This window comes from Micrococcus sp. 093350064-1 (assembly GCF_053627955.1).
Genome location: NZ_JBSEYU010000012.1, coordinates 1 through 40,394 on the forward strand (window position 1 = coordinate 1; position 40,394 = coordinate 40,394).

The 40,394-nt window shown below is 73.9% G+C and carries 36 protein-coding genes, 4 tRNA genes and 1 rRNA gene; 19 read left to right on the forward strand and 22 right to left on the reverse strand.

The genetic code is table 11. The features are described from left to right. The first annotated feature begins 181 nt into the window (after window positions 1–181). From ACUW6W_RS10690 to ACUW6W_RS10700, 3 genes are read left to right on the forward strand one after another with little or no spacing between them, the layout of a single operon-like run. Entirely contained in the window at window positions 182–430 is a 249-nt protein-coding gene (locus ACUW6W_RS10690) for a hypothetical protein (RefSeq protein ID WP_060973828.1), read from the forward strand. A 40-nt stretch (window positions 431–470) separates the two neighbouring features. Further along, the gene (locus tag ACUW6W_RS10695) at window positions 471–1,580 is read left to right on the forward strand and encodes a sensor histidine kinase (protein WP_060973827.1); all 1,110 of its coding nucleotides are present in this window, start codon (window positions 471–473) and stop codon (window positions 1,578–1,580) included. Next, window positions 1,550–2,185, forward strand: a complete 636-nt coding sequence (locus tag ACUW6W_RS10700; RefSeq protein WP_230282304.1) for a response regulator transcription factor — start codon at window positions 1,550–1,552, stop codon at window positions 2,183–2,185. Before ACUW6W_RS10695 ends, ACUW6W_RS10700 begins: the two co-directional genes overlap by 31 nt. A 118-nt stretch (window positions 2,186–2,303) precedes the next feature. Here ACUW6W_RS10700 and sucD read toward each other — a convergent pair whose 3' ends face one another. From sucD to pcrA, 3 genes are all read right to left on the reverse strand, one after another. After that, window positions 2,304–3,224: a succinate--CoA ligase subunit alpha gene (gene sucD, locus ACUW6W_RS10705; protein ID WP_454180175.1), complete on the reverse strand. Its 921-nt coding sequence runs from the start codon at window positions 3,222–3,224 to the stop codon at window positions 2,304–2,306. Between the two features lie 27 nt (window positions 3,225–3,251). Beyond that, window positions 3,252–4,421, reverse strand: a complete 1,170-nt coding sequence (gene sucC, locus ACUW6W_RS10710; RefSeq protein WP_454180176.1) for an ADP-forming succinate--CoA ligase subunit beta — start codon at window positions 4,419–4,421, stop codon at window positions 3,252–3,254. Window positions 4,422–4,605: 184 nt separating this feature from the next. Then, window positions 4,606–7,167, reverse strand: a complete 2,562-nt coding sequence (pcrA, locus tag ACUW6W_RS10715; RefSeq protein ID WP_454180177.1) for a DNA helicase PcrA — start codon at window positions 7,165–7,167, stop codon at window positions 4,606–4,608. 230 nt (window positions 7,168–7,397) lie between these two features. Between pcrA and ACUW6W_RS10720 the strand changes: the two genes are divergently transcribed. Next, the gene (locus ACUW6W_RS10720) at window positions 7,398–8,048 is read left to right on the forward strand and encodes a hypothetical protein (protein ID WP_256837037.1); all 651 of its coding nucleotides are present in this window, start codon (window positions 7,398–7,400) and stop codon (window positions 8,046–8,048) included. Window positions 8,049–8,091: 43 nt separating this feature from the next. Further along, window positions 8,092–8,165: transfer RNA gene (locus ACUW6W_RS10725), tRNA-Arg, on the forward strand. 26 nt (window positions 8,166–8,191) lie between these two features. Here ACUW6W_RS10725 and ACUW6W_RS10730 read toward each other — a convergent pair. The 3 genes from ACUW6W_RS10730 to ACUW6W_RS10740 all read right to left on the reverse strand — a co-directional run bounded on the left by ACUW6W_RS10730 (window position 8,192) and on the right by ACUW6W_RS10740 (window position 11,513). Then, window positions 8,192–10,060 carry an ABC transporter ATP-binding protein gene (locus ACUW6W_RS10730; protein ID WP_454180178.1) on the reverse strand — a complete coding sequence of 623 codons (1,869 nt, stop codon included), beginning with the start codon at window positions 10,058–10,060 and terminating at the stop codon, window positions 8,192–8,194. A gap of 76 nt (window positions 10,061–10,136) precedes the next feature. Next, window positions 10,137–10,631 carry an HNH endonuclease gene (locus ACUW6W_RS10735; RefSeq protein WP_036382503.1) on the reverse strand — a complete coding sequence of 165 codons (495 nt, stop codon included), beginning with the start codon at window positions 10,629–10,631 and terminating at the stop codon, window positions 10,137–10,139. Window positions 10,632–10,790: 159 nt separating this feature from the next. Next, a complete protein-coding gene (locus ACUW6W_RS10740; RefSeq protein WP_020628347.1) occupies window positions 10,791–11,513 on the reverse strand; it encodes a metal-dependent transcriptional regulator in 723 nt (240 codons plus the stop codon). Window positions 11,514–11,641: 128 nt separating this feature from the next. On the opposite strand from ACUW6W_RS10740, the gene serC reads away from it, so the two are divergent. After that, complete coding sequence (serC, locus tag ACUW6W_RS10745) at window positions 11,642–12,769, forward strand: phosphoserine transaminase (RefSeq protein ID WP_063190191.1); 1,128 nt, start codon at window positions 11,642–11,644, stop codon at window positions 12,767–12,769. A 19-nt stretch (window positions 12,770–12,788) separates the two neighbouring features. On the opposite strand, the gene ACUW6W_RS10750 is transcribed toward serC, so the two are convergent. Together ACUW6W_RS10750 and ACUW6W_RS10755 are read right to left on the reverse strand one after the other, a co-directional pair. After that, window positions 12,789–13,310 carry a DUF3027 domain-containing protein gene (locus ACUW6W_RS10750; RefSeq protein WP_454180179.1) on the reverse strand — a complete coding sequence of 174 codons (522 nt, stop codon included), beginning with the start codon at window positions 13,308–13,310 and terminating at the stop codon, window positions 12,789–12,791. A 3-nt stretch (window positions 13,311–13,313) separates the two neighbouring features. Continuing rightward, the gene (locus ACUW6W_RS10755; protein ID WP_020628350.1) at window positions 13,314–13,697 is read right to left on the reverse strand and encodes a cold-shock protein; all 384 of its coding nucleotides are present in this window, start codon (window positions 13,695–13,697) and stop codon (window positions 13,314–13,316) included. Between the two features lie 211 nt (window positions 13,698–13,908). On the opposite strand from ACUW6W_RS10755, the gene ACUW6W_RS10760 reads away from it, so the two are divergent. The 5 genes from ACUW6W_RS10760 (at window position 13,909) to ACUW6W_RS10780 (ending at window position 18,115) form a co-directional block, all read left to right on the forward strand. After that, window positions 13,909–14,172, forward strand: coding sequence for a hypothetical protein (locus tag ACUW6W_RS10760; protein ID WP_041103073.1), 264 nt, complete (start codon window positions 13,909–13,911; stop codon window positions 14,170–14,172). 78 nt (window positions 14,173–14,250) lie between these two features. Further along, complete coding sequence (locus tag ACUW6W_RS10765; RefSeq protein WP_041103075.1) at window positions 14,251–14,961, forward strand: response regulator transcription factor; 711 nt, start codon at window positions 14,251–14,253, stop codon at window positions 14,959–14,961. Between the two features lies 1 nt (window position 14,962). After that, window positions 14,963–16,768, forward strand: coding sequence for a sensor histidine kinase (locus ACUW6W_RS10770; RefSeq protein ID WP_041103078.1), 1,806 nt, complete (start codon window positions 14,963–14,965; stop codon window positions 16,766–16,768). Between the two features lie 55 nt (window positions 16,769–16,823). Continuing rightward, window positions 16,824–17,114, forward strand: a complete 291-nt coding sequence (locus ACUW6W_RS10775) for a WXG100 family type VII secretion target (RefSeq protein WP_010079419.1) — start codon at window positions 16,824–16,826, stop codon at window positions 17,112–17,114. A gap of 68 nt (window positions 17,115–17,182) precedes the next feature. Further along, window positions 17,183–18,115, forward strand: a complete 933-nt coding sequence (locus tag ACUW6W_RS10780) for a DUF4031 domain-containing protein (protein ID WP_041103081.1) — start codon at window positions 17,183–17,185, stop codon at window positions 18,113–18,115. A 110-nt stretch (window positions 18,116–18,225) separates the two neighbouring features. Here ACUW6W_RS10780 and groL read toward each other — a convergent pair whose 3' ends face one another. From groL to ACUW6W_RS10795, 3 genes are all read right to left on the reverse strand, one after another. Further along, window positions 18,226–19,857 carry a chaperonin GroEL gene (gene groL, locus ACUW6W_RS10785; protein WP_041103083.1) on the reverse strand — a complete coding sequence of 544 codons (1,632 nt, stop codon included), beginning with the start codon at window positions 19,855–19,857 and terminating at the stop codon, window positions 18,226–18,228. A gap of 320 nt (window positions 19,858–20,177) precedes the next feature. Beyond that, the gene (locus ACUW6W_RS10790; protein ID WP_041103085.1) at window positions 20,178–21,170 is read right to left on the reverse strand and encodes a LytR C-terminal domain-containing protein; all 993 of its coding nucleotides are present in this window, start codon (window positions 21,168–21,170) and stop codon (window positions 20,178–20,180) included. Between the two features lie 3 nt (window positions 21,171–21,173). Beyond that, a complete protein-coding gene (locus ACUW6W_RS10795; protein WP_230278137.1) occupies window positions 21,174–21,518 on the reverse strand; it encodes a DUF3263 domain-containing protein in 345 nt (114 codons plus the stop codon). A gap of 36 nt (window positions 21,519–21,554) precedes the next feature. Here ACUW6W_RS10795 and ACUW6W_RS10800 point away from each other — a divergent pair, with 36 nt between their 5' ends. After that, on the forward strand, window positions 21,555–22,232 hold the full coding sequence (locus tag ACUW6W_RS10800) for a uracil-DNA glycosylase (RefSeq protein ID WP_041103087.1): 678 nt from the start codon (window positions 21,555–21,557) through the stop codon (window positions 22,230–22,232). 13 nt (window positions 22,233–22,245) lie between these two features. Here ACUW6W_RS10800 and ACUW6W_RS10805 read toward each other — a convergent pair whose 3' ends face one another. The 5 genes from ACUW6W_RS10805 to ACUW6W_RS10825 form a co-directional block, all read right to left on the reverse strand. Further along, a complete protein-coding gene (locus ACUW6W_RS10805; RefSeq protein ID WP_241247894.1) occupies window positions 22,246–24,162 on the reverse strand; it encodes a threonine/serine exporter family protein in 1,917 nt (638 codons plus the stop codon). Between the two features lie 166 nt (window positions 24,163–24,328). Then, window positions 24,329–24,402, reverse strand: a tRNA-Val gene (locus tag ACUW6W_RS10810). A gap of 200 nt (window positions 24,403–24,602) precedes the next feature. Then, the gene (locus tag ACUW6W_RS10815) at window positions 24,603–26,054 is read right to left on the reverse strand and encodes a S8 family peptidase (RefSeq protein ID WP_225348292.1); all 1,452 of its coding nucleotides are present in this window, start codon (window positions 26,052–26,054) and stop codon (window positions 24,603–24,605) included. A 276-nt stretch (window positions 26,055–26,330) separates the two neighbouring features. Next, window positions 26,331–26,407, reverse strand: a tRNA-Thr gene (locus ACUW6W_RS10820). A gap of 119 nt (window positions 26,408–26,526) precedes the next feature. Then, the gene (locus ACUW6W_RS10825) at window positions 26,527–27,399 is read right to left on the reverse strand and encodes a DsbA family protein (RefSeq protein WP_036315925.1); all 873 of its coding nucleotides are present in this window, start codon (window positions 27,397–27,399) and stop codon (window positions 26,527–26,529) included. Between the two features lie 107 nt (window positions 27,400–27,506). Between ACUW6W_RS10825 and ACUW6W_RS10830 the strand changes: the two genes are divergently transcribed. Then, window positions 27,507–28,808, forward strand: coding sequence for a DUF4032 domain-containing protein (locus tag ACUW6W_RS10830; RefSeq protein WP_041103091.1), 1,302 nt, complete (start codon window positions 27,507–27,509; stop codon window positions 28,806–28,808). Between the two features lie 13 nt (window positions 28,809–28,821). Here the strand turns inward: ACUW6W_RS10830 and treZ are convergent, their stop codons facing one another. The 4 genes from treZ to ACUW6W_RS10850 all read right to left on the reverse strand — a co-directional run bounded on the left by treZ (window position 28,822) and on the right by ACUW6W_RS10850 (window position 34,912). Further along, entirely contained in the window at window positions 28,822–30,813 is a 1,992-nt protein-coding gene (gene treZ / locus ACUW6W_RS10835; RefSeq protein WP_095354048.1) for a malto-oligosyltrehalose trehalohydrolase, read from the reverse strand. Then, a complete protein-coding gene (treY, locus tag ACUW6W_RS10840; RefSeq protein WP_095354050.1) occupies window positions 30,810–33,290 on the reverse strand; it encodes a malto-oligosyltrehalose synthase in 2,481 nt (826 codons plus the stop codon). The genes treZ and treY overlap by 4 nt, the downstream gene beginning before the upstream one ends. A 61-nt stretch (window positions 33,291–33,351) precedes the next feature. Then, window positions 33,352–33,810, reverse strand: a complete 459-nt coding sequence (locus tag ACUW6W_RS10845; protein WP_020625726.1) for a hypothetical protein — start codon at window positions 33,808–33,810, stop codon at window positions 33,352–33,354. Between the two features lie 58 nt (window positions 33,811–33,868). Beyond that, window positions 33,869–34,912, reverse strand: coding sequence for an aldo/keto reductase (locus tag ACUW6W_RS10850; protein ID WP_095354053.1), 1,044 nt, complete (start codon window positions 34,910–34,912; stop codon window positions 33,869–33,871). A gap of 65 nt (window positions 34,913–34,977) precedes the next feature. On the opposite strand from ACUW6W_RS10850, the gene ACUW6W_RS10855 reads away from it, so the two are divergent. The 5 genes from ACUW6W_RS10855 (at window position 34,978) to ACUW6W_RS10875 (ending at window position 39,232) form a co-directional block, all read left to right on the forward strand. Next, entirely contained in the window at window positions 34,978–35,880 is a 903-nt protein-coding gene (locus tag ACUW6W_RS10855) for a fumarylacetoacetate hydrolase family protein (protein ID WP_036382467.1), read from the forward strand. Continuing rightward, the gene (locus ACUW6W_RS10860) at window positions 35,867–36,607 is read left to right on the forward strand and encodes an NADPH-dependent F420 reductase (protein ID WP_020625723.1); all 741 of its coding nucleotides are present in this window, start codon (window positions 35,867–35,869) and stop codon (window positions 36,605–36,607) included. The genes ACUW6W_RS10855 and ACUW6W_RS10860 overlap by 14 nt, the downstream gene beginning before the upstream one ends. Before the next feature lie 64 nt (window positions 36,608–36,671). Beyond that, the gene (locus ACUW6W_RS10865) at window positions 36,672–38,222 is read left to right on the forward strand and encodes a DUF5129 domain-containing protein (protein WP_060973517.1); all 1,551 of its coding nucleotides are present in this window, start codon (window positions 36,672–36,674) and stop codon (window positions 38,220–38,222) included. A gap of 92 nt (window positions 38,223–38,314) precedes the next feature. Further along, window positions 38,315–38,812: a carboxymuconolactone decarboxylase family protein gene (locus tag ACUW6W_RS10870; protein ID WP_060973518.1), complete on the forward strand. Its 498-nt coding sequence runs from the start codon at window positions 38,315–38,317 to the stop codon at window positions 38,810–38,812. A 57-nt stretch (window positions 38,813–38,869) separates the two neighbouring features. After that, window positions 38,870–39,232: a GNAT family N-acetyltransferase gene (locus tag ACUW6W_RS10875; protein WP_060973519.1), complete on the forward strand. Its 363-nt coding sequence runs from the start codon at window positions 38,870–38,872 to the stop codon at window positions 39,230–39,232. A 65-nt stretch (window positions 39,233–39,297) separates the two neighbouring features. Here ACUW6W_RS10875 and ACUW6W_RS10880 read toward each other — a convergent pair. Next, window positions 39,298–39,374 (reverse strand) — tRNA-Pro (locus ACUW6W_RS10880). Between the two features lie 131 nt (window positions 39,375–39,505). Here ACUW6W_RS10880 and ACUW6W_RS10885 point away from each other — a divergent pair. Next, window positions 39,506–39,934: a hypothetical protein gene (locus ACUW6W_RS10885; protein WP_036315952.1), complete on the forward strand. Its 429-nt coding sequence runs from the start codon at window positions 39,506–39,508 to the stop codon at window positions 39,932–39,934. Window positions 39,935–40,061: 127 nt separating this feature from the next. Here ACUW6W_RS10885 and rrf read toward each other — a convergent pair. Continuing rightward, window positions 40,062–40,178 (reverse strand): 5S ribosomal RNA (gene rrf, locus ACUW6W_RS10890). Window positions 40,179–40,394: the final 216 nt, after the last annotated feature.

The following is a 40,394-nucleotide window of genomic DNA, read 5'->3' on the forward strand; positions in this document are numbered from 1 at the left end:
GAAGCAGGCCCTCGCCCAGCTCGCCGCGGCCTACCCCGACCGGATCAACCCCTACCTGTGACCACCCCGCTTACACAGACAAGTTGACACGCCCGTGGATGTCGTTCCGATCCCGCGGCACCCGCGGCGGATCGGGACCACCGAAGAGAACCAACCATCGACCTGGACACGGGAGGCTCCCATGAAGACCATCCGGACCATCGCATTCATCCTGTTTCTCTGTGCCACCGCGTTCGGCGTCATGTTGACGCTGCACTACCTGCCCATCCCCGAGATCCTGCCCTCTGAGATCACCTCCTGGGTCCCCGCACGGGACACCGCCGACGCCACCTGGCTGATCGTCGGCATGGTGGTCGCCGTCGTCGCGACCGCTGTGGGGTTCTCGGCCAGCCACAAGGCCGTCGAGCGAGAGACGCAGGTGACCTCCTGAGGGGCACCCGATCCACGCGCTGACTGAACATGGAGTGCCCATGACCTCCGAGCACACGTCGGAGACGCGAAGGCTGCGCAGCAGGACGAGCTTCGTCCTGCTCGCAGTCTTCGGTGTTGCCGCCATCGTCGCCCTCCTGACGTCCGCTGTGGAGCCGTGGCCCCCTCTCGTCCTGGCACCCGGCCTCATCGCCGGCCTCTGGCTGCTGTCCCAGTGGCACCGGGAGGTGGCTGCTCCGACGCGTTGGGCAGTGCTCGCCCTGGGCACTCTCACCTGGGCGCTCAGCGCCCTCTGGGATCTGACTCCCCTGGGCGCCCTGGCCTTCGCCCTCGCCGGTGCGCTCGAGGTCATGTGGAGCCGACACGCCAGGGCCGTCGTGACCCTGCTGGTGCTCACTGTCGGGTCGGCGGCCGGCGCTCTCGTGTTCGTCACCGATCCCCAGGCCTTGTGGGTCTATGTCGGCATGGGCGCCCTGCTGACGGGCGTCGCGTGCGTGACCATCCCCGTTTCCCGAATCTCCTTCGACCTCATGCGCCTGCAGGACCAGCGTGCGGAGCAGGAGCGGGCAGCCTCTCTCGATGCCGAGCGGCTGCGCTTCTCCCAGGACCTCCATGACATCCAAGGCCATGCGCTGCACGTGGTGAAGCTCAAGATCGCCGTCGCCCAGCGGATGCTTTCCACGGACACCGACGCGGCCCAGCGGGAACTCGATGAGGCTCAGCAGACCCTGCGCCAGACCATGGCCGAGACCAAGGCGCTGGCACAGGACGGGCACACCTTGACCCTGCGCGGTGAGCTCGCGAACTCCGTCGCGCTGCTCGAGGCCACAGGCATCACCGTCACCACCGACGACGACGGCGGCCCGCGAGGCGAAGAGTTCGAGCATGTGGCCGGCGTCGTGATCAGGGAGGGGACCACCAACATCCTGCGTCACTCCGACGCCCGCAGGGTCGAGATCAGCCTTGCCCCCGGGCACGTGGTGATCTCCAATGACGGTGCGGCCGGTGTCTCCGCCGAGGACCACACGGGAGGGCTGGACAACCTCCGGTCCCGCCTCGCGGGGGTCGGAGGCCGCCTGGACGTCTCCTGTGTCGACGGACGGTTCACCCTCGGGGCACGATGGGAAGCGGACGAGGAGGAGTCGGTGTGAATGACATCAGGATCGTCCTGGCGGACGACGAGAAGCTCCTGCGCACAGCACTGGCCACTCTGCTGGAGATAGAGGGCGGCATCCGCGTCGAGGAGGTGGCCGCCGACGGCCATGAGGCGGTCGAGGCAGTGCGCCGCATCGATCCCGACATGCTGGTGACGGACATGGAGATGCCCGGTCTGGACGGCGTCGCAGCCGTCGCGACGCTCCGCGAGACCCACCCCGACCTCCCCGTGGTGATGCTCACCCGCCACGCCCGTCCCGGGGTGCTCCGACGGGCGCTGAAGGCCGGCGTCGCCGGGTTCGTCACCAAGTCTGCGGAGCCGGAGGAGATCGCCGATGTGATCCGCAGGGTGAACAGCGGGCAACGATGGATCGATCCGGACACCACGGCCCGGGCGATCTCGGACGACTGTCCCCTCACCGACCGGGAGCTCGACGCCCTGCGTGCCACGGGCGAGGGGTACTCCGTGGCCAGGATCGCGCAGCAGCTGCACCTCGCGGAGGGCACGGTCCGCAACTACCTCTCCAGCGCCATGCAGAAGACCCAGACGTCCACGCGCCATGACGCGGCGCGGTTCGCCCGCCGCCACGAGTGGCTCTGACTCCGCGTCTCCCGTCATCTCACAGGACCTCACCACGACGACGGCCCCTCACCCTGGCGGGTGAGGGGCCGTTCGCTGTGGTCGCCGTGCCGTCAGGCCCGGCGGCCGAGGGTCGGGATCAGGCCTGGGCCTGCAGGATCTCCCGCATGAGCTGGGCGGTCTCGGACGGGGTCTTGCCGACCTTCACGCCCGCGGCCTCGAGGGCCTCCTTCTTGGCCTGCGCGGTGCCGGCGGAGCCGGAGACGATGGCGCCGGCGTGGCCCATGGTCTTGCCCTCCGGGGCGGTGAAGCCGGCCACGTAGCCGACGACCGGCTTGGTGACGTGGGCCTTGATGAACTCGGCCGCACGCTCCTCGGCGTCGCCGCCGATCTCACCGATCATCACGATGGCCTGGGTGTCCGGGTCGGCCTCGAACGCCTCGAGGGCGTCGATGTGGGTGGTGCCGATGACCGGGTCGCCGCCGATGCCGATGGCGGTGGAGAAGCCGAAGTCACGCAGCTCGTACATCATCTGATAGGTCAGCGTGCCGGACTTGGACACGAGGCCGATGGGGCCTGAGCCGGTGATGGTGGCCGGGGTGATTCCCGCCAGGGCCTCGCCCGGGGTGATGATGCCGGGGCAGTTCGGGCCGATGATGCGGGTCTTCGGCTTGCCGTCCTCGCCGGTCTTCGACTGCGACAGGGCGAAGAACTCGGCGGAGTCCTGCACCGGGATGCCCTCGGTGATGACCACGAGCAGCGGGATCTCGGCCTCGATGGCCTCGATGGCGGCGTCCTTGGCGAAGGCCGGCGGCACGAAGGCGACGGACACGTCCGCGCCGGTCTTCTCCATGGCCTCCTTGACGGAGCCGAAGACGGGCAGCTCGACGGCGTTGCCGTCCTTGTCCTCGTGGGACACCGTGGTGCCGGCCTTGCGGGCGTTCACGCCGCCCACGATGTTCGTGCCGGCCTTGAGCATGAGGCGGGTGTGCTTGGTGCCCTCACCGCCGGTGATGCCCTGGACGATGACCTTGGAGTCCTTGTTCAGGTAGATCGACATAGCTGTTTCCTCAGTCTTTCCGAACGGTCAGTTCGCGGAGTGGGCGAGCTCGGCGGCCTTGTCGGCGCCCTCGTCCATGGTGGCGGCCAGGGTGACGAGCGGGTGGTTCGCCTCCTGCAGGATGCGGCGGCCCTCCTCCACGGCATTGCCGTCCAGGCGCACGACCAGCGGCTTGGTGGCGGTGTCACCCAGGATCTCGAGGGCCTTGACGATGCCGTTCGCGACCTGGTCGCACGCGGTGATGCCGCCGAAGACGTTCACGAACACGGACTTGACCTGATCGTCGCCCAGGATGACGTCGAGGCCGTTGGCCATGACCTCGGCGTTGGCGCCGCCGCCGATGTCCAGGAAGTTGGCCGGCTTCACGCCGCCGTGCTTCTCGCCGGCGTACGCGACGACGTCGAGGGTGGACATCACGAGGCCGGCGCCGTTGCCGATCACGCCGACCTGGCCGTCCAGCTTCACGTAGTTGAGGCCGTTGGCCTTGGCCTTGGCCTCCAGCGGGTCCTCGGTGCGCTCGTCGACGAGGGCGGCGTGGCCCTCGTGGCGGAACGCCGCGTTGTCGTCGAGGGAGACCTTGCCGTCCAGGGCGAGGATCGTGCCGTCGCCGGTCTTCACCAGCGGGTTCACCTCGACGAGGGTGGCGTCCTCCTTCTCGAAGACCTCCCAGAGCTTCTGGATGACCTCGGCGACGTCGGCGCGCAGCTCCTCGGGGAAGCCCGCCTCGGTGACGATCTTCTGGGCGGTCCCGGCGTCGATGCCGGTCAGCGGGGAGACGGGCACCTTGGCGAGGGCCTCGGGGCGCTCCTCGGCGAGCTGCTCGATCTCCATGCCGCCCTCGACCGAGCACATGGCCAGGTAGGTGCGGTTGGCGCGGTCCAGCAGCACGGAGAAGTAGTACTCCTCGGCGATGTCGGCGCCCTGGGCGATCATGACCTGGTGCACGGTGTGGCCCTTGATGTCCATCCCCAGGATGGCCTTGGCGTGCTCGTAGGCCTCGTCGGCCGTCTTGGCGACCTTCACGCCGCCGGCCTTGCCGCGGCCGCCGACCTTCACCTGCGCCTTGACGACGGTGACGCCGCCGATCTTCTCCGCGGCCGCCTTGGCCTCGTCCGGGGTCTGCGCAACGATGCCGGCCAGCACGGGGACGCCGTGCGCCTCGAACAGATCGCGCGCCTGGTACTCATACAGGTCCACGGTGGTGTGTCCTTCTTGGTCGAAGACAGGGTCTGCCGGCCTCGCCCGCGGGCGCGGCCGACGTCGACGCCCCCTCCGTGGCCGGGCCGGGCGCGGGGGCACGGCGGGGCGGCGGACGGCGGCGTTCCACGGCTCACTGTAGTCCACGCCCCGGGGCGACCGGGGGGTCGGCGGGCCGGTCCCGTCAGCCCTCGACCTTCGTCAGCGGGGCGTAGCGCAGCAGCAGCCGCTTCTGCGCCCCGGTGGCGTCGAAGGTGACGGTCGCGACGGTCTTGTCCCCCGCGCCCGCGACGGCGTCCACGCGCCCCTCGCCGAACGTGGCGTGGGAGACGCGGTCGCCCGGGCTGAGCGCCACGATCTCCTTCTGCGGCTGCACCCGGCTCGGCGCCTTCCCGCGCACCACGCCGGAGGGCACCGTGAGGTCCGCCGGCTCGTCCCCGCGGGTGAGGCGCTGGGGTCGCGCGCCGTCGTCGTCCCGGGACCGCCAGGCCGGCCGGCCGCCCCCGAACCGCCCCGCGTAGCGCGAGGTGCCGGCGCCGGTCAGGCTCAACGAGCCGGCCGAGCGCGTGGTGCCCTCCCGCTCCCAGTCGATGAGCGTCTCCGGGATCTCCCCGAGGAACTGGCTGGGCGGGTTGAACTGGTGCTGGCCCCACAGCGAACGCGCCTCGGCGCGCGTGAGGAACAGGCGACGGCGGGCGCGCGTCAGGCCCACGTAGGCCAGACGACGCTCCTCCGCGAGCTCCTTCTCGTCCGTCATCGAGCGGGCGTGCGGGAACACCCCGTGCTCCATGCCCGTCAGGAACACCACGGGGAACTCGAGGCCCTTGGCGGTGTGCAGCGTCATGAGCGTGACCTGGCCCTGCTGCTCCGCGCGCGCCTCGCCCTCCACGTCCGGGGCCGTGGGCAGCTGGTCCGCGTCCGCCACGAGCGCGACCTGCTCGAGGAAGTCGGACAGGGTGCCGTCCGGGTGCGTCGTCTCGAAGGAGCGGACGACGGCGACGAGCTCGCCGAGGTTGTCCGCGCGGGACTCGTCCTGCAGGTCCTCGGACTCGCGGAGGGCGGCCAGCATGCCGGACTGCTCGAGGACGGCCTCCAGGACGGTGGCCGGGCCGGCGGACTCGGCGACCTGGCCGAGGTCGTCCATCATCTGCACGAAGCCGCGGACGGCCTTGAGCGAGCGGGCGGCCATGCCGGGGGCGTTCTCGGCGTCGCGCAGGGCCGCGGAGAACGTGGAGCGGTTGCGCTCGGCCCACGCGGCGATGGCGCCCTCGGCCCGGTCCCCGATGCCCCGCTTGGGCTCGTTGAGGATGCGGCGCACGTTGACGTCGTCGTCGGGGTTGACGATCACCCGCAGGTAGGCGAGCGCGTCCTTGATCTCCTTGCGGTCGTAGAAGCGCGTGCCGCCGATGACCCGGTACGGGATGCCGCGCGTCACCAGCCGCTCCTCGAGCACGCGGGACTGCGCGTTGGTCCGGTAGAACACGGCGACGTCGGCCGGGCGGATCCCGTCCTCGTCCTGCAGCCGGTCGATGGTGGTGGCGATCCACTCCGCTTCGGCGGACTCGTTCTCCGCGGCGTACCCGACGATCGCCGGGCCCTCCCCCTCGGCCGTCCACAGGCGCTTGGGGCGGCGGTCCGGGTTGCGCTCGATCACCGCGTTGGCGGCGTCCAGGATGGTCTGCGTGGAGCGGTAGTTCTGCTCGAGCTTGATGGTGACGGCGTCCGTGAAGTCCTGCTCGAACTCGACGATGTTGCGGATGTCCGCGCCGCGGAACGCGTAGATGGACTGGTCCGAGTCGCCGACGACGGTCAGCTCGCCGCCGGGGGTCTCCACGCCCTCGGGGTCGCCCGCCGGGCCGGCGAGGAGCCGGATCAGGCGGTACTGGGCGTGGTTGGTGTCCTGGTACTCGTCCACGAGGACGTGGCGGAACCGGCGGCGGTAGTTGTCCAGCACGCGCGGGAACGCCTCGAACATGTGGACCGTCATGCCGATCAGGTCGTCGAAGTCCAGGGCGTTGGCCTGGCGCAGGCGGGCCGTGTAGTCCCGGTAGACGGCGGCGACGGCGCGGCCCCACGGGTCCCCCTCGGCCACGGTGGCGGCGTAGTCGTCCGCCTCCACGAGCTCGTTCTTCAGGGAGCTGATGCGGTTCAGCAGGGCCTTGGGCGCGAAGCGCTTCGGGTCCAGCTCGTGCTGCTTGGCGACGGTGGTGACCAGGCGCAGGCTGTCCGCCGAGTCGTAGATGGTGAACGTGGACTTCAGCCCGATGTTGGCGGCCTCGTTGCGCAGCAGCCGCACGGCGGAGGAGTGGAACGTGGAGATCCACATCCGCTGGGCGGTGGGACCGATCAGCCCGGCCACGCGCTCGCGCATCTCCGCGGCGGCCTTGTTCGTGAAGGTGATGGCGAGGATCTCGTGCGGCCGCGCCCGGCCGGTGGCGAGCAGCCACGCGATGCGGTGGGTCAGCACCCGGGTCTTGCCCGAGCCGGCGCCCGCCACGATCAGCAGCGGCGCCCCCGTGTGGGTCACCGCGGCGGCCTGCTGCGGGTTGAGCCCCGCCACGAGCGACTCGGGAGTGTGCGCCGGAGCGGCCGGGCGGGCGTCCTCGCCCCAGGCCTCGGGGTCCGCGGCCGCGCGCGTGACGGCCGGGGGCACGAGCCCGGGCAGGGCGGTCTCCGGGTCCGCGGGGCGGCGGGTCCGGTCGAGGTTCAGGGGCGTGCGTCCGAGCGCGGAGAAGAGGTCAGCCATGGCGGACCCAGTCTAGGCGGGGCTCCGGACGCGACAGCGGGGCCGCCGTCGTCGCCCCCGCCCCACCCCGCCCGGCCCACCCCACCCCACCCGCACTCTCGAACGTGATGCGGGGCCTATCTCGCGTTCGAAAGTCCCCATGACCCCGATTTCACGTTCGAAAGTGAGCTGGGCGGCGCGGGGCCGGGCCGGCTCGGACGGTCTGGGAGGATGGACCGCGGAGGTGCCCCGTGTCCCAGAAGTCCCGCAAGTCCCGTCCGCGCCCGTCGCGGCCCGCCGCGCGCCCGGTCGCCGAGTCCCCGCGCTCCCGCCCCACGCTGCGTGACGTCAACGTCCGTGAGGACCTCGCCACGGCCGCTGAGCGCGAGGGCAGCCCCGCGATCCCGGTCAGCGCGCTGATCGTGACCACCCTGCTCGTGGGCGCGTACCTCCATCTGCTGGTGCTGCAGCAGATGACCCAGCTCAGCGGCGGCCTGGCGATGCCGGACTCCCTGCTGTTCTACGGGCAGGACCACATCCGTGCGCTCTCCGCGGTCATGGACGAGGACGCCCGCGGCCAGCTGAACTGGGTGCACAAGACGGCCGGCGTGATCTTCCCGATCGCCGTGGCGCTGACGGTCACCGCGGTCGGCGCGTGGCGCCTGCGTCCCGTCGGCGCCAAGTGGGTCGTCTTCGGGCTGGGCGTGCTGTTCGCGGTCGTGGACATCTGCGAGAACATCGCGATCGAGCAGGCCATCGCCGCCGGCGGGCCGGGCGCCGGCCTGGCGGCCGCCCTGACGCTGACCCGCTGGGTCCTGCTCGCGCTGCTCGCGCTGGCGGTGGCCGTGATGCTGTGGGCCGGGCGGCGCCGTCGTCGTGGTCCCGCCGCGCGGGAGGCCTGAGGGGCTCGGCTAGACTCGCTCACCGGACCGACGCGCGGTCCGCGCCCCAGTAGCTCAGTTGGATAGAGCGACCCTCTCCTAAAGGGTAGGCCGTCGGTTCGATTCCGGCCTGGGGCACCCGGGTGGCCGGTCCGGCCGCCGCCTCATTCCGCGTCCGCGAACTGCGTGGTGTAGAGCTCCGCATACCGCCCGCCCGCCGCGAGCAGCGCGGCGTGCGTGCCGCGCTCCACGATCCGCCCGGCCTCGACCACGAGGATCTCGTCCGCACTGCGCACGGTGGAGAGCCGGTGCGCGATCACGATCGCGGTCCGCCCGGCCAGCGCCTCCCCCAGCGCCTCCTGGATGGCGTGCTCGTTGGTGGAGTCCAGCGCCGCCGTCGCCTCGTCCAGCACCACGACGCGCGGGGCCGCCAGCAGCAGCCGCGCGATCGTCATGCGCTGCCGCTCACCGCCGGAGAGGCGGTAGCCGCGCTCGCCGACCACGGTGTCCAGCCCGTCCGGCAGCGCCTCGACCACGGGGCGCAGGCGGGCCCGCTCGACGGCGTCCCACAGCTGCTCGTCCGTCGCGTCGGGGCGGGCCAGCGTCAGGTTGGCGCGCACGGTCTCGTGGAAGAGGTGGCCGTCCTGGGTCACCATGCCCACAGCCCGCTGCAGGTCCGCGAACGCGAGGTCCCGCACGTCCACGCCGCCGATCTCGACGGCGCCGGAGGTGACGTCGTGCAGGCGCGTGACGAGCGAGGCGATGGTGGACTTGCCCGCACCCGAGGAGCCCACGAGGGCCACGGTGGCCCCGGCGGGCACGGCCACGTCGATCCCGTGCAGCACCTCCTCGCCGCCGCGCGTATCCAGCACGGCGACCTCCTCGAGGGAGGCCAGGGACACCTGCTCCGCGGTGGGGTAGGCGAAGCGCACGTCCCGCAGCCGCACAGACAGGGGCCCCTCCGGCAGTGTTGCGGGCCGCGCGGGCTCCGTGATGAGGGGCTCCAGGTCCAGGACCTCGAACACGCGCTCGAAGCTCACGAGCGCGCTCATGATCTCCACGCGGGCGTTCGCCAGCGCGGTCAGCGGCGCGTAGAGGCGGGTCAGCAGCAGGGCGAGGGTGACGACGTCGCCGGCGTCGAGGGTGCCCGCGATCGCCTGGAGCCCGCCCACGCCGTACACGGCCGCGAGCGCGAGCGCGGAGACCAGGGTGAGCAGCGTGGTGAAGACGGCCTGGCGCACGGAGATGTCCACGCCGGTGGCGCGCACGCGGTCCGCACGGCGGGCGAACTCGGCGGACTCGGCGGCGGGGCGGCCGAAGAGCTTGATGAGCGTGGCGCCGGGAGCGGAGAACCGCTCGGTCATCTGGCCGCCCATGGCCGCGTTGTGCCCGGCCCGCTCGCGGGACAGGCCCGCCAGCTTCGAGCCGACCGCCCGGGCCGGCACCAGGAACAGCGGCAGCATCACGAGGGACAGGACGGTGACCTGCCAGCTGGTGGCCACCATGACGCCCAGGGTCAGCGCCACGGACACCACGTTCGCGACGACGCCGGAGAGGGTCCGCGAGATCGCCGACTGCGCCCCGATCACGTCGTTGTTCAGGCGTGAGACGAGCGCGCCGGTGCGGGTGCGCTGGAAGAACGCCACCGGCATGCACTGCACGTGGTCGAACACGGCGGTGCGCAGGTCGTAGATGACGCGTTCCCCCAGCCCGGAGGAGAGCCATTTGGTGAACACGGACAGCGCCGCGTCGAGCACGGCCACGAGGGCGATCAGCAGGGCCAGGCGCACCACGAGCCCGCGGTCCGCGCCACCGGTGATCGCGTTGACGACGTCGCCGGCCAGCACGGGCGAGGCCACGCCGAGCACCGCGCCCACGATGGACGCCGCGACGAACACGATCAGTCGGGTGCGGTACCGGCCCGCGAACGCGATGGTCCGGCGCACCGTGCCGCGGGCGAGGCTCTGCTGGGCGTCGGACTGTCCGCGGGTCATCCGCATCATGGACATCCGTGCCGCCGACTCCATGCTCATGGGCCCCTCCGCTCTCTCGACCGTTCGAGAGTCTAGGAACCGCCGGGCACGGGCGGGCGCGATTCCGCTTCCGGCGTCAGGCCGCCAGGCGCAGGTAGTCCCGCCACGCTTCGGCGGGCCGCTCCAGCTCGCGGATCCGCCACTGGGCCCCGCGCGGGCGCACCGGCTCCACCCGCAGCCGCCAGCCCAGGGCCTCGAGCGAGCGGTCCGCCTTCGCCCCGTTGCAGCGCAGGCAGCAGGCCACGAGGTTCTCCCACGTGTTCTCGCCGCCCCGCGAGCGCGGCCGCACGTGGTCCACGGTGGTGGCGTGGGCGCCGCAGTAGGCGCATCGGTGTCCGTCCCGGCGCAGCACGCCCTTGCGGGAGACCGGGGCCGCGTCCGTGTGGGGCACCCGGATGTACTGGTGCAGCAGGATCACGAGGGGCCGGCCCCACGCGCGGGTGGGGCTGCGCATCGGGTCACCGGCGTCCTCGAGCACGCTCGCCTTGCCGGTGGCCACGAGCAGCAGCGCCCGGCGGTCGGAGACGACCGAGAGGGGTTCGTAGCCGGCGTTGAGGACGAGTGTGCGCATCGGGGGCCTCGGAAGCGTGGGGACACAGGGGCGTCGTGTCTCCACGCTAAACGCGGGTGCATCGGCGCGCCGCGTGTCGCCTGCGGCGGCGGAAGAGGTTCACCGGCCCGTCACCGGGCCATCACGCCCCCGTCACGCACGACGACGGCGCGCCGCGCCTCAGCCGTCGAGACGCTCGACCCACACGTGCGCGGCCGTGGCCTCGGCCAGCTCGAGGGCCCCGCCGTCCGCGGCCGCGCCGTCCTCCGCCTCGCCCTCGACCCGGATGTACCCGGCGTCGCGGGCGGCCTCGGCACGCACCACGCGGCCGGGGGTCACGCCGGCGCCGGCCAGCTGGGCCAGCAGCTCGGGGTCGGTCTGCACGCCCTCGGCCAGCCCGCGGACGCGGAACCGGCCGGCGGTGGCGGCCTCCTCGGAGAGCCGGGCGCCCGCCAGGCCCATGTCGCGGCTCCAGTCCTCGGCGGAGGCCTGCTCGGGCCGGGGCGGGATCGGGGTGCCGTAGGGGGTCTCGGTGGGGTTCTCCAGCAGCGTGAGCAGGCGGCGCTCCACCTGGTCGCTCATCACGTGCTCCCAGCGGCAGGCCTCCTCGTGGACGAGCTCCCACTCGAGGCCGATCACGTCCGCAAGCAGGCGCTCGGCCAGGCGGTGCTTGCGCAGCACGGACACGGCCCGCTCGCGGCCCGCCACGGTCAGCTCCAACCGACGGTCCGCGCCCACGTGCACCAGCCCGTCCCGCTCCATGCGGGCCACGGTCTGGGAGACGGTGGGGCCGGAGTGCTCCAGACGCTCGACGATGCGGGCGCGCAGCGGGGGGATGCCCTCCTCCTCGAGCTCGAGGATCGTGCGCAGGTACATCTCGGTGGTGTCGATCAGATCCGTCATGGCACGTCCTCTTCCCTCGGGCTCTTCGTCCCGGACATCCTAGCGAGGCGTGAGTCACGTGGACGGCCGGTGGTCCCGGGCGCGGGAGAATGGGCGCGACCCGCGACCCCGAAGCGTCAGGAGCACACATGACCTCCCCCGCCGAGATCACCATCCCCCAGGACCTGCTGCCGGCCGACGGCCGCTTCGGCGCCGGCCCCTCCAAGGTCCGCCCCGAGCAGCTGAGCGCGCTCCAGGACGCAGCCGGGCTGCTCGGCACGTCGCACCGTCAGAAGCCGGTCAAGGACCTGGTGGCGAGCGTCCGGTCGGGCGTCGCCGAGCTGTTCTCGGCGCCGGAGGGCTACGAGGTGATCCTCGGCGTCGGCGGCTCCACCGCGTTCTGGGACGCGGCCGCCTTCAGCCTGGTCCGCGAGCGCGCCCAGCATCTGAGCTTCGGCGAGTTCGGCTCGAAGTTCGCCAAGGCCACCGACCAGGCGCCGTTCCTGGCCTCGTCGGACATCCGCACATCCGAGCCGGGCACCCGCCCCGAGCCGGAGGCCGTGGCCGGGGTCGACGTGTACGCGTGGCCGCACAACGAGACCTCCACCGGCGTGATGGCGCCCGTCGTCCGCCCCGCGGGCATCGACGAGGACGCCCTGGTCGTCGTCGACGCCACCTCGGCCGCGGGCGGCCTGCCGGTGGACGTGTCCGAGGCGGACGTGTACTACTTCGCGCCGCAGAAGAACTTCGCGTCCGACGGCGGCCTGTGGCTCGCGCTGTTCTCCCCGCGGGCCCTGGCGCGGGTCGCGGAGATCAAGGAGTCCGGCCGCTGGATCCCGGCGTTCCTGGACCTGGCCACGGCCGTGGAGAACTCCCTCAAGGACCAGACCTACAACACGCCCGCGCTGGCCACGCTCGTCATGCTGGACGCGCAGCTGCGCTGGATGAACGGTCAGGGCGGGCTGGACGCGATGACCGCCCGCACCGCCGACTCCTCCTCGCGCGTGTACGCGTGGGCCGAGGCGTCGTCGTTCGCCACGCCGTTTGTGGCCCGGCCCGAGGACCGCTCCGCCGTGGTCTGCACCGTCGACTTCTCCGACGACGTCGACGCGGCGGCGGTCGCCCAGGCCCTGCGCGCCAACGGCGTGGTGGACGTGGAGCCCTACCGCAAGCTCGGCCGGAACCAGCTGCGGATCGCGACCTTCGCCGCGACCGAGCCCGAGGACGTCGCGGCGCTGCTGCGCTGCATCGACCACGTGGTCGAGCGCCTGGCCTGAGCCGCCGGGGTGCGCCGGCTCAGCCGCGGTCGGCCGCCGCGGGCTCGGGTGCCGTCTGGGCGGCGTCGTCCGGCGCGGTCTCAGGCGCCGGGGCGCCGGGCACACGGCCCTCGGCCACGGCCTTGAGCCGCTCGCGCTCCTCCTCGTTCACGCGCTCGGCGTACGGCACCCACGGGGGCGCCACGAGCGCACCCTCCCCCGCCATGAGGCCGGTCTCGCACACGGTGACCTGCTTGGCGCGTGGGGCCCGGGCGATCGTCACGTACCAGAGCCAGCCCGCGTAGCCGGGCATGCGGCACGCGAAGCGGTGCGTCAGGAGCCGGTCGTCGTCCACGAGCACGTCCACGTGCTCCCCCACCTCGTCCGGGGCGGCCAGCCCGGCCAGCCCCGCGCGGGCGGCGTCCACGGCGGCGGCGAGCAGCTCGTCGCGGCGCGGGGCCCGGCGACGCGCGGGCGGCACGGCCGCCCTCTCCTCCGCGGGCGCGGGCTCGGCGTCGGGGCTCCGGTGGTCGACGCGCGGGGCGTCGTCGTGGGTGGTCATGGCTCAGGCCTCCAGATCGTCGGCGACACGGCGCAGCACCTGCGCCATCTTCTGCGCCTGGGCGCGCTGGGGGTAGCGGCCGCGGCGCAGGCCGTTGGAGGTCTGGTCCAGCCACGTGATGAGGTCCTCCATGAGGACGGCCATCTCGGTGGCGCCGGGTCGGTGGTTGCGGACCACCGAGGGTGCGGCGTCGAGCACGCGCAGCGAGAGCGCCTGCTTGCCGCGGCGGCCCTCGGCCACGCCGAACTCCACGCGGGTGCCTCCGCGCAGCTCGGTCACCCCGGCCGGCAGGGCCGAGGCGGGCACGTGGACCTCCTCGCCCTCGTCCGTCTGGGCGAACCCGAAGCCCTTGGTCGAGTCGTAGAACTTGATGCGCCCGGTGGGCATGTGCGTCACCTGCTCCTCGTCATGTGGGTCCACCGCGTCGGGCCGGCGCCGCAGGGGCGGCCGTGCTCTCGTCTCGGGTCGGCGGGGTCCGGCACCGGCGTGGCGGTGCGCCGCGGCATCGGTGGGACCAGCCTGGCCGTGCGCCCGGAGGGGACGGCGGAGGACGTGGTCGTCAATGACCTCCCAGGATAGCCCGACTAGAGTGGCGGGCATGCCTCGGACCTCCACCCTCCCCGCCTCCGCGCCCGCCGCCGACCCCGCCGATCACCGAGGCGGTCGTGGCGTCGTCCTGGTGCTGGGCGTGGCCGTGACGGCGGTGTCCGCTCTGGCCCTGGTGGCCCTGCTGGTCGCGTACTTCCTGGCGTGGCCGGCGTCCCCGGCGCTGTTCGCGCTCGCGCTGTTCGGCCTGCCCGTCGGCTTCGGCCTGATGCTGCTGCACGTGGTGCTGGGCGCCGTCCGGCGCTCGCGCCCCTGAGCCGTCGGGCCGACGACGCCCCGTGACATCCAGCACCCTTTCAGGGTGTTCCCAGGTCGGGGCGGTTGACTGGGCCCCATGCAGCCTCAGAACCCCGAAGCACGCCTCCTGGTGGTGGACGACGAGCCCAACATCCGCGAGCTGCTCTCCACGTCCCTGCGCTACGCCGGCTTCGAGGTCACGGCCGCGGCCAACGGCCGGGAGGCCCTGGACGCCGCCGAGGAGTTCCAGCCGGACCTGGCCGTGCTGGACGTGATGCTCCCGGACATGGACGGCTTCACCGTGACCCGCCGCCTGCGCTCCGCCGGCCGTCACTTCCCCGTCGTGTTCCTCACCGCGCGGGACGGCACCGAGGACAAGATCACCGGCCTGACGGTCGGCGGTGACGACTACGTGACCAAGCCGTTCTCCCTCGACGAGGTGGTCGCCCGCATCCGCGCCGTGCTGCGCCGCACTGCCTCCCTCGACGACGACGACGCGGCGGTGCTGCGCGTGGACGATCTCGAGCTCGACGACGACGCGCACGAGGTCCGCCGCGGCGGCGAGGTCGTGGAGCTCTCCCCCACCGAGTTCAAGCTGCTGCGCTACCTCATGATGAACCCGAACCGGGTGCTCTCGAAGGCCCAGATCCTGGACCACGTGTGGGAGTACGACTTCAACGGGGACGCCTCGATCGTCGAGTCCTACATCTCCTACCTGCGCCGCAAGATCGACGTCGGCGGCCGCGAGAAGATGATCCACACCAAGCGCGGCGTCGGCTACATGCTCCGCACCGCGGACAAGCGCTGACGTGCGTGCGCGGCTCGACGCCGCGGCGGCCCGCGTCCGCCATCCGCGCGCCTGGCTGAGGGGCGCGTGGCAGGGGCAGTCCCTGCGCACCAAGCTGGTCGTGATGATCGCGGCGCTCATGCTGGCCCTGGTCGCCGTGACCGCCGTGGCGACCGCGGTGCTGTTCCGCCAGGAGGCGGTGCGCCAGCTGGACGAGGACATGGCCGCCAACCGGGACACCGTCTCGATGTACCTGGCCAACGTCGCCCAGACCGGCGAGTACTACATGCCGCAGCTGCCCATCCTGCGCTTCTACGGCGTCGTGTGGGACAACGAGGGCGCGCGGGTCGTCCAGACCCCGGTGATGCCGGGTGCGGACGAGCCGGCCCTGCCGGACATCACCCCGGCCGAGGCCCTGGAGCGCGGCTCCGCCTCCTTCGAGGTGCCCGGCACACAGCCGGACTCGAGCGGCTGGCGCGTGCAGCTGTACGGGCTCAGCAGCGGCGACGGCACCATGGCCGTGGCCCTTCCCCTGCAGAGCGTGACCTCCTCCGTCGAGCGCGTCACCTCGATCGTCGTGACCATCGGCCTGCTCGCGACGGCGGGCACCGTGATCGTGGCCAACCTGGCGGTCCAGCGCGCGTTCCGCACCCTGAACCGCGTGGAGCGCACCGCCGCCAAGATCGCCGCCGGCGACCTGAGCCAGCGCGTGGAGAGCGCGGCGCCCGACACCGAGGTGGGCCGGCTCTCCCGCTCCCTCAATGCCATGCTCGCGCACATCGAGTCCGCGTTCCGGGACAAGGAGATCTCCGAGGACAAGATGCGCCGCTTCGTGCAGGACGCCTCCCACGAGCTGCGCACCCCCCTGGTCACCATCCGCGGATTCTCCGAGCTGTACCGGCACGGCGGGCTGCGCGAGGAGGAGGACGTCGCCGCCGCCATGCAGCGCATCGAGTCCGAGGCCACCCGCATGACCCGCCTCGTGGAGGACCTGCTCACCCTGGCCCGCCTCGACGAGCAGCGCCCCCTCGAGCACGCCCCGGTGGACCTGCTCATCCTCGCGATGGACTCCATGATGGACGCCTCCGTGAACGCCCCGGACCGCAAGGTCACCCTCGTGGGCCCCGACGGCGACCGGGCGGCCCCGGCGCCCATCCTCGGCGACGAGAACCGGATGCGCCAGGTGGTGGTGAACCTCATGGCCAACGCCCTGCGCTACACCCCCGCCGGCACCCCCATCGAGATCGCGGTCGGCACCGTCGACCACCTCGGCGGCCAGGCCGGGGCGGACGGCGCGGGCCGCAGCTCCGTGATCGAGATCCGTGACCACGGGCCGGGCGTGTCCGAGGAGGACCGCGCCCGCATCTTCGAGCGGTTCTACCGCGCGGACACCTCCCGGCACCGCGAGACGGGCGGCACGGGGCTCGGCCTGGCCATCGTCGCGGCGATCGTGGCCCAGCACGGCGGCTCCGTCCGGCTGCTGGAGACCGAGGGCGGCGGCGCCACCTTCTCCGTCCACCTGCCGTGGGCGCCGTTCGAGGACGAGGCGGACGAGGACGTCGAGGACGAGCGCCCGTCCGCGCAGGACACCGACGACGACGCGGCCGGTCCGCCCAGCGGCCCCCTCGCCCTGACCGCGCCGTCAGGAGCCGGCGCCAGCGCCGCGGACGCCGCCCGGCGCAGCCGCCTGCTGCGGGCGGCGGAGCGGTTCCGTCGCGCCTCGGCCGAGCGCCGCCGCCGGGTGTCTGCTCCTGCACAGGCGCCTCAGGCCGACGCCCCGTCCCCAGGCGGGGACGACCCGGCGGCCGGGCGCGACGCGCGTCCCTAGCGTGGTGCCCGGCGGCACCCGCCGCCCATCAGCACTCATCAGAGGGGACAGTCACATGAGCATCGTGCAGATCGACGTCGAGGACCTGCGGGCCAAGAGCGGGGCGGTGGAGGGCTCCATCGGCCGCCTCCAGGCGGAGGTGAGCACCATGGAGGCCAACCTGCGCCAGCTGCAGGACACCTGGCGCGGCCAGGCGGCCGCGAACTTCCAGGGCGTGCTCACCGAGTGGCGCGCCACCCAGCAGCGCGTGGAGGAGTCCCTGGCGGGCATCCGCCGCGCGATGGACGCCGCCGCCACCCAGTACCAGGACGCGGAGACCGCCAACGCCGCGATGTTCCGGTTCTGAGCGCCCGGCGCGGACCGGGGTGCGGCCGGCCGGCCGCGCCCCCGGTCCGCGCTTCCTAGAGTGGGGGCATGACCGTCCTGATCGACCCACCCGCGTGGCCCGCCCACGGCACCGTGTTCTCCCACCTCGTCTCCGACGCCTCCCTCGAGGAGCTCCACGCGTTCGCGCGGGCGGCGGGGCTCTCGGAGCGGGCCTTCGACCGGGACCACTACGACGTGCCCGCGCACCGACGTGCCGAGCTCGTGGCCCGCGGGGCGGTGCCCGTCAGCGGACGGGAGCTGGTGCGCCGCCTCGCCGCCTCGGGGCTGCGCGTGCCCGCCCGGAGCCGCGCCGAGAAGCGGGACGTGGTCCTCGCCCGGCGCTGGGCGCGGCTGTTCGAGGGCACGGCGGCGAGCCCAGATGCGGTGACGACGGCGGGTCGCGACCTGCTGGCCCGCTGGACGGAGCCGCATCGGCACTACCACGACCCGGCCCACCTGCTCGCGGTGCTCGAGTCCGTGGACCTGCTCGAGCGGGCGGGGGCGGAGACCGGACCGGATCCGCGTGCGGTCCGCCTGGCCGCGTGGTTCCACGACGCCGTCTACGCCGGGGACCCCACCGCGCCCGCCGGCCAGGACGAGGCGGACTCGGCCGCCCTGGCCCGGGACGTGCTCACCGATCCGCGGCTGGCCGTGCCGGCCGACGTCGTCGACGAGGTGGCACGCCTGGTGCTGCTCACCGCCGCCCACGACCCGGCCCCGCACGACGCGGCCGGGGCGGTGTTCTCGGACGCGGACCTCGAGGTCCTCGGCCGCTCCCCCGAGGCCTACGCCCGCTACGTGGCCGCGGTGCGGCGGGACTACGCGCACGTGTCCGACGCGGACTGGGCCCGCGGTCGCGGCGCGGTGCTGGACGCCCTGCTGGGCGCCGAGCGGCTGTATCGGACCGCGCCCGGCCGAGCGCGCTGGGAGGCCGCCGCCCGCCGCAATCTGGCGGCGGAACGAGCCGCGCTGTCGGCCTGAGCGGGGCGCCTCGGTGCTGGCCCGGAACGCGGCGAGGCCCGCCTCCCCGGACGGGGAGACGGGCCTCGCAGGCTGGGCGTCCGAACGGGTCGGGCCGGCTCAGCGGCTGATCACATCATGCCGCCCATGCCGCCCATCGGGTCCATGCCCTCGGCGCCGGCGGCGGCCTTCTCGGGCTTGTCCGCGACGACGGCCTCGGTGGTCAGGAACAGGCCCGCGATGGACGCGGCGTTCTGCAGGGCCGAGCGGGTCACCTTCACCGGGTCGTTGATGCCGGCGGCCAGCAGGTCCTCGTACTCGCCGGTGGCGGCGTTCAGGCCGTGGCCGTCGTCGAGGGTCTTGACCTTGTCCGCCACGACGCCGGGCTCCAGGCCCGCGTTGAAGGCGATCTGCTTCAGCGGGGCCTCGATGGCGACCTTGACGATGTTCGCGCCGGTGGCCTCGTCGCCCTCGAGCTGCAGGCCGCCGAACGCCTTGGCGCCGGCCTGGATCAGGGCCACGCCGCCGCCGGCGACGATGCCCTCCTCCACCGCGGCCTTGGCGTTGCGCACGGCGTCCTCGATGCGGTGCTTGCGCTCCTTGAGCTCCACCTCGGTGGCCGCGCCGGCCTTGATGACGGCCACGCCGCCGGCCAGCTTGGCGAGGCGCTCCTGCAGCTTCTCGCGGTCGTAGTCCGAGTCGGTGTTCTCGATCTCGGAGCGGATCTGTGCCACGCGGCCGGCGATCTGCTCGGCGTCGCCGGCACCCTCCACGATGGTGGTCTCGTCCTTGGTGATGACCACCTTGCGGGCGGAGCCCAGCAGGTCGAGGGTGGCGTTCTCCAGGGACAGGCCCACCTCGGAGGAGATGACCTGGCCGCCGGTGAGGATGGCGATGTCGGCGAGCATGGCCTTGCGGCGGTCACCGAAGCCCGGGGCCTTCACGGCCACGGACTTGAAGGTGCCGCGGATCTTGTTGACCACGAGGGTGGCCAGGGCCTCGCCCTCGACGTCCTCGGCGATGATCAGCAGCGGCTTGCCCGACTGCATGACCTTCTCGAGGATCGCCACCATGTCCTTCACGGAGGAGATCTTCGAGTTGACGATGAGGATGTAGGGATCCTCGAGGACGGCCTCCTGGCGGTCCGCGTCGGTCACGAAGTAACCGGAGATGTAGCCCTTGTCGAAGCGCATGCCCTCGGTGAGCTCGAGCTCGAGGCCGAAGGTGTTGGACTCCTCGACGGTGATGACGCCCTCCTTGCCGACCTTGTCCAGGGCCTCGGCGATGAGGGAGCCGATCTGCTTGTCCGCGGCGGAGATCGAGGCGGTGGCCGCGATCTGGTCCTTGGTCTCGATCTCGCGGGAGGCGGAGAGCAGCTCAGAGGTGACGGCCTCCACGGCCTTCTCGATGCCGCGCTTCAGGGACAGCGGGTCGGCGCCCGCGGCCACGTTGCGCAGGCCCTCGCGGACCAGCGCCTGGGCCAGCACGGTGGCGGTGGTGGTGCCGTCGCCGGCGACGTCGTCGGTCTTCTTGGCGACCTCCTTGACGAGCTCCGCGCCGATCTTCTCGTACGGGTCCTCGAGCTCGATCTCCTTGGCGATGGAGACGCCGTCGTTGGTGATGGTGGGGGCGCCCCACTTCTTCTCCAGCACCACGTTGCGGCCGCGGGGGCCGAGGGTCACCTTCACGGCGTCGGCCAGGGTGTTCAGGCCCTTCTCCAGGCCGCGGCGGGCCTCTTCGTCGAATGCGATGGTCTTGGCCATGTGCAGGTCCTTTCTGTACGTCGGCTTCCTACTTCTGGTGGCTGACCCGCGCCGATGCCCGCGACGGACGGCCCCTGGGGGCCTCATCGGTGGACAGGTCCTCCTCCACGGCGCCGGACCGACCGGGGTACGGCTGGCAGTCGCGCCTTCGGAGTGCTAACCCCATTATGAGCACTCGCACCGGGAGAGTGCAAAGGGTCCGCGGTGCGGGAGCCCGCTCTTCCGCGGACGGCGGACGGCCCCCGGCAGAACGCCTCGGGAGGCGCCCCGCCGGGGGGCCGGGAAGGGTGCGCGTCCGGCACGGCCGCACGGCGGGCGGGTCAGCCGGTGACGACCACCGCGACGCCGTTCACCTGCAGGTTCGGGGTCTGCATGACCGGGAAGCCGAGCTCCTTGCCGACCGCCTCGGCGGCGGCCTTGTTGGCCGAGCCGTTGTACAGGACGGTGGAGGACTGGATGCCGTAGCCGCTCCAGTTCTTCGCGTCCACCGAGGTGTAGCCGGCGCTCGTGAGCCGCTGCGCGTAGGAGGCGGCGAGGCCCTGGGTACGGGTCGCGTTGTACACGGTGACGTGGGTGCCGCGCACGGCCGCGGACTGCGCGGCCGCACGAGAGCTCGACGCGGCCGCGGACTGCGAGCGCGAGGCGTCCGCCGCGGCGGCCGAACGGGACGCGGCGGCGCGCGAGGACTCCGCCGCCTGGGCGGCCGAACGGGACGCGGCGGCGCGCGAGGACTCCGCCGCCTGGGCGGCCGCCGCCGACCGAGACGCCTCTGCGGACTGCGCGGCGGCCTCGGAACGCGAGGCCTCCGCCGCCTGTGCCGCGGCGGCGGCACGGGACGACTCGGCGGCCTCGGCGGCCTCGGCGGCGGCTCGAGAGGACTCGGCGGCCTCGGCGGCGGCCGCCTCCTGCGCCGCCCGCGAGGACTCGGCCGCGGCCGCGGAACGGGACGCCTCCGCCGCGTCCTCGGACGGGGTGGGGGACTCGGTCGCGGGTGCAGTCGACGCCGACGCGGAGGACGCCGAGGAGGACTCGGACGACGCCGACGCCGACGCCGACGTCGACGTCTCGGCCGCCGGGGCCGTCGTCGAGCTCTCGGCGGCGACGGGCTCCGAGCGGTCACCGGTGAGCCACGGCAGGACGACGCCCACGAACAGGCCGGCGAGCAGGACGAGGCCGGCCACCCAGAGCAGCGGGCTCAGGCGGCGACCCCCGCCCGTGGCGGTCGCGCCGGCGGCGGCGAAGGACTCGCGGTGCGCGCCGCGCTGGTCCGTGTACTCGGGGACCTCGTCGAAGCGGTCGGGCTGGTAGGCCATGGGTCAGTTCTCCTGGCGGGAAGCGGGCGTGGACGGCGCCGGATCCGCGGGTCCCCTCCGGGCCCGGCTGCGGGTGCCGCGCTTGCGCAGCAGCCGCGTGACCAGCAGGGGTCGGTAGGCCAGGGCGGCCTCACGGTCCAGCAGTCCGTTCAACACCTGATAATAGGCGGTCGGAGACAGCCCCAGACGCTCACGGACGGCGTGGTCCTTGGCCCCGCCGTACCGCCAGGTGTCGGCCTCCAGGTCCAGGACCGCACGCTCCAGGTCCGTCAGCTCGTCCCGCCGCGCCCCCGCGCGGGCACCCTCGTCCGGGGCCGGATCGGGCGAGACGGGCGTGGGGTGGGACATGGCGGCCACTGTACCCACCCGGTCTACCCTCGGGGCATGGAGTTCATCGCGCCCCTGGATCCGGGCTGGGAGGCGGCCCTCGCCCCGCAGGCCGCCGCGTTCGAGCAGGTCGGAGAGCGGCTGCGGGTCCGCCGGGCGGCCGGAGAGCAGGTGCTGCCGGCACCGGAGCACATCCTGCGGGCGTTCCGTCAGCCGTTCGCGGACGTCCGCGTCCTCGTGCTGGGCCAGGACCCCTACCCGACGCCGGGCCATCCGATCGGCCTGAGCTTCGCGGTGGACCGCCACGTGCGGCCGCTGCCCCGCTCCCTGGCCAACATCCACCGGGAGCTGCACGACGACCTCGGCATCACCCCGCCCGCCCACGGCGACCTCTCCGCGTGGACGGACCAGGGCGTGCTGCTGCTGAACCGCGCCCTCAGCGTGCGGGCCGGCGCACCCGGCAGCCACCGCGGCCTCGGCTGGGAGCAGATCACGGAGGCCGCGGTGCGGGCCCTCTGCGCGCGCGGCACCCCGCTCGTGGGGCTGCTGTGGGGAGCCGACGCGCGGCGCATGGCGCCGCTGCTGACGGCGGCGGGGGCCGGCGTCGTGGAGTCCCCGCATCCCTCGCCCCTGAGCGCCCACCGCGGGTTCTTCGGCTCCCGGCCGTTCAGCCGGGTGAACCGGCTCCTCGAGGCGGCCGGCGCGGCCCCGGTGGACTGGCGCCTGCCCGACTGAGCCGGGCCGCCGGTCAGCCGCGCTGGTGCATCACGAGTTCGGTGGGCAGCAGCGTGCCCATCCGGTCGGTGATCGGCTTGGCCAGGGTGTTGCCGAAGGCGACGCCGGCCGCGATCGCCACGACGATGACCGCGGCGTTGAACAGTCCCTCGACGCCCAGCAGCGTGGCCCCGGTCTCCACGGTGAACCCGTAGACGGACCGGAACATGGTGAGTCCGGGAAGCAGGAACAGCATGGACGGCAGGACGATCACGAGCGCCGGGGCCGCGAGCCGCTGGGCCACCAGGCGGCCGAGGAACCCGACCGCCGCCGCGGCGACCGCGGGCACCAGCCGGTCACTGACCCCGATCTGCTGCGCTGCCAGGTACGCGCCGAAGCCGGCCCCGGACACGAGACCGCAGGCCAGGATTTGCGGCCACCGCGACTGCTCCACCACCGCGTCCGCCATGCCCGCGGCCATCACGAGGCCCAGCAGCAGCAGCGGCGGATAGCTCAGCGTCCCCGCCTCGGCCAGGTCCAGCTGTTCGAATCCCACGAGATCCCCGATGCCCACGGCGATCATGATCCCGGCCATCACCCCGGCGAACACGAGCAGCGCGGAGAGGAAGCGGCCCGCGGCGGTCACCGGGAAGCCGTGGATGGCGTCCTGCACCGCGGTGACGAACCTCGCCGTGGGCAGGAGCATCATGATGCCGCCGGCGATCACCAGCGCCGGGTTGACCGGCAGGTCGAGGGCGTGGGCCATCAGCGCGATCACCGTGGCCGTGATCGCCCCGAACATCGTGGAGAAGATCTCCGGGAAGCGCGCCTTGTCCGCCTGGACCTTGAGCCAGAAGACCAGCCAGGTGGAGACCATGCCCAGGGCCGCGCCCGTCCAGGTCCCGCCGATGAACGGCACGAAGCAGGCCACGAACACGCCGGAGAAGAGGACCTCGAAGACGGCGGGGAACGGCTTGGGCTGATGCCGGATCTCCACGAGCCGGCGCTGGGCCTCGGCCCGGTCCACCTCGCCCGCGGCGATCTCCTCGACGAGCCGGTGGACGGCCACGAGCCCCTCGAAGTTCACCGAGGACGAGCGGACCACCCGCTGGAGGGTGAACGGGGCCTCGCCGCGTGAGGAGTCGGGCGCGTAGTTCAGGGAGATGGACTGGTTGGTCAGGTCCACCTCGGTCTCGAGGATCCCGTAGGCCTGCGTGGCCACGATGATCGAGGTCTCCACGTCCAGCGAGGCCGCGCCGAAGCTGAACATCGTCTCGCCCAGCTTGAGCGCGAAGTCCAGGGTCGTGCGGGCCTCAAGGGCCTGCGCCTCCGCGCGGCGCTGCTGCAGCGTGGAGCGCATGCGGCGCCCGTACGGCGAGGAGTGCAGGCGGTCGGCCAGCACGAGCGCCTGCGTCGGCAGGTTCTCGACGAAGACCTCGCGGGAGCGCCGGCCGCGCCGACGCCCGCGCTTCTCGGGCGGACCCGCGGGGACCACCGGGTCCGGGACGGTGATGTCCGGCGCGGGGATCACATCCGGGGCGGGCAGGGCGCCGTCGGCCTCCGCGGGCGCCAGGACGGAGGTGGGCACCTGCTCGGACAGCGGCGGCTCGGTCAGGGGCGCGTCCGCGGCCGGCTCCGGCAGCGTCTCCGCCTCCGGCTCGGCCGATTCCTCCGGCTGCGGCTCCGGCGCCGAGACCGGATCGGCGGCGGCGGGGCGGACCACGGGCGGCAGCGGCTCCGTCGGCTCGACGGCGACCGCGGCCGGGTGGGCCGACTCCGCCGGGTCGAGGTCGAGCAGGCCGGGGTCCTCCGGGTCGAGCGTGAGGTCGCCGACAGCGGCGGCGTCCTCGGCGCCGGCCGGGCGCAGCACGGGGATGAGCGTGGGGACGGCCGGGGGCTCCGCGATGCGGGGGTCGAACCGCGCCGGCTCCTGGGTGCCCTCCTGCTCCATGCGGCTCACCCTCTCCTTCCGTGTGCGGGCGCTGGACGCGCCACGGCGGTGGGCCGAGCCCCGCCGACGCGTCCATCCAACCACGCCGGCACCTCCCCCGCCGGGGCCGTCGGCACCGCGGCCCGGGGACGCGAAAGGGCCCTCCCGGAGGAGGGCCCTGCTGCGGTGGATCTTACTGGACTCGAACCAGCGACCTCTCGCGTGTGAAGCGAACGCTCTAACCAACTGAGCTAAAGATCCGGGCGTCGCCCCATGGGGGTGACAACTCGAAGAACGATACCTCAGGCGGCGCCGCCTGTCCACCCGGGCGACGGCCACCCCGCGCACGGCGGAGCGGCCATCGAGAGCCGACGAGCACGTCAGGCGTCGGTCAGCGTGGCGCCGGGCTCGAAACCGCCCTGGGCGACCAACGAGGTCCCGGCGCCCGGGGCGGGCTCCGGTCAGGAGCTGCCACCGAGGGAGGAGACCGCCCTGGCGGCGTCCGCCAGGCCGGCGCCGCAGCCCGCGGAGCAGGACACGGGCATGGACCGGGCCGTGGACCTGAGGGTGGACTCGACCTGGGCCGGGGTGAGGCTCGGCCGCTCGGCCAGCAGCAGGGCGGCCAGGCCCGCGACGTGCGGGGTGGCCATCGAGGTGCCGTTGTAGGCGGCGTGGCCGGCCGTCGTCGGGGTGGTGGCGCCGTTGTTCACGGTCGAGATGATGTTCGCGCCCGGGGCGGTCACGTCCACGGCGGAGCCGTAGTTCGAGAACGAGGCGCGGGCGCCCTGCGAGGTGGAGGCGGCCACCACGATGGTGTTCCGGCAGTTGGCCGGGCGCACGTTGGCGGCGGGCTGGTTCTCGTTGCCCGCCGCCACGACGACGGGCACGCCGCGGGAGACGGCCGCGTTGATCGCGTTCTGGTAGGTGGTGCCGCACGTGCCGGAGCCGCCGAGGGACATGTTGATGACGTCCGCCGGGTTCGGGTTGGCCGGCACGCCCGCCACGGTGCCGCCGGCGGCCCACACGACCGCGTCGGCGATGTCGGACAGCGAACCGCCGCACTTGCCGAGCACGCGGATGGGCTGGATCTTCGCGTTCGGGGCCACGCCGACGACACCCTGGGAGTCGGCCACGGCCGCGACGGTGCCCGCCACGTGGGTGCCGTGCCACGAGGAGTCGGAGGCACCGGCGGTGCCGCACTCGCCGGCGGCGTACCAGTCGCCCTCGTCGCGCGGGTTGGAGTCGCGGCCCCCGCCGTCGCGCGCCGCCCTGCCGTCGGAGATGAAGTCGTAGCCGGGCACGACGTTGCGGTCGAGGTCCGGGTGGGAGGTGATGCCGGTGTCGATGACGGCCACGGTCGCACCGGAGCCCGTCGTGCGGTCCCACGCCCCGGGGACCCGCATGCCGTGGGTGCCGGTGAAGCCCCACTGCTGCGAGTAGAGGGCGTCCACGGGACTCAGGCCGGTGGCGGTGAGGATGGCGTCCGGCTCCACGGCCTCGACCGCCCCGGAGGCCTTCAGGTCGGCCATGAACTTCGCGGACTCGGCCTGATCCAGCTTGCGGTCCGCCTTGACCACGCGGGAGCCGAGCGCGGTCTCACGCAGCTCCTTCACGGAGACGCCGGCCTCCTTCGCGGCCTTGCCCCAGGCGTTGGCTCGGCCCTTCGCGTGGGCGGTGGCGGCGGTCTCCTTGTAGGTGACGATGAAGGAGTCGTAGCCGTCGGCGTTCGGGTCCTCGACCTGCGCCGCCGCCAGGGGCGAGGCGGCGGTCGGGGTGGCTGCCGGTGCGGCGGGGGCGTCGCCGGAGGGGGCCGCGAGCGCGGGGGACGAGGTCAGGGTCCCGCCGGCGAGGACGGCGCCGGCCACGAGGGCGCCGATGCGGCGGCGGGTGCTGCGGAGTGGGGAGGACTGCACGGGATCTCCTCGGAGTTCTGGGCCACCGGACGCGGGTGCCCGAGGGGCTCGGGCCGGGGTGACTGGGATCACGGTAAGGTCACGATTCCGTCACGACGAGGCCCAGGGTCGAAGTCTGGCGGATGGTCGAGGCATCTCTGGCGGATCCGCCAGCCAAGCCCGGCGGATGGCCACGGGCGCGCACAGCGGCGCCCCAGCGTCGGCCCGCGCCGGACACGACGACGGCGCCGCGCCCTCCCGGCGGAGGTGCGCGGCGCCGTCGGGCCCGCGGTGGGGTGGAGCCCCCTGCCGGATTCGAACCGGCGACCTGCTGTTTACAAGGCAGCTGCTCTGGCCAGCTGAGCTAAGGAGGCCTGCGGCCGGCGCCCGGGGCGCCGCGGCCGGCCCTTCCAGCGTACAAGGCCCGGGCGGACGGCGCGGGGCGCCCCCTGCGTGGGGACGCCCCGCGGACCTCGGCGACGGGTCAGCCGGGTCAGCCGGCGATCTTGGCGCCCGCCCAATCGGCGAAGGTCTTGTCCTCGCCGTCGAGGGCCCAGTTCTTCCCGTCCACGAACACGGTGGGGGTGCCGGCCACGCCGGCGACGCGCGCCTGGCGGGTGGTGTGCTCGACCGCGGAGCGGAACGTGCCGTCCTCGACGCAGGAGGCGATGTCCGCGCCGTGCTCCTGCGCGAGCTGCGTGATCGCCGCGTTGTCCAGGCCCTTGCCCTGGTGCTCGTCGTAGGTGGCGAACAGGGCGGCCACGAAGCCGTTGTAGGCCTCGGGCTTCTGGTCCGCCACGCAGTACGCGGCGTTGGCGGCGCGGGCCGAGTAGTTCTGGTTGTTCGGGGCGCTCAGGTAGTCCACCATCCGGTACTCGACCGTGGCCTCGCCCTGTTCGAGCCACTGCTCGATCTGGTCCGCGTTGGAGGTCTCGAAGTCCGCGCAGTGCACGCAGTTGAAGTCCGCGTAGAGCACGATCCGCGTCGGCTCGCCGTCCGCCCGGGCCTCGGTGTCCGGCAGGGTCTCGGGCTGGGAGCTCGCGGACTGCTTCGGCACCTCGATCCTCGAGGGGTCGACCTCGCGTTCTCCCGCGCCCTCCGCCAGGCCCGTGGCCGAGGTCAACTCGATGCCGCCCTGCTCGTTCGTCACGGCGGGGATGGGGCCGGCGGCCGCGGCGTCGTCGCCGTTGCGGTTGAGCACGAACGCGACGACGAGGCCGATCACGAGCACCGCCGCGAGGACCGAGCCCCAGATGACGCCGGTGCGGCGGCGGCGGTCCTTCCTGCGCTGCTCCTCCTGGATCTGGCGGGCACGCGCACGGGCGTCCTTCGCCGAGGTGTGCGAGCCTGACGTGTTCCGGGCCAAGGGTCCTCCTCGTGGGGCAGTCGGTCCGGGTCGAGCACCGGAGCCGGCGGGCAGCGGGCGCGCCGCGCCAGGCGAGCATAGCGGCCCTGTCTGGAAGGATCGTGACCATGGACACCGTCGAGACCCCCTCCCCCGTCGATCGACTGACCATCACGGGGGCCCCCTCGGGGGACGCCTCCGAGGACCCGGCGACGTCGCTGCTCGCCCTGCCCTGGGCGCTCCCCCTCGAGACGTGGCCGCGTGAGGTGCTGGCGGCTCTGCCGCGGGGCATCTCCCGTCACGTGGTGCGCTTCGCCCGCATGGGCGGGGGCATCGTGGCGGTGAAGGAGACCACGGAGGAGCTCGCGTTCCACGAGTACCGGCTGCTGCGCCGGCTCGAGCGGGGCCCCGCGCCGTCGGTGGTGCCGGTGGCCGTGGTCACCGGGCGCACCCACGACGACGGCACGCCGCTGCCCGCCGCCCTCGTCACCCGGCACCTGCGCTTCTCCCTGCCGTACCGCGCCGTGTTCTCGGAGCGCCTCGAGCGCCGCACCCTCGTGCGGCTCATGGACGCGCTGGCGACGCTGCTCGTGGAACTGCACCTCGAGGGGTTCATCTGGGGTGACGTCTCCCTGTCCAACGTCCTGTTCCGGCGGGACGCGGGCGGGTTCGCCGCTCACCTGGTGGACGCCGAGACCGGCGAGCTGCGGGAGCGGCTGTCCAACGGCCAGCGCGAGCACGACCTGGACGTGGCCGCCGTGAACGTGGGCGGCGAGCTGCTGGACCTGCAGGCCAGCGGGCTGCTGGACCCGGAGGTGGACCCCGTCACCACGCCGGACCTGCTCGTGGCGTCCTACCGACGGCTGTGGGACGAGCTGACCGAGCCTCTGCTGTTCCCCCGCGCCGAGCCGTGGCGCCTGGACCGCCGCGTCCGCCGCCTGCAGGAGCTCGGGTTCGAGCTGGCCGAGTACTCACTGCGCGCCGCCGACGCCCCCGGGATGATGATCGCCCGGCCCGTCGAGATCCACGCGGGCTACCACCGCCGTCGGCTGACCCGCCTCACGGGACTCGAAGTCCAGGAGAACCAGGCCCGGCGGCTGCTCGTCGACATCGAGGCCGCCCGCCGGGAGTGGGACCCGTACATGGACATCGAGAGCGCGGCGCACCGCTGGGTGGTGGAGGTGTTCGACCCCGTGGTCCACTCGGTGCCCCTCGAGCTGCGGGCCAAGCTCGAGCCCGCCGAGGTGATGCACCAGCTCCTCGAGCACCGCTGGTACCTCTCCGAGGCCCGCGGCCAGGCCGTGCCCCTGCAGGAGGCGGTGGACTCCTACGTGGACACGGTGCTGCGGACCCGCCGCGACGAGGACGCGGTGGCGCTGCACCCCACGACCACCATGCTGCGCGCCGTCCCACCCGCGGACGCGGACTGACGCCGGCCGCGGCTCAGCGGCGCAGGAGCAGGAAGCCGGGGGCCGGGACCGCCGCCGGCACCGCGCCGGGGCCGAGGGGGCCGTCGTCGCCGTGGCCGGCGAGGAGCTCGGCCCGCGTCAGGCCCGCGGGCACGGGCAGCGGCTCCGCGCCGAGGGCGACGAGCAGGATGACGTCGGCGTCCTCGCCGGCGCGGGTGAGGCGCACGTGGCGCCGGGCCGCGTCCACCTCGGCCCGGACGCGGTCGCGGCGAGGGTCGGTGAGCTGGGGCAGCGTGCGGCGCAGGCCGATCAGGGTGCGGTAGGCGGCGAGCACGCGCGCCCCGCGGCCGTGGCCGTCCGCGCCGCCCGCGGCCTCCGCCCAGTCCAGCACCGCCGCGTCCCGCGTGGCGGAGTCCTGCGGGTCGGGGACGTCGGCCGGGTCCCAGCCGTGGGCAGCGAACTCGCGGCGACGTCCCTGCCGGACGGCGTCCCCGAGCTCGGGCTCGCGGAACGAGGTGAAGAACGGCCACGGCGTCGAGGCCGCGAACTCCTCCCCCATGAAGAGCATCGGCACGTGCGGGCCGGTCAGCAGCAGGGCGGCCTCGGCCGCGAGCGCGCCCTCGGACAGGGCGGCCGCGGTGCGGTCGCCGCCGGCGCGGTTGCCCACCTGGTCATGGTTCTGGATGCTGGCCACCCACGCATGGTTGGGGAGGGCGTCCGGCACGGGGCGCCCGTGGTCGCGGCCGCGGAAGGTGGATCGGGTGCCGTCGTGGAAGTAGGTGCGCTCCATGACCTTGGCCACCGCCTCCAGCGGGGCGAAGTCCGCGTAGTAGCCGTGGGTCTCCCCCGTCGCGGCCACGTGCAGGGCGTGGTGGACGTCGTCGTTCCAGGCCGCGGCGAGGCCGAGCCCGCCGGCCTCGCGGGGCAGCACCAGACGCGGGTCGTTGAGGTCGGACTCGGCCACGAGGGGCACGGGTCGGCCGGCACGGGCCGCGATCCCGTCCGCGAGCGCGGCCATCTCCTCGAGCAGGTGCACGGCGCGGGCGTCCCGCAGGGCGTGCACCGCGTCGAGGCGCAGCCCGTCCACGCGCATCTCCTCGAGCCAGAAGCGGACGTTGTCCAGGACGAGCCGGCGCACCTCGTCCGAGTCGGCGCCGTCCAGGTTCAGGCCGTCGCCCCAGCCGGTGCCGCCCTGACCCAGATACGGCCCGAACACCTGCAGGTAGTTGCCGGAGGGGCCCAGGTGGTTGTGCACGACGTCCTGGACCACGCCGAGGCCGGCGGCGTGGGCGGCGGCCACGAAGCGGCGGTAGGCGGCGGGGCCGCCGTAGGACTCGTCGACGGCGAACCACGCCACCCCGTCGTAGCCCCAGTTCCGAGGGCCGGAGAAGGAGTTCACGGGCAGCAGCTCGACGTGGGTGACCCCGAGGTCCCTCAGGTGCGGCAGGCGGGCGATGGCGGCGTCGAGGGTCCCCTCCGCCGTGAAGGTCCCCACGTGCAGCTCGTAGAGGACGGCGCCGCGCAGGCCGCCGCCCTGGGGCGCGGCCGGATCGGACTCCACCCCGGGCGGCCCGGCCCAGCCCTCGTCCGGCCACGCGAAGACGCGGCCGGCGACGTCGCGGCGGGAGGGCCCGTGGACCGTGTCGGGCTGGCGGCGGGAGCGGGGGTCCGGCACGGGGTCCGCCCCGTCCACGCGGTAGCCGTAGCCGGGGTCGGCCGGCGGCTGGGCGGCGTCGAGGCCAAGGGCGGCCAGCGGGTCCTCCGTGGGCGTCCACCAGCCTCCGGCGGCGGGGGCCATGGCCACGACGGCGGCGACGGGCCAGCGGTCCTCGGCGTCGTGCAGGGCGCCGGGCTCGGTGTCGACGAGGACGAGGTCGACGCTCTCGGCGTGCGGCGCCCAGACGGCGTAGGGGATGGCGCGCGCGGCGTCGACGGCGGCCCGCTCGGCCGCGGCGGGGTCCACGGGGTCGGAGCCGATCGGGTGCAGGCCCGGGGCGGGGGCGTCGGCCGGACGGGGCTCGGTCACGGGGCGGTCCTCTCTCGGCGGTCGGACGGGGCGTGCGCCGGGACGAGCAGCGCGACGGGCAGGGTGCTGAGCAGTTCGTCGAGGCGCACGGCGCCGCGCGCGTCCGGGTGGACGGGGTGGCCGGTGACGGCGTCCTCCCACCGCCCAGCCGGCACGGTCACGACGGTCTGGCCCCAGCCACCCGCGGCCGCGAGGCGGACGGGCCAGCGCGTGGCCACGGCGAGCGCCCCGCCCCGGTCGAACGCGATCGCGTGTTCGGCGGCGGGGCCGGAGACGTCGAGCGGGCGGTGGCCGGTGAACAGCTCGGGCCGGTCGCGGCGGGCGCGCAGCACGCCGGCCACGACGGCCAGCTTGGCGGCGGCGGGGTCGTCGAGGCCGGGCGTGTGGCCGGCGTCGAGGCGGTCCAGCAGGTCGGCCCGGGCCGCGAAGTCCACGGGGCGGCGGTTGTCCGGGTCCACGAGGGTGGGGAAGGGCACCTCCGTGCCCTGGTAGACGTCGGGGACGCCGGGGGCGGCGAGCTGGACGAGCTTGTGGCCGAGCTGGACCACCAGGCCGGGCTCGGCGATGCGGTCCGCGACGGCCTGGAGCACGCCCCGGGCAGGCCCCTCGGGGGAGGTGACGGCGGCGGCGAGTGCGGCGAGCCGGGCCTCGAACTCGGGGTCCTGGTCCGTCCAGGTGGTGGCCAGGGCCGCCTCGCGGGAGGCCTTCTGCAGGAAGCCGAGGATCCGCTCCTCCTCCGGCGTGGTGCCGTCCGTGGGCCAGACCCCCACGATGGACTCCCAGAGCAGCCGCTCCGCGTCGGGGTGGCCGAGCGGGTGGAGGCGCCTCAGCTCCGCGAGCTCGGCGGCCCAGCGGTCGGGCTCCTCGGCGAGCACGGCGATGCGGGCGCGCACGTCCTCGCCGCGCTTGGTGTCGTGGGTGCTCAGGGTGGTCATGGCCGTCGGCCAGGCGGCCTGGCGCGCCTGCTGGGCGGCGTGGAAGTCGGCCAGGGACAGGGCGACGTGGGAGGGGTCTCCGCCGACCTCGTTCAGATTGGCCCACCGGGTGTACCGGTAGAAGGACCGGTCCTCGACGCCCTTGGCCATCACCATGCCGGAGGTCTGCTGGAACCGGCGGGCCACGGGCGAGTCCGGGTCGGTCAGCTCGGGCCGCAGGTCGCCGAGCACGTCGGCGAGGGCCGGCTCCGCCGCGGCCGCGTCCGCCAGCGCGCCCTCGAGCACGGCCAGGCCCACGGGCAGGTAGGTGCGGTACACGGGCAGGCGGGCGAGCACGGCGGCGAACGCGGCGGCCACGTCCTCGTCCGGGTGGGCACCGAGGGCGTGCACGGCGCGGACCTCCCGGACCAGCCGGGCGGTCTCGGCCGCGAGGGAGCCGGTGGCCACGTCGTGCTTGGCCCGCACCACGGCCTCGTCCCACTCCCGACGACGGCGCGCGTCCTCGGCCTCATCGCCCGCGGCGTCGGGGTGCATGAAGACGCGTTCGACCTCGCCGAGCGCGTCGTAGCCGGTGGTCCCGTCCACGGGCCAGTCCGCGGGCAGCGCCTCACCGGGCTCGAGGATCTTCTCCACCACGAGGTAGCCCTCCGGGAGCACGTGGGAGCGCAGGCGTCGCGCGTAGCCGGCCGGGTCCGCCAGGCCGTCCGGGTGGTCCACGCGCAGCCCGTCCACGAGCCCTTCGCGGACCCAGCGGGCGGGTTCGGCATGGACGGCGTCGAAGACCTCGGGCTCCTCCACCCGGACGCCCGCGAGCGTGGTGACGGTGAAGAACCGGCGGTAGTTCAGCTCGGCGTCGCCGCGGCGCCAGCCGACCAGCCGGTAGTGCTGGCGCTCGTGCACGGCGCGGGCCAGGCGGACCTGCTCCGCGGTCGGCTCCTTCGCCGGGTCCGCCGCCGCGAAGACCTCCGCGGCGCGCAGCCCGGTCTCCGCCTCGGCCGCCTCGAGCGATCCGGGGGCGAGGGGGTAGACGTTGTCCCAGTAGCGCAGACGGCCGCCCTCGGCGTCGACGACGAGACGGTCCAGTTCCGCGTCCGCGTCCCCGTCAGGGCCGTCTCCCAGCACGGGGATGAGCAGGGACCCGCCGCCGGCCGCCCAGTCCACGTCGAACCACGCCGCATGCGCCGCCTCGGGACCGTGGGTGAGCACGTCCCACCACGCCGGATTGGCCTGGGGCGTGGCCACGCCCACGTGGTTCGGCACGATGTCCACGAGCACGCCCATGCCCGCCTCGTGCGCGGCGCGCGCGACCATGTCCAGCCCCTCGGCCCCGCCGCGGGCGGCGTCCAGCCGGGTGGGGTCCACGACGTCGTACCCGTGGTCGGAGCCGGGCTCGGCCTCGAGCAGCGGCGAGAGGTAGAGCCAGTCCACGCCCAGGCGCCGCAGATAGGGCACGAGCCCGGCCACGGACTCCAGCGGCAGATCCGGGCTGACCTGGAGCCGGTAGGTGGACGCGGGGGCGGAACGGACGGTCGAGGTGCTCACGCGGCGACGCTAACAGAGGCCCCCGACGCGGCATCAGGCCCGACGGGCCGGGGCGGGAAGGTCAACGCGTCTCGACCGGACGGGCGAAGATGTCCTCCCCGACGACGGGCTCGCCCGAGGACTCCAGCAGGACCATCTCGTCGCGCAGCACGGTGCCGTCGGCCTGGGTCAGATCGGCCACGAAGCCGGGGCCGGACTGGCGGATGCGGTCCACCGCGGTGTAGCCGTACTTCGCCTCGAGGTTGCCGCGGAACGCGTCCAGACCCTGGACGTGCAGGACGGCGCCCGTCGCGCCGAGGGCGACGGCGGCCGCGAGCGCGACAGCCCCGACCCCGCGCTGGGTGCGGGTGTCCTCGAGGAGTCCGATCTCCGGGTTGCGGCCGTGGGTCGCGGCGAAGCGCCGGTGCCGCCGGGCACGCCACAGGCCGACGACCACGAGCGTGCCGCCGACCACGAGGGTCAGTGAGGCCAGCCAGTAGAGGATCCAGGGGGTCACGAGGTCGACGTTCGCAAAGTCCATGTCCCAGTGTGACACAGGCCTCACTCCGGCGGGAGGGCACGCGGCCGGTCGCGCCTCGTCAAGGCAGCGGCCGGCCCCGCGCCGCGGTCCACAGGCGGTGCCACTGCGCGGAGTCCATCGCCTCGGCCACGGAGGCCGCCTCGGCGCACGCGGCGACGCGCTCCGGGTCCTGGGTGCCGATCACGGGCCGCACGCCCCACGGCAGGCGCAGCAGCCAGGCGAGCACCACGGCCTCCCGGCTGACGCCCAGCTCCGCCGCGACCTCGCCGACGACGCCGGCCGCGCCGTCGTCGCCGGAGCTGAACCGACCCTGCCCCAGCGGACCCCAGGCCTGCAGCTCGATCCCCTCCGCGGCGCACACCGGGCCGAGGCGCCCGGCGTCGGCGTCCGCGGGGGCGTCCGGGTGGTTGGCGAGCACGACCGCCTCCACGAGGGTGCGGTGGTGCAGGCCGAGCTCGACCTGGACGCACGCCAGCCCGGTCCCGTCCGCCGCCTGGCTCTCGAGCTCGCGCTGGAACTCGAGGACGCGGCCCACGCCGAGGTTGGAGACGCCCAGCTTGCCGACCAGGCCCGCCTCCCGCGCGTCGAGGAAGGCGCGCACGGTGTCGGCCACGGGCGTGAGGACGTCGGGCCGGTGGATGATCAGGGTGTCCACGCGCTGCTCGCCGAGGCGGGACAGCGAGCCCTCCAGCGAGGCGCGCACGTGCTCGGGCGAGGAGTCGTAGCGGGTCAGACGCCGCCCGGCCGGGTCCGTCTCGTGCAGGACGATCCCGCACTTGGTCTGCACCTTCAGGGCGGAGCGCTCCTCGTAGGGCAGCTCGTGCAGCAGCCGGCCGGCGGTCTCCTCGGAGCGGCCGGCCCCGTAGATGTCCGCGGTGTCCAGCAGGTCGACGCCGGCCTCGATCCCGGCGCGCAGGGCGCGGCGGGCACGCTCCACGGCCGCCTCGGCCTGCGCTGCGCCCGCGGGCCCCTCCGGCCTCGCCCCCGGGTCGGCGTCCGGGGGCGGCGGGGGAACGGACCCCCAGGCCATGGTCCCGAGGACGATCGGGGTGGCCGGAGTCGGGTCGAGGTCGAGCGGCGGATGCGTGGGGGCTGTGCTCATGGCCTCACCGTCTCACGTCCGCCCGCCCCGGGTCCGGACCCGCCGCCCTGTGATGGGATGGGTCCATGAAGCTCGCCACGTTCCGCCAGCCCGACTCCGACGCCGCCTACCCCGGCGCCACGTTCGCCGCGGTCATCACCTCCGTGCACCCCGAGGACCCCGAGGTCGCCGTGCGCGCCGTCGCCCTGCCGGACTGTCGCGACGTCGGCGAGTACCTCACCGCCACGCCGGAGGAGCAGCGGGAGATGGTGGAGGGTGCCCTCCGCGCGGCGCAGGCCGACCGGTCCCTCCTGCTGGACACCTCCGGCCTCGTCTACGACACGCTCGTGCCCTTCCCCACCAAGGTGTTCTGCGTGGGCCTGAACTACACGAACCACATCGACGAGACGGGCCTGGAGCGCCCCGAGCATCCGACGCTGTTCGCGAAGTTCCCGCAGTCCCTCACGGGTGCGCTGGACCCGATCGAGGTCCCCGAGGAGGACCACCGGGTCGACTACGAGGGCGAGCTGTGCATCGTGGTCGGGGAGCCGGGCCGGCGCATCGCCGTCGAGGACGCCCCGGAGCACATCGCGGGCTACGCGGTGGCCAACGACATCTCCATGCGCGGCTTCCAGGGCCGCACCTCCGAGTGGCTGCAGGGCAAGGTGTGGGAGGCCTCGACGCCCGTGGGTCCGTGGCTGGTCACCCCGGAAGAGTTCCCGGCGGACGCGCGCGTCCTCACGCACGTCAACGGTGAGCTGCGTCAGGAGGACAGGGTCGCCGACGTCGTCTTCTCCCCCGCCGAGCTGGTCTCCTACGCCTCGCAGCTGATCACCCTGAACCCGGGTGACCTGATCCTGACCGGCACGCCCGCAGGGGTCGCCCTGGCCCGCCGGGACGCCGAGGGCCGCCGCCCGTGGCTGCGTCCCGACGACGTCGTCGAGGTGGAGATCACCGGGCTGGGACGCCAGCGCAATGAGCTCGTCTGAGGCGGCGCCGGCGGACGCCCTGCCCCGCGTCGTCGGCATCCTCGGTGCGGGGCGGGCGGGCACCGCGCTGGCACGTGCGATCGCGCGCATCCCCCGCCTCTCCCCGGGCACGGCCGCCCCGCGGGTGATGGTCGCGGGCACGCGGCGCCCCGCGGCGGTCCAGCGCCACCTGACGATCTACGCGCCCAAGGCCGTCGCCGTGTCGGCCGAGGACCTGGCGGCGGAGGCGGAGCTCGTCGTCGTGGCCGTGCCGCGCGAGGCGCTCGACGACGTCGACCCGCTCGCCCTCGCCGGGCCGGCAACGCGCGCCGTGGTGGACCTGACCAACACGTGGGGGGACGAGCCGGTCCCGGCGTGGCTCGACGACGACGGCGCGCCCGGCTCCGTCCGGATCGCCGCGCGCTGGGCCGCCGCGGGGCTGTGCGTGCCCGTCGTGCGCGCGTTCTCGGAGATCTCGCACCACGACCTGGAGGATGCCGGGCGTGCCACGGCCCCGCGCCGCGCCCTCGCGGTGGGCACCGAGCGGACTGACGCGGCGCCCGAGCCGGCCGCGGTCGCCGCCGCGCGCGACACGGTGGTCGCCCTCGTCACCGCGATGGGCTTCGACGCGGTCCCCTACACGGGCCTCGACCGGGCCGGGGTCCTCGAGCCGGGGGCGGCGGGGTTCGGCACCGCGCACGATGCCGGCCGGCTCGCCGCGCTGCTCGCCGACGCGCCCACCGGCTGAGGCGCGCCACCCGCCCGGCGGTACCTAGGCTGGGCGGGACCGCCGACCCTCCCAGGAGGCCCCCGTGACCCGTCCGACGCACCGCACCGCCCGCCGCACGCTCACCGCGGTCGCCCTGTCCGCCGCCGCCCTCACCGGACCGGCGGCGTCCGCCACCGTCGTCGCCCTGCCGGTCACGGCGGGGGTCACGGGCGCCGCCGCGCCGCAGGCCCACGCCGTGGCCTGGGACCAGGTGGAGCTCGTGGATGACGCGGGCGTGATCGACCTCGCCCAGCTGCGCCGTGACCTGGCGGGGATCGAGTTCCGGGAGCCGACCCGCGTCGCCGTGGTCACCGAGCGCGGCCCGGACCTGTCCGCACTGGACGACGACCGCGCGTCTCAGGCGTTCAACGGGCGGGTGCTCGAGCGGGCTCGCGCGGAGCACCCGGACTGGCTCAGCGCGGACGGCCAGAAATGGGCCGACGGCCTCGTGATCGTGGCGCTCGACCCGGACAACCGGTTGATCGGGGTGTACGTGGGCGAGGACCGGATGCTCAGCACGGACCGGCTGCGGGAGGTGCGCGAGGCCGGACACGAGGCGGCCCGTGCGGCCCGGTGGACGGACACGGTCGTGGAGGTGACGGACGCCGCCGCCGAGCTGATCGGGCGCCCCTGGTGGCAGGCTCCCGAACTGTGGTTCGGCGCGGGGATCGTCGGTGTGGCGGGCGGCGGCGCCGCGGCCGCGGCGCTCGCGAGCCGACGGCGTCGCCGCCGCCGGACGGCCGACCTGCTGGCCGAGGCCCGCACCCACCTGACCTCCGTCACCCTGGAGATGGACGCCACCGAGGTGAACGCGTCCACGGTGCCCGAGGACTCGCCCCACGCGGCCGCGCTGATGGAGCGCTTCCGCGGCTTCCGGCGCCAGGCGCTCGACGCGTCGGCGGAGCTGGACCGCCTCGAGGCCCTGCCGGAGCGCAGCCTGCATCGCACGGAGCACGCCCGGGCCGCGGAGGACGTCCGGGACCGCGCCCGTGAGCTCGACCGCCTCGACGACGCCGTGGCCGCGGCGAACACCTTCCTCAACCGCCACCCGGGGTGGCCGGCGGCGTGGGACCAGCAGACCGCCCCGCTGCGGGCCGACCTGGACGCCGTCGGCGCGCTGGCCTCCTCCGTCGGCTCCGCCGGGCCCGTCCGATCCGCCGTCGCCGCGCTGGAGTCCTTCCGCACCGAGGCCCAGGACCGACTCGAGGCGCTGGGCGCGGACCTCCAGGACGAGCGCCTGACCCCGGCCGCGGCGCTGGGCGAGCTGGATGCGCTGCGGCGTCGCCTGACCGGGCTGGTCTCCGCCCTCGCCGACGCCGAGGTGGCGGCCTTCGGCAAGGACGAGGCCGAGCGTGAGCTGCTGCGCGACGAGCTGCGCACGCACCGTGGCCCGGCCCGGTCCGCGCGCGGCTCGATCCTGGACTCCGCGCTGCCGGCGGATGCCTACTGGACGGTGGTGGCCTTCACCACGGGCCACCAGGCCGGCGAGCGGTCCGTCCAGGACCACCGCCAGGCGCAGTCCAGCTCCTCCGGGACCGGCTACGGATCCTCGGGCGGCTCGTTCTCCGGGGCGGGCTCGTCCGGCCGATTCTGAGCCGGCCGGGGCCGGATCTGAGCCGGAAGCTCGTCCGGGGCCGGCACCCGGCCCCTGGCCCACCGCCCCGTTCTGCGAGCCAGTGAAGGACCATGACCGCCGCTGACACCCCCGCACCCCGCCAGGACCCCCTCGCGTTCTTCCTCGACAAGGCCGTGCCCGAGGCATGGCACGCGGTCGGGCCGCTGGCCTCGGCCGCGCGCGGCGCCGCCGAGCAGGCCGGACTGGACCGGCAGCTCGTGGAGCTCGTGAACCTCCGGGTCTCCCAGCTCAACGGCTGCGTGTTCTGCCTGGACCGGCACACCCGCCAGGGTGCCGACGCCGGTCTGAGCGTGCAGCGCCTGGGGCTGCTGCCGGCGTGGCGTGAGGCCGGGGCCGTGTACTCGGAGCAGGAGCGCGCTGCGCTCGAGCTCGCCGAGGCGGTCACGGACCTCCCCGAGCAGGAGCAGCTGAACTACGTGCAGGCCTCCACGGCCGCCGCGCTCACGGACGCCCAGTACGCGGCCGTGCAGTGGGTCGCGATCGTGATGAACCTGACGAACCGCATCTCGATCCTGTCCCATCACCCCGTGCGGCGCCGGGACGGCTGACCCCTTCCCCGCCGCCGGCCCGGCGGCGGGGTCCACCCAGGAACGAGAGGACCGACCATGACCGAGCAGACCCCCAGCCTGGAGCACCCGCAGGTCCGCAAGAACGGGGAGAGGTACGAGATCGTCATCGACGGCGCGGGCACGGTGGCCGGCTTCACGGTGGCGATCGACGACGACACCGCCGACGGCCCGGCCCAGCGGATCTTCCCGCACACCAAGGTCGACCACCAGTACGAGGGCCGGGGTCTGGCCTCGACCCTCGTGCGCGAGGCGCTGAAGGACACCGTGGCCGCGGGCCGCCGGATAGTCCCCGTGTGCCCGTACGTGAAGGACTGGGTGGACGAACACGACGACGTGGCCGGCGAAGTGGACCCGGCGGGCCCCGAGCATCTGCGGTTCCTGGAGTCCCGCCAGGACTGACGCACCGCACCCGGTGAGCACCCGGAGACGAGAAGAGCCCCCGCCGATCCGGCGGGGGCTCTTTCTGGTCGGGGTGACAGGATTTGAACCTGCGGCCTCGTCGTCCCGAACGACGCGCGCTACCAAGCTGCGCCACACCCCGTTGGAGGTCTCAGACCTGAATCCAACAGAGAGCGACTATACCAGCCACACCGGGTGCCCCCAAACCGAGATGCGGGGCAGAATCTCACGCGTGAGACCTCTGCGCACCCCGCGAATCCGAGAGAGGCCGGCATGAGCTGGTGGCCGTTCCCGCGTTCCTCCGCGAGCCCCTCCCCCGACGACGACGGCGCCCCGGCCGCCGCCGAGCTCGAGGAGGCCGTGGCCGCCCTGCGACAGCTGTTGCGCGCGGAGCGGCACCGACTGCGCCCGGACAGCTGGGCCCTCGCGTGGGAGATGGTCGAGCACGCCGCCGAGTACGCGCCGGCCTGGACTCGCCTGCAGCGCACACGGCCCGTGGAGACCCAGGAGCTCGTGCTCGCCCTCACCGGGCGCTTGGAGCCGCTGCTGCGCGACTTCCTCGCACTCCCCGACTCGGAGAAGCCGGCCCATGCCGACGCCGTGCACGCGCGCCTTCGGGAGCAGGGCACGGAGCACGGCCGGCTGCGCCGCCGACTCACCCGCGCGCTCACGGCACGACTGCGGGCCGGCGAGGAGCTCTGAGCGCCGCGGGTGAATGCACCCGGAACGCAGAAAGCCCCGTGCAGATCGCACGGGGCCGCCCGGTGAATCCTCCCGGGAATGCGGGAAGGGCCTCGCACCAACAGTGCGAGGCCCTCCCTCAAAGAATGTCCGGCGGCGACCTACTCTCCCACAACCTCCCGGCTGCAGTACCATCGGCGCTGTGGGCCTTAGCTTCCGGGTTCGGAATGGAACCGGGCGTTTCCCCCACGCTATGACCGCCGTAACCCTAACCCCACACCACCACCCTCAACACGGGCAACAGCAGGGAAACCTACGGGTCACACAACAGTGACACTATTCAATTCAAAACACCTCAACCACCCACCAACAAGCAGACAGCCGGTTGCAATCAGACAACCGCACAGTGGACGCGAACACCAACCCATCACCTTGAAGCAAGCAATGGGATAAGAGTGTGTGTAAGTCATCGGCCTATTAG

Bases quoted from the DNA above. Each gene is read 5' to 3' on its own strand.
- ACUW6W_RS10765 (WP_041103075.1), top strand. From the start codon at position 14,251: ATGCAGCCTCAGAACCCCGAAGCACGCCTCCTGGTGGTGGACGACGAG.
- ACUW6W_RS10795 (WP_230278137.1), bottom strand. From the start codon at position 21,518: ATGTCCCACCCCACGCCCGTCTCGCCCGATCCGGCCCCGGACGAGGGT.
- serC (WP_063190191.1), top strand. From the start codon at position 11,642: ATGACCTCCCCCGCCGAGATCACCATCCCCCAGGACCTGCTGCCGGCC.
- ACUW6W_RS10740 (WP_020628347.1), bottom strand. From the start codon at position 11,513: ATGACGGATCTGATCGACACCACCGAGATGTACCTGCGCACGATCCTC.
- ACUW6W_RS10700 (WP_230282304.1), top strand. From the start codon at position 1,550: ATGGGAAGCGGACGAGGAGGAGTCGGTGTGAATGACATCAGGATCGTC.
- ACUW6W_RS10845 (WP_020625726.1), bottom strand. From the start codon at position 33,810: ATGGACTTTGCGAACGTCGACCTCGTGACCCCCTGGATCCTCTACTGG.
- ACUW6W_RS10690 (WP_060973828.1), top strand. From the start codon at position 182: ATGAAGACCATCCGGACCATCGCATTCATCCTGTTTCTCTGTGCCACC.
- ACUW6W_RS10750 (WP_454180179.1), bottom strand. From the start codon at position 13,310: ATGACCACCCACGACGACGCCCCGCGCGTCGACCACCGGAGCCCCGAC.
- ACUW6W_RS10870 (WP_060973518.1), top strand. From the start codon at position 38,315: ATGACCGCCGCTGACACCCCCGCACCCCGCCAGGACCCCCTCGCGTTC.
- ACUW6W_RS10790 (WP_041103085.1), bottom strand. From the start codon at position 21,170: ATGGCCTACCAGCCCGACCGCTTCGACGAGGTCCCCGAGTACACGGAC.
- ACUW6W_RS10780 (WP_041103081.1), top strand. From the start codon at position 17,183: ATGACCGTCCTGATCGACCCACCCGCGTGGCCCGCCCACGGCACCGTG.
- ACUW6W_RS10830 (WP_041103091.1), top strand. From the start codon at position 27,507: ATGGACACCGTCGAGACCCCCTCCCCCGTCGATCGACTGACCATCACG.
- ACUW6W_RS10730 (WP_454180178.1), bottom strand. From the start codon at position 10,060: ATGAGCATGGAGTCGGCGGCACGGATGTCCATGATGCGGATGACCCGC.
- ACUW6W_RS10805 (WP_241247894.1), bottom strand. From the start codon at position 24,162: ATGGAGCAGGAGGGCACCCAGGAGCCGGCGCGGTTCGACCCCCGCATC.
- ACUW6W_RS10735 (WP_036382503.1), bottom strand. From the start codon at position 10,631: ATGCGCACACTCGTCCTCAACGCCGGCTACGAACCCCTCTCGGTCGTC.
- ACUW6W_RS10695 (WP_060973827.1), top strand. From the start codon at position 471: ATGACCTCCGAGCACACGTCGGAGACGCGAAGGCTGCGCAGCAGGACG.
- ACUW6W_RS10800 (WP_041103087.1), top strand. From the start codon at position 21,555: ATGGAGTTCATCGCGCCCCTGGATCCGGGCTGGGAGGCGGCCCTCGCC.
- pcrA (WP_454180177.1), bottom strand. From the start codon at position 7,167: ATGGCTGACCTCTTCTCCGCGCTCGGACGCACGCCCCTGAACCTCGAC.
- ACUW6W_RS10875 (WP_060973519.1), top strand. From the start codon at position 38,870: ATGACCGAGCAGACCCCCAGCCTGGAGCACCCGCAGGTCCGCAAGAAC.
- ACUW6W_RS10850 (WP_095354053.1), bottom strand. From the start codon at position 34,912: ATGAGCACAGCCCCCACGCATCCGCCGCTCGACCTCGACCCGACTCCG.
- ACUW6W_RS10775 (WP_010079419.1), top strand. From the start codon at position 16,824: ATGAGCATCGTGCAGATCGACGTCGAGGACCTGCGGGCCAAGAGCGGG.
- ACUW6W_RS10885 (WP_036315952.1), top strand. From the start codon at position 39,506: ATGAGCTGGTGGCCGTTCCCGCGTTCCTCCGCGAGCCCCTCCCCCGAC.
- ACUW6W_RS10860 (WP_020625723.1), top strand. From the start codon at position 35,867: ATGAGCTCGTCTGAGGCGGCGCCGGCGGACGCCCTGCCCCGCGTCGTC.
- sucD (WP_454180175.1), bottom strand. From the start codon at position 3,224: ATGTCGATCTACCTGAACAAGGACTCCAAGGTCATCGTCCAGGGCATC.
- ACUW6W_RS10855 (WP_036382467.1), top strand. From the start codon at position 34,978: ATGAAGCTCGCCACGTTCCGCCAGCCCGACTCCGACGCCGCCTACCCC.
- ACUW6W_RS10760 (WP_041103073.1), top strand. From the start codon at position 13,909: ATGCCTCGGACCTCCACCCTCCCCGCCTCCGCGCCCGCCGCCGACCCC.
- ACUW6W_RS10755 (WP_020628350.1), bottom strand. From the start codon at position 13,697: ATGCCCACCGGGCGCATCAAGTTCTACGACTCGACCAAGGGCTTCGGG.
- groL (WP_041103083.1), bottom strand. From the start codon at position 19,857: ATGGCCAAGACCATCGCATTCGACGAAGAGGCCCGCCGCGGCCTGGAG.